The organism is Paraburkholderia sp. (assembly GCF_024281035.1).
In the GTDB taxonomy this organism is placed as follows: Bacteria; Pseudomonadota; Gammaproteobacteria; order Burkholderiales; family Burkholderiaceae; genus Paraburkholderia.
This window is the reverse complement of the sequence record NZ_JAMXLH010000053.1, coordinates 1-55,913: the sequence shown is the minus strand read 5'-3', so window position 1 is coordinate 55,913 and position 55,913 is coordinate 1. Positions and strand designations below refer to the sequence as shown.

General features: G+C 65.0%; 53 protein-coding genes and 1 pseudogene (1 of these 54 running past the window's edge). 25 read left to right on the top strand and 29 right to left on the bottom strand.

The window, feature by feature from the left end; translation table 11 throughout:
* From Q0L30_RS18590 to Q0L30_RS18555, 8 genes are all read right to left on the bottom strand, one after another.
* Window positions 1–374 carry the 5' portion of a DUF2242 domain-containing protein gene (locus tag Q0L30_RS18590; protein WP_296659515.1) on the bottom strand. The gene continues 592 nt to the left of window position 1, outside the view, so the window shows 374 of its 966 coding nt (coding positions 1–374); the start codon lies at window positions 372–374; its stop codon lies beyond the left edge, outside the window.
* 144 nt (window positions 375–518) lie between these two features.
* Entirely contained in the window at window positions 519–947 is a 429-nt protein-coding gene (locus Q0L30_RS18585; protein WP_296659513.1) for a rubredoxin, read from the bottom strand.
* A 46-nt stretch (window positions 948–993) separates the two neighbouring features.
* Window positions 994–1,131 carry a hypothetical protein gene (locus tag Q0L30_RS18580; RefSeq protein ID WP_296659510.1) on the bottom strand — a complete coding sequence of 46 codons (138 nt, stop codon included), beginning with the start codon at window positions 1,129–1,131 and terminating at the stop codon, window positions 994–996.
* A 271-nt stretch (window positions 1,132–1,402) separates the two neighbouring features.
* Complete coding sequence (locus Q0L30_RS18575) at window positions 1,403–2,170, bottom strand: GntR family transcriptional regulator (protein ID WP_296659508.1); 768 nt, start codon at window positions 2,168–2,170, stop codon at window positions 1,403–1,405.
* A gap of 43 nt (window positions 2,171–2,213) precedes the next feature.
* Window positions 2,214–3,572, bottom strand: a complete 1,359-nt coding sequence (locus tag Q0L30_RS18570) for an aspartate aminotransferase family protein (protein ID WP_296659505.1) — start codon at window positions 3,570–3,572, stop codon at window positions 2,214–2,216.
* Window positions 3,573–3,709: 137 nt separating this feature from the next.
* Window positions 3,710–5,374, bottom strand: coding sequence for a SulP family inorganic anion transporter (locus Q0L30_RS18565; protein ID WP_296659501.1), 1,665 nt, complete (start codon window positions 5,372–5,374; stop codon window positions 3,710–3,712).
* Window positions 5,375–5,596: 222 nt separating this feature from the next.
* Complete coding sequence (locus tag Q0L30_RS18560; RefSeq protein WP_296659499.1) at window positions 5,597–6,010, bottom strand: DoxX family protein; 414 nt, start codon at window positions 6,008–6,010, stop codon at window positions 5,597–5,599.
* A gap of 135 nt (window positions 6,011–6,145) precedes the next feature.
* Window positions 6,146–6,871, bottom strand: a complete 726-nt coding sequence (locus Q0L30_RS18555; protein ID WP_296659496.1) for a pirin family protein — start codon at window positions 6,869–6,871, stop codon at window positions 6,146–6,148.
* 124 nt (window positions 6,872–6,995) lie between these two features.
* On the opposite strand from Q0L30_RS18555, the gene Q0L30_RS18550 reads away from it, so the two are divergent.
* From Q0L30_RS18550 to glnA, 6 genes are all read left to right on the top strand, one after another.
* The gene (locus tag Q0L30_RS18550; RefSeq protein ID WP_296659493.1) at window positions 6,996–7,904 is read left to right on the top strand and encodes a LysR family transcriptional regulator; all 909 of its coding nucleotides are present in this window, start codon (window positions 6,996–6,998) and stop codon (window positions 7,902–7,904) included.
* Window positions 7,905–8,199: 295 nt separating this feature from the next.
* Window positions 8,200–8,763 (top strand): alkyl hydroperoxide reductase subunit C, encoded by a 564-nt coding sequence (gene ahpC, locus Q0L30_RS18545; protein ID WP_296659491.1) that lies wholly within the window; start codon window positions 8,200–8,202, stop codon window positions 8,761–8,763.
* A 152-nt stretch (window positions 8,764–8,915) separates the two neighbouring features.
* Window positions 8,916–10,517 carry an alkyl hydroperoxide reductase subunit F gene (gene ahpF / locus Q0L30_RS18540; protein ID WP_296659488.1) on the top strand — a complete coding sequence of 534 codons (1,602 nt, stop codon included), beginning with the start codon at window positions 8,916–8,918 and terminating at the stop codon, window positions 10,515–10,517.
* A 218-nt stretch (window positions 10,518–10,735) separates the two neighbouring features.
* The gene (locus tag Q0L30_RS18535) at window positions 10,736–11,029 is read left to right on the top strand and encodes a GYD domain-containing protein (protein WP_293038295.1); all 294 of its coding nucleotides are present in this window, start codon (window positions 10,736–10,738) and stop codon (window positions 11,027–11,029) included.
* Window positions 11,030–11,125: 96 nt separating this feature from the next.
* Window positions 11,126–11,329, top strand: coding sequence for a hypothetical protein (locus tag Q0L30_RS18530; protein ID WP_296659482.1), 204 nt, complete (start codon window positions 11,126–11,128; stop codon window positions 11,327–11,329).
* Between the two features lie 19 nt (window positions 11,330–11,348).
* A complete protein-coding gene (glnA, locus tag Q0L30_RS18525) occupies window positions 11,349–12,848 on the top strand; it encodes a type I glutamate--ammonia ligase (protein ID WP_296659479.1) in 1,500 nt (499 codons plus the stop codon).
* A gap of 53 nt (window positions 12,849–12,901) precedes the next feature.
* On the opposite strand, the gene Q0L30_RS18520 is transcribed toward glnA, so the two are convergent.
* Both Q0L30_RS18520 and mprF read right to left on the bottom strand, forming a co-directional pair.
* Window positions 12,902–14,260, bottom strand: coding sequence for an AcvB/VirJ family lysyl-phosphatidylglycerol hydrolase (locus Q0L30_RS18520; RefSeq protein ID WP_296659477.1), 1,359 nt, complete (start codon window positions 14,258–14,260; stop codon window positions 12,902–12,904).
* Window positions 14,257–16,863 carry a bifunctional lysylphosphatidylglycerol flippase/synthetase MprF gene (mprF, locus tag Q0L30_RS18515; RefSeq protein ID WP_296659474.1) on the bottom strand — a complete coding sequence of 869 codons (2,607 nt, stop codon included), beginning with the start codon at window positions 16,861–16,863 and terminating at the stop codon, window positions 14,257–14,259. The genes Q0L30_RS18520 and mprF overlap by 4 nt, the downstream gene beginning before the upstream one ends.
* A 616-nt stretch (window positions 16,864–17,479) precedes the next feature.
* On the opposite strand from mprF, the gene Q0L30_RS18510 reads away from it, so the two are divergent.
* The 6 genes from Q0L30_RS18510 (at window position 17,480) to Q0L30_RS18485 (ending at window position 23,678) form a co-directional block, all read left to right on the top strand.
* Window positions 17,480–18,640, top strand: coding sequence for a porin (locus Q0L30_RS18510; RefSeq protein ID WP_296659471.1), 1,161 nt, complete (start codon window positions 17,480–17,482; stop codon window positions 18,638–18,640).
* Between the two features lie 348 nt (window positions 18,641–18,988).
* Window positions 18,989–19,207 (top strand): hypothetical protein, encoded by a 219-nt coding sequence (locus Q0L30_RS18505; RefSeq protein ID WP_296659467.1) that lies wholly within the window; start codon window positions 18,989–18,991, stop codon window positions 19,205–19,207.
* Complete coding sequence (locus Q0L30_RS18500; RefSeq protein WP_296659464.1) at window positions 19,185–19,916, top strand: GntR family transcriptional regulator; 732 nt, start codon at window positions 19,185–19,187, stop codon at window positions 19,914–19,916. Before Q0L30_RS18505 ends, Q0L30_RS18500 begins: the two co-directional genes overlap by 23 nt.
* Before the next feature lie 488 nt (window positions 19,917–20,404).
* Window positions 20,405–21,652 carry a formyl-CoA transferase gene (frc, locus tag Q0L30_RS18495; protein ID WP_296659459.1) on the top strand — a complete coding sequence of 416 codons (1,248 nt, stop codon included), beginning with the start codon at window positions 20,405–20,407 and terminating at the stop codon, window positions 21,650–21,652.
* A 107-nt stretch (window positions 21,653–21,759) separates the two neighbouring features.
* The gene (locus tag Q0L30_RS18490; RefSeq protein WP_296659456.1) at window positions 21,760–22,572 is read left to right on the top strand and encodes a fumarylacetoacetate hydrolase family protein; all 813 of its coding nucleotides are present in this window, start codon (window positions 21,760–21,762) and stop codon (window positions 22,570–22,572) included.
* 86 nt (window positions 22,573–22,658) lie between these two features.
* Entirely contained in the window at window positions 22,659–23,678 is a 1,020-nt protein-coding gene (locus Q0L30_RS18485) for a hypothetical protein (RefSeq protein WP_296659454.1), read from the top strand.
* Window positions 23,679–23,785: 107 nt separating this feature from the next.
* On the opposite strand, the gene Q0L30_RS18480 is transcribed toward Q0L30_RS18485, so the two are convergent.
* Window positions 23,786–24,730, bottom strand: coding sequence for a LysR family transcriptional regulator (locus Q0L30_RS18480; protein WP_296659451.1), 945 nt, complete (start codon window positions 24,728–24,730; stop codon window positions 23,786–23,788).
* 374 nt (window positions 24,731–25,104) lie between these two features.
* Here Q0L30_RS18480 and oxlT point away from each other — a divergent pair, with 374 nt between their 5' ends.
* Both oxlT and Q0L30_RS18470 read left to right on the top strand, forming a co-directional pair.
* Window positions 25,105–26,439 (top strand): oxalate/formate MFS antiporter, encoded by a 1,335-nt coding sequence (gene oxlT, locus Q0L30_RS18475; protein ID WP_296659449.1) that lies wholly within the window; start codon window positions 25,105–25,107, stop codon window positions 26,437–26,439.
* Between the two features lie 20 nt (window positions 26,440–26,459).
* Window positions 26,460–27,521: a LysR family transcriptional regulator gene (locus Q0L30_RS18470; protein WP_296659446.1), complete on the top strand. Its 1,062-nt coding sequence runs from the start codon at window positions 26,460–26,462 to the stop codon at window positions 27,519–27,521.
* 106 nt (window positions 27,522–27,627) lie between these two features.
* Here the strand turns inward: Q0L30_RS18470 and Q0L30_RS18465 are convergent, their stop codons facing one another.
* The 4 genes from Q0L30_RS18465 to Q0L30_RS18450 all read right to left on the bottom strand — a co-directional run bounded on the left by Q0L30_RS18465 (window position 27,628) and on the right by Q0L30_RS18450 (window position 31,631).
* A complete protein-coding gene (locus Q0L30_RS18465) occupies window positions 27,628–28,605 on the bottom strand; it encodes a 2-dehydropantoate 2-reductase (RefSeq protein ID WP_296659444.1) in 978 nt (325 codons plus the stop codon).
* A gap of 196 nt (window positions 28,606–28,801) precedes the next feature.
* Window positions 28,802–29,422 carry a LysE family translocator gene (locus Q0L30_RS18460; protein ID WP_296659442.1) on the bottom strand — a complete coding sequence of 207 codons (621 nt, stop codon included), beginning with the start codon at window positions 29,420–29,422 and terminating at the stop codon, window positions 28,802–28,804.
* A gap of 73 nt (window positions 29,423–29,495) precedes the next feature.
* Window positions 29,496–30,698, bottom strand: a complete 1,203-nt coding sequence (gene gltS, locus Q0L30_RS18455; RefSeq protein ID WP_296659440.1) for a sodium/glutamate symporter — start codon at window positions 30,696–30,698, stop codon at window positions 29,496–29,498.
* A 153-nt stretch (window positions 30,699–30,851) separates the two neighbouring features.
* Window positions 30,852–31,631 carry a hypothetical protein gene (locus Q0L30_RS18450; RefSeq protein WP_296659437.1) on the bottom strand — a complete coding sequence of 260 codons (780 nt, stop codon included), beginning with the start codon at window positions 31,629–31,631 and terminating at the stop codon, window positions 30,852–30,854.
* Between the two features lie 482 nt (window positions 31,632–32,113).
* Between Q0L30_RS18450 and Q0L30_RS18445 the strand changes: the two genes are divergently transcribed.
* From Q0L30_RS18445 to Q0L30_RS18425, 5 genes and pseudogenes are all read left to right on the top strand, one after another.
* Window positions 32,114–32,566 carry an oxidoreductase-like domain-containing protein gene (locus tag Q0L30_RS18445; RefSeq protein ID WP_296659435.1) on the top strand — a complete coding sequence of 151 codons (453 nt, stop codon included), beginning with the start codon at window positions 32,114–32,116 and terminating at the stop codon, window positions 32,564–32,566.
* A gap of 43 nt (window positions 32,567–32,609) precedes the next feature.
* A pseudogene (locus Q0L30_RS18440) lies at window positions 32,610–33,464 on the top strand (NAD-dependent protein deacetylase); the annotation flags it as partial.
* Window positions 33,465–33,583: 119 nt separating this feature from the next.
* Entirely contained in the window at window positions 33,584–34,198 is a 615-nt protein-coding gene (locus Q0L30_RS18435) for a DUF938 domain-containing protein (RefSeq protein ID WP_296659433.1), read from the top strand.
* A gap of 105 nt (window positions 34,199–34,303) precedes the next feature.
* Window positions 34,304–35,713, top strand: coding sequence for an NADP-dependent phosphogluconate dehydrogenase (gene gndA / locus Q0L30_RS18430; RefSeq protein WP_296659431.1), 1,410 nt, complete (start codon window positions 34,304–34,306; stop codon window positions 35,711–35,713).
* A 220-nt stretch (window positions 35,714–35,933) separates the two neighbouring features.
* Window positions 35,934–36,260 (top strand): DUF4148 domain-containing protein, encoded by a 327-nt coding sequence (locus tag Q0L30_RS18425; protein ID WP_296659428.1) that lies wholly within the window; start codon window positions 35,934–35,936, stop codon window positions 36,258–36,260.
* 409 nt (window positions 36,261–36,669) lie between these two features.
* Here the strand turns inward: Q0L30_RS18425 and Q0L30_RS18420 are convergent, their stop codons facing one another.
* Entirely contained in the window at window positions 36,670–36,990 is a 321-nt protein-coding gene (locus Q0L30_RS18420) for a hypothetical protein (RefSeq protein WP_296659425.1), read from the bottom strand.
* A 313-nt stretch (window positions 36,991–37,303) separates the two neighbouring features.
* On the opposite strand from Q0L30_RS18420, the gene Q0L30_RS18415 reads away from it, so the two are divergent.
* From Q0L30_RS18415 to Q0L30_RS18405, 3 genes are all read left to right on the top strand, one after another.
* Window positions 37,304–38,029: a peptidoglycan DD-metalloendopeptidase family protein gene (locus tag Q0L30_RS18415; protein ID WP_296659422.1), complete on the top strand. Its 726-nt coding sequence runs from the start codon at window positions 37,304–37,306 to the stop codon at window positions 38,027–38,029.
* Between the two features lie 220 nt (window positions 38,030–38,249).
* Entirely contained in the window at window positions 38,250–39,254 is a 1,005-nt protein-coding gene (gene ltaE, locus Q0L30_RS18410) for a low-specificity L-threonine aldolase (protein ID WP_296659420.1), read from the top strand.
* A gap of 326 nt (window positions 39,255–39,580) precedes the next feature.
* On the top strand, window positions 39,581–42,034 hold the full coding sequence (locus Q0L30_RS18405) for a glycogen/starch/alpha-glucan phosphorylase (RefSeq protein ID WP_296659417.1): 2,454 nt from the start codon (window positions 39,581–39,583) through the stop codon (window positions 42,032–42,034).
* A 98-nt stretch (window positions 42,035–42,132) separates the two neighbouring features.
* On the opposite strand, the gene Q0L30_RS18400 is transcribed toward Q0L30_RS18405, so the two are convergent.
* The 12 genes from Q0L30_RS18400 to Q0L30_RS18345 all read right to left on the bottom strand — a co-directional run bounded on the left by Q0L30_RS18400 (window position 42,133) and on the right by Q0L30_RS18345 (window position 52,629).
* Entirely contained in the window at window positions 42,133–43,308 is a 1,176-nt protein-coding gene (locus Q0L30_RS18400; protein ID WP_296659415.1) for a porin, read from the bottom strand.
* A gap of 480 nt (window positions 43,309–43,788) precedes the next feature.
* Entirely contained in the window at window positions 43,789–44,904 is a 1,116-nt protein-coding gene (locus Q0L30_RS18395) for a succinylglutamate desuccinylase/aspartoacylase family protein (RefSeq protein WP_296659414.1), read from the bottom strand.
* Window positions 44,880–45,116: a hypothetical protein gene (locus Q0L30_RS18390; protein WP_296659411.1), complete on the bottom strand. Its 237-nt coding sequence runs from the start codon at window positions 45,114–45,116 to the stop codon at window positions 44,880–44,882. Before Q0L30_RS18390 ends, Q0L30_RS18395 begins: the two co-directional genes overlap by 25 nt.
* Before the next feature lie 118 nt (window positions 45,117–45,234).
* Window positions 45,235–46,002 carry an ABC transporter substrate-binding protein gene (locus Q0L30_RS18385; protein WP_296659408.1) on the bottom strand — a complete coding sequence of 256 codons (768 nt, stop codon included), beginning with the start codon at window positions 46,000–46,002 and terminating at the stop codon, window positions 45,235–45,237.
* A 457-nt stretch (window positions 46,003–46,459) separates the two neighbouring features.
* Window positions 46,460–47,593, bottom strand: coding sequence for an alpha-D-ribose 1-methylphosphonate 5-triphosphate diphosphatase (locus Q0L30_RS18380; RefSeq protein ID WP_296659406.1), 1,134 nt, complete (start codon window positions 47,591–47,593; stop codon window positions 46,460–46,462).
* Between the two features lie 65 nt (window positions 47,594–47,658).
* On the bottom strand, window positions 47,659–48,438 hold the full coding sequence (phnL, locus tag Q0L30_RS18375; protein ID WP_296659404.1) for a phosphonate C-P lyase system protein PhnL: 780 nt from the start codon (window positions 48,436–48,438) through the stop codon (window positions 47,659–47,661).
* Window positions 48,439–48,446: 8 nt separating this feature from the next.
* Window positions 48,447–49,217, bottom strand: coding sequence for a phosphonate C-P lyase system protein PhnK (gene phnK / locus Q0L30_RS18370; RefSeq protein WP_296659730.1), 771 nt, complete (start codon window positions 49,215–49,217; stop codon window positions 48,447–48,449).
* Between the two features lie 8 nt (window positions 49,218–49,225).
* Window positions 49,226–50,188 carry an alpha-D-ribose 1-methylphosphonate 5-phosphate C-P-lyase PhnJ gene (locus Q0L30_RS18365; RefSeq protein ID WP_296659401.1) on the bottom strand — a complete coding sequence of 321 codons (963 nt, stop codon included), beginning with the start codon at window positions 50,186–50,188 and terminating at the stop codon, window positions 49,226–49,228.
* Window positions 50,185–51,345 (bottom strand): carbon-phosphorus lyase complex subunit PhnI, encoded by a 1,161-nt coding sequence (locus Q0L30_RS18360; protein WP_296659399.1) that lies wholly within the window; start codon window positions 51,343–51,345, stop codon window positions 50,185–50,187. The genes Q0L30_RS18365 and Q0L30_RS18360 overlap by 4 nt, the downstream gene beginning before the upstream one ends.
* Window positions 51,345–52,007 (bottom strand): phosphonate C-P lyase system protein PhnH, encoded by a 663-nt coding sequence (gene phnH / locus Q0L30_RS18355; RefSeq protein ID WP_296659396.1) that lies wholly within the window; start codon window positions 52,005–52,007, stop codon window positions 51,345–51,347. Before phnH ends, Q0L30_RS18360 begins: the two co-directional genes overlap by 1 nt.
* On the bottom strand, window positions 52,004–52,498 hold the full coding sequence (gene phnG, locus Q0L30_RS18350) for a phosphonate C-P lyase system protein PhnG (RefSeq protein WP_296659394.1): 495 nt from the start codon (window positions 52,496–52,498) through the stop codon (window positions 52,004–52,006). The genes phnH and phnG overlap by 4 nt, the downstream gene beginning before the upstream one ends.
* On the bottom strand, window positions 52,495–52,629 hold the full coding sequence (locus Q0L30_RS18345) for a hypothetical protein (RefSeq protein WP_296659392.1): 135 nt from the start codon (window positions 52,627–52,629) through the stop codon (window positions 52,495–52,497). Before Q0L30_RS18345 ends, phnG begins: the two co-directional genes overlap by 4 nt.
* A 150-nt stretch (window positions 52,630–52,779) precedes the next feature.
* Here Q0L30_RS18345 and phnF point away from each other — a divergent pair, with 150 nt between their 5' ends.
* The 3 genes from phnF to phnN are packed head-to-tail and all read left to right on the top strand — an operon-like array spanning window position 52,780 to window position 54,817.
* Window positions 52,780–53,538: a phosphonate metabolism transcriptional regulator PhnF gene (phnF, locus tag Q0L30_RS18340; RefSeq protein WP_296659389.1), complete on the top strand. Its 759-nt coding sequence runs from the start codon at window positions 52,780–52,782 to the stop codon at window positions 53,536–53,538.
* Window positions 53,535–54,266 (top strand): DUF1045 domain-containing protein, encoded by a 732-nt coding sequence (locus tag Q0L30_RS18335; protein ID WP_296659388.1) that lies wholly within the window; start codon window positions 53,535–53,537, stop codon window positions 54,264–54,266. The genes phnF and Q0L30_RS18335 overlap by 4 nt, the downstream gene beginning before the upstream one ends.
* Complete coding sequence (phnN, locus tag Q0L30_RS18330) at window positions 54,263–54,817, top strand: phosphonate metabolism protein/1,5-bisphosphokinase (PRPP-forming) PhnN (RefSeq protein WP_296659387.1); 555 nt, start codon at window positions 54,263–54,265, stop codon at window positions 54,815–54,817. Before Q0L30_RS18335 ends, phnN begins: the two co-directional genes overlap by 4 nt.
* A 61-nt stretch (window positions 54,818–54,878) precedes the next feature.
* Here the strand turns inward: phnN and Q0L30_RS18325 are convergent, their stop codons facing one another.
* Complete coding sequence (locus tag Q0L30_RS18325) at window positions 54,879–55,703, bottom strand: IclR family transcriptional regulator (RefSeq protein WP_296659383.1); 825 nt, start codon at window positions 55,701–55,703, stop codon at window positions 54,879–54,881.
* Window positions 55,704–55,913: the final 210 nt, after the last annotated feature.

The window sequence follows — 55,913 nt, the reverse complement described above, 5'->3', positions numbered from 1 at the left end:
TTCAGCGCAAAGCCGTTTTGCACGGCGTTCACGTAGACCATGCTCGAGTTCGCCGCGTCGCCATCCGTACAGACCACGTGGATTTCAACCACGATGTGCGAATCGCTCTCGGGCTGGAAGTTTTTCGAGGCATCGACGGTGCCGTCGTGCCCCAGCGTCGTCATGTAACCCTGGCTCAGGAGGGCGCGGCGCGACGCTTCGCAGGCGTCGCCGCTTGCGTAGTTGAAGCTGCGCGAGAACTGGTTGGGTGCGCTGCTCAGCAACTGGTCGTCCTGGAATTTCGGTTTCGGCGACGAGCACGCGCTCAATGCGACGACAACCGCGGCCAGCAACGGACACAGCGGATACAGGGAAAATCTCGGAAAGCGGAACATGTTCGGACCAGATCACACAGCAATGCATCGGACGGCATGCATTGTAGTTCGGTTCCGCTTTGCATGACGCAAGCGTCTGTTTTTTACTCGGACCCTGAAAGCCGCTCGTAGGCTGGGTAGCCCGTGCGCCTCGCGCGGCAACGCCTAGAACTCGACCAGCGCGAAATCGTCCTTGCCGACGTCGCAAAGCGGACAGCGCCATTCGCCGGGCACATCCGCCCAGCGCGTACCCGGCGCGAGGCCGTCGTCGGGCGCACCCGCCGCTTCGTCGTAGACCCAGCCGCAGATCACGCAAACCCATTGCTTGAAGCCGCTTTCGGCAGCCGTTGCGTTCGCGGCGCCGTTGTGTGCGTCGTCGGACGCCGCATCGGCATCCTTCGCGCGCGGCGCATCGAGCGCGACGACGCGCGGTGCCGACGTGCCGCCTGCGCGCGCACTCAGTTGCGTCTGCAACGCTTCCAGCAATCGGGCGGCTTCGTCGGCGGTGAGGTCGATCCAGTAGGGGTCGCCTGCGCCGTCATTCAGGCGTTCGGGCGAGAACTGGATTTCGAGGGCAACGCCTTTCTTGTACATGGGCAAAAACGGGGGAACGAGCGGACTGGCGGGCGGATGGCCGCGTTCAGAGGAAAAGCCGTGCGACGAGCGACACCGCAACGCCGCTCGCGCCGATCAGCGTGAGGAACAGCAGCAGCGTCATCGCCTTGCGCGACGAAGCGCTCGGGGTGGCGGGGACAGAAGATTGGGAAGGGGTGTTCATAGTGCGTGCGAGGGGGGCTGTGGGCGCCGGGTGCGCGACCGGATGGCCGCGCGGCGCGTGAGTGTCGCACGATTTCGTGCATGCGTCGACGCTGGCTGTACAGCCGTTGCGCCGTGCGGCGCAGCGTGCTTGGCTGTTGCCGCGAAGGCGTGATTATCGCCGCAAAATCACCACGAATCGCGCACCGATTCGTGCGCGAGCGGAGTTGGACTATTTCCCCATGGTTGGGAGCGGCCGCGCGCGCCTTGCGGGTCGCGTGCGGCCAGGGAGATCAAGTCCGCAGCTTCGCGGGCGTGGCGCTTCGCCGTGCGGGCCGACCGGCGTGGGCAATGATTTGCGTGTCGCCTGCGCCGTTGGCCGCGCTGTAGTCCGCGCCGTTACCCACTGCATCAGGCAGGCAGTGTTTATGCAACTGCTGCGCCGCGTGCCGCAATTCGCGTTCGATTGCGTGCCGCACGCCTTCGGCGTCGCGGCGCTTGAGCCGCCGCATCAGGCCGTCGTGAGCGTCGTTGAGCGTGGCCGCGAAGCCGCTGTCGTCGAACAGCAGGTTCGAGATCGGCCCGACTTGCAGCCAGACAGTCTCGATCAGATCGACCAGCAGCGGCGAGCCACATGCGCGGTACAGCACGAGGTGGAACACCTCGTTGGCGTCCAGATAGCGTGTGCGCCTGTTTTGCGCAAGCGCCTCGCCCATGTGCGCGCAGAGTGCGTCGAGTTGCGCGATCTCGTCGTCGGTGAGCCGGGGCGTAGCGAGGCTCGCCGCTTCGCCTTCGAGCATCACACGCACGTTCAACGCATCGTCGAATTGCGCGCGCGTGAGCTGCGGCACCAGCACGCCGCGATTGGGCACGCTCACGAGCGCGGATTCCGCCGCAAGACGCACGAGCGCCGCGCGCACCGGCATCTCGCCGACGCCCAGTTGTTCGGCGAGTGCGTGGATGCGCAGCCGCTCGCCGGGCACGAAGCGTCCGAGGCTCAGCCATCGGCGCAGCGTCGCGTAGGTTTCGTCCTGCAACGATTGGTGGGCGCGTGTTTTCATCGCGACGTGGTGAGCGTGTCGGGCGTGGTGAACGTGGTGCGGCTCATGTCAGTTCCGTCAAACATGCGTCGAAGGCTTCGAGCAGGCGGTCGACGTCGGCGGCCGTCGTGTCCGGACACACGAGCATCATGTTGTGGAACGGCGTGATCAGCACGCCGCGATTCAGCAGATACAGATGCACGATGTGTTCGAGTTCGTCGTCCATCGCGGCGCGCGCTTCGGTGCCGTTGCGCGGCGGCGTGGCGCAGAACTGGAATTCGGTGCGCGCGCCCACGCGTGTCACGCACCACGGCAGATCATGGCGCGCGATCGTCGCCGCAAGCCCAACGGCCAGGCGTTGCGCGAGTGCGAACATGTGCTCGTAGGCCGCCTCGGTCATCACTTCTGCGAGCGTTGCGCGCATTGCGCTCATCGACAGCATGTTTGCCGTGAGCGTCGTGCCGATGCCCGAATGGCCGGGCGGCGCGTCGAGCTTCGCTTGCTGCGCGCGCGCGGCAAGCTCGGCGGAAAAGCCGTAGACCGCGCACGGCATGCCGCCGCCCACCGGTTTGCCGAGCACGAAGAGATCGGGTTCGATGTCGTGCGCGCGCGCGTACCCGCGTGGTCCGCTGCTGATCGTGTGGGTTTCGTCGATGGCGAGCAGCGTGCCGTGGCGGCGCATGAGCGCCTGGGCTTCGCGCCAGAAGCCGGGCTCGGGCAGCACCATGCCGACGTTGGTCATTGCCGGTTCGGCCAGCACGCAGGCAACTTCGCCATCGGCGAGCGCCTTGTCGAGCGCGTCGAGATCGTTGAATTCGACCACGCGCGTAAAGGGCAGCAGATCGTGCACCTGGCCGAGCAGGCTCGCACGCTGCGTCGGCACGCCGTCGATCAGATCGACGAATACGTCGTCCACCGTGCCGTGATAGCAGCCGTTAAATACGACGATGTGCCTGCGTCCCGTCGCCGCGCGCGCCCAGCGCAGCGCGAAGCGGTTCGCGTCGCTCGCGGTCATTGCGAACTGCCAGTACGGCAGGCCGAAGCGCTGTGCGAGTGCTTCTCCCACGGCTGCGGCGTCCTCGCCCGGCAGCATGGTCGTGAAGCCGCGCTGTGCCTGCGCCGCGATGGCGCGCGCCACCGGTTCCGGCGCATGACCGAACATCGCGCCCGTGTCGCCGAGGCAGAAGTCGGCGTAGCGATGGCCGTCGGCATCGGTGAACGTCGCGCCGCGGGCAGCTTCGACATAGAGCGAGAACGGCGTCGACCAGTCGTTCATCCAGTGCAGCGGCACGCCGAACAGCAGGTGCTGCGCCGCGCGCGCCGAAAGCGCCTGCGACTTCGGGCGGGCCGCGATGAAGGCTTCGCGCTCGCGTGCAAGAACGCGCTGCGCGCGCGCCCGGTTCACGCGTTGACGGGTTGGCATGGGTGTCTCCTGTGTGCTTTTTTTTGGACGCGCGCCGCCTGCCTGCGATGCGCGTCACGATTTGATCAAATCATCGCACGGGAGATTGGGGGAAGTAAATTTGATCAAATTTCCGCAGCCGGCGACAAAACCTCGCTTCAATGAGTCGTTGTCTGCGCATCGAGTAACGAATGCACGCAGACGTCCACGCTCAGTTCGTTTAGCGCCGCAACGGGCAGCGCGTCGGTCGCCGCGCGCGTGAGCACGTGCAAGACGCGCGGCTTGAGGCGCGCGAGCACGAGCTGGCGGCCGTCTCGTGAGACTTCGGCGGCGTAGGTCTGCAGGGCCTCGATGGTCGAGCCGTCGATATCGGCCGATTCTTCGAGGCTGATGATCGTGTGCCGCATGGTCTCGTCGTGCTTCGCCGTGAGCATGCGCAGATGCGAGAGCACGCGCTCGACGTTGGCGAAGAAGAGCGGCGCTTCTGGCCGCACGATGATCATGCCCGGCACCGGCTGGGCATCCGGATGGCTGCGCGTATCGACGAAATCGTGCGTATCGCCGAGCCGCCCCAGCACGCTCACCTTCGGCTCCGAAAGATTGCGCAGCGTCCAGAGCAGGCTCACGGCGATGGCGAGCAGCAGGCCGTCCAGCACGCCGAGCAAGAGCACCGCAAGACACGCGCCGAGCGCGAGAAAGCGGTCGCGTCGCCACTTGAGATACGGCGCGAATACGTGCGGATTGATCGTGTGGCTTACCGCGTGAATCACGATCGCGGCCAGCACCGGCTCGGGAATATGCGCGATTTGCGGCAGCAGGAGCGCGACCATCAATGCAATGACCGCGGCGGCGGTCCACGCTGCCACGCGCGTCTGCGCGCCCGCAGCCTCGTTGGCGGAGGTCCCCGAATAACCGGCGCCCACCGGCATGCCGCCGAAGAGGCCGGAGACGAGATTGCTCGCGCCGAGTGCGGCGAGATCGCGGTTCGGCGAGAACGGATCGTCGTGCTTCAGTGCGAAGCCGCGTATCGAGCCGTACGACTCGGCATAGACGATCAACATCATCGCGAAGGCCAGCTCGCCGCAGCGCAGCCATTGAGTGCGTTCGAGATCGGGTAGACCGAAGCCGATGTGCGCGAGGTCGATCTCACCCACCTGCACGATGCCGTAGTGCGAGAGATCGACGGCATAGCCGAGCGCGATGGACAGCACGATCACGACGAGCGTGGCAGGCACGCGCGGCCAGCGTCTGAGTCCGTACAGAATGACGAGCGCGACGATGGCGAGTGCGCCGCCGTAGAGGCTCCACTGCTTCGACGTTTCGAGCAGGCCCCACAGATAGCGCGGCGCGTCGGAGTGCACGGGGTTCACGCGCAGCGCGAGTCCGCACTGCTTGAGAACGATGGTGATGGCGAGCCCGAACGTGAAGCCGCGCAATACGGACTTGGCGATGAAATCGGACATGTTGCCAAGGCGCGCGGCGCTTGCGACGAGGAAGAACAGGCCGGCCATGATGATGATGCCCGCGCCGAGCAGGAGCCGCGTGGCGGCGTCGCCGCCGGATGCGGAGAGCGTGACGGCGGCGAGCACGGCAGCCGATGAAGACGTTGACGACACAACGGCGAAGCGGCTGTTGCCGATCACGCCATAGAGCACGAGGCCCGCGAGCAACGCGACGATACCGGCTTGTGGCGGCACGTTGCCGATATTGGCGTACGCAACGGCTTCGGGCAGCAGCAGGCCGGCGATTGCGCAGCCGGCGAGCAGGTCCTTGAGGTGGCGCTGGTAGAAGCCCGGCGCTGTGTCAGGCGTGGCCGTGGACATGTCGTGCCTCCCTCCCTGTGTTTTTGTGTTGGGTGACGTTAGGGATGGTAGCGCAGAAGACGTCGTTTCAGGCCCAATGCCAGGGCCGCGCTTTACCGCAGTGCAGCAGCGCAGAGCAGGCGCGCGGTGCAGGCGTCCCATGCAACAGCAACGAAAAAGGCGCGATGCGTCAAGCGTATCGCGCCTTGCGGGAGGGGAGCGCGAATGCGCTCGGGCAGGCGATTACTTCCGGTCGAGCGAGATGCGTCCGGGCCCGGCCACGGCGAGCGCGAGCAGTCCGCCCGCGATGCTGACGTTCTTGTAGAAGTTGATCATGTCGCCCATTTGCGCCATGCCGGTCTCGGTCCAGAAGCGATGGCCGATCAAGCCGGTGGCGATGGTATAGAGCGCGAGCAGCACGGCGAGCGGGCGCGTGTAAAAACCCACGACGATCAGCACGCCGACGAAGAATTCCATGACGACGGCAATGACCGCCGAAACGGTAGGCACCGGTGCGCCGACGTGCGCCATGTACATGACGGTGCCCGTGAAGCCGGTGAGCTTTTGCCAACCGAACAGGACGAACAGCGTAGCAAGCAGGATGCGGGACACGAGCAGGACCGCGTCGTTACCCTGGCCGAACAGGTTGTATCGCATGTTGTTTCCCTCCGACGGGATGACGTTGTTTCAGTTCTTTTCTGACGATATGAAGCCTGCTGAAAGAGAGGCCCGTGCGGGCCTCTCATACAGACTATGCAATTCCACGCGGCAATGCCACGCCGCGATTACACGTTACGACCAGAATTCCGACGATTCCATGTTGCGAAGATCGAAGACCAGCACTTCGGCGTCGTCGCCCTGGCTGAACGTCAGTTCGCGTTCGTTACGGATGCGCGCGCCATCGCCTTCGCCAAACGCAACGCCGTTCACGCTCACGCTACCGCGTGCGACGTGCACGTAAGCGAAGCGGTCCGCGCCGATGGCGAGCTTCGCGCTTTCCGCACCGTCGAAGCGGCCTGCATAGACGCGCGCGTCCTGGCGTATCTCAAGCGAGTCCTCGGCGCCGTCCGGCGAGAGCACGAGCCGCAGCTTGCCTTGCTTTTCGGCATCGGTGAAATTCTTCTGTGCATAACGCGGCTGCGCGCCTTTCACATTCGGTGCGATCCAGATCTGCAGAAAGTGCACGGGTTCGTTCGCCGAATGGTTGAACTCGCTGTGCGTAACGCCGGTGCCCGCGCTCATGAGCTGCACGTCGCCGGGGACGATCACCGAGCCGGTGCCCATCGAATCCTTATGCTCGAGCGCGCCTTCGAGCACGTACGAGAAGATTTCCATGTCGCGGTGCGGGTGCTTGCCGAAGCCGCGAGCCGGGGCGACGCGGTCGTCGTTGATGACAAGCAGATCCGAGAAGCCGATCTGCTTCGGATCGTAGTAGTTCGCGAACGAGAACGTGTGACGCGAGCTGAGCCAGCCGTGTTCGCCGCGACCGCGCTGATCTGCCTTGCGAAGTTCAATCATTTCGACCTCCAGTGATGTTGTCAGGCTGAGTTGCCTGAATGCGTGAGGCGTAGTGTAGGTCAATCAGATTGCGTCTAATTGCCGTAAAATACGACTCACTGTCACCATTAAGTGGACAATGGCCATGCAATTCGACGACATGCGGATCTTCATCGCAGCCGTGGACGCGGGCAATTTCACGGCCGCGGCCAACCGGCTGCGCCTGTCGAAGCAGTTCGTGAGCCGGCGCGTGGCCGCGCTGGAGGGGAGCCTCGGCGTGCGGCTGCTCGTGCGCAATACGCGCAATGTGGCGGTCACGGAGCTTGGCCAGGACTTTTACGAGCGCGCGAAGCGCATTCTCGCGGACGTGGGCGAGGCCGAACGCGCGATGTCCGCACGCCGCACCGAGCCACGCGGGCTGCTGAGAGTGAGCGCGCCGATGTCGTTCGGCATGGCGCATCTGTCGCCGCTCGTCGCCGAATTCTTGCGCGCGCATCCAGATGTGCGCTTCGACATGGATCTGAGCGACCGCACGGTCGACGTGATCGGCGAGGGATTCGACATGGCGCTGCGCATCGGGCGTTTGCAGGATTCGACGCTCGTCGCGCAAAAGCTCATCGACGTGCGCATGATCGCGTGCTGCAGCCCCGGTTACCGTCGCCGTCGCCAGGCACCCGCGACGCCCGCCGATCTCGCACAGCACGCGTGCTTGCCATACGGGCAGCAAGGACGCGCGGCGTGGGCTTTCGTTGTTGACGGCGTGGACACGTCAGTCGATGTGCAAGGCCCGCTGCGGGCGAACAACGGCGAAGTGATCCGCGACTCGGCCATCGCCGGACTCGGTATCGCGTATCTGCCGGATTTCATCGTCGCGGGATCGGTCGATGCGGGGCTATTGGTCGAAGTGCTCACGCCGTTCATTCCGCCGCCCGTCGCGCTGCATGCGGTTTATCCGCGGCATCGCGAAACTTCTGTGACGATCCGCGCGTTGACGCAATTTCTGCGAGAGCGTCTTACGGCGCGTGCAGCGACCGCGCGCGGCGGCGCGCTTTGATGCGGCCATTGTTGTCGCGCGCAGCATGCAAGCGCGATTTACAAAAAATAGCGGAGCAATGAGGCGTAATGTCGCAGTTTCGTTGTATCCTCACGCCCCGTTGGTTGCTCACACCCGTTGCGCGCATCCGTTGCGTCTAGCGTGTACGGTCACGGTGATAGCGGCCCATTCGAAGGTCGATAGCAATTGCCAATACCCGCGATCAAAGCAACCAATTTATCAAACGGGTCCAATTCACGTAAATTGTGCCCATACCTTTTCCAACCCATTCCAACCCAGAGCGAGGAAGCAACGCATGTCTCTCATCAACACGCAAGTCAAGCCGTTCAAGGCCACCGCTTATCACAATGGCGAGTTCGTTCCGGTTTCGGAAGAGAACCTCAAGGGCAAGTGGTCTGTTGTCGTGTTCTACCCGGCCGACTTCACGTTCGTGTGCCCGACGGAACTGGGCGATCTGGCCGATCACTACGCTGAATTCCAGAAGCTGGGCGTCGAAATCTACGGCGTCTCGACCGACACGCACTTCACGCACAAGGCATGGCACGACACGTCGGATACGATCGCCAAGATCAAGTACCCGCTCGTGGGCGACCCGACCGGTGCAATCACGCGCAACTTCGAAGTGATGATCGAAGAAGAAGGCCTCGCACTGCGCGGCACGTTCGTGATCAACCCGCAAGGCGACATCAAGCTGTGCGAAATCCACGACAACGGCATCGGCCGTGACGCGAAGGAACTGCTGCGCAAGGTGCAGGCTGCGCAATACGTCGCGTCGCATCCGGGCGAAGTCTGCCCCGCCAAGTGGACGCCGGGCGCTGAAACGCTGAAGCCGTCGCTCGACCTCGTCGGCAAGATCTAAGCGCTTTACAAGCCGTAAAACACGCAGTAAAGCCTGAGCGGCCATCGCGGCCGCGACGGCTGTATCACCTCCGGGCCGCGCCATTGCGGCTTGCGGCCCGGACGCCTCATCAGGCATTCCCCTCCCTGCTTCATCCTCCGCCGGAAATCGCCATGCTCGACGCCAATCTCAAGACTCAACTTAAAAGCTACCTGGAAAAGATCACGCAGTCGCTCGAGATCGTTGCGTACCTCGACGATGGCGAGAAGTCGCAGGAACTGCAGGCGCTTTTGCAGGACATCGCTACGCTGTCCGATCGCATCCGCTATGAAGAACGCCGTGGCGCCGCAACGGGCGACGCGCGCGTGCCTTCGTTCGAAATCAGGCGTGCGAATGCGGACGTCAAGGTTGCGTTCGCAGGCATTCCGATGGGCCATGAGTTCACGTCGCTCGTCCTCGCGCTGCTGCAGGTGGGCGGCCATCCGGTGAAGCTCGACAACGAAGTGATCGAACAGGTGCGCGCGCTCGACGGCGTGTTCGCGTTCGAAGTCTATATGTCGCTGTCGTGCCAGAACTGCCCGGAAGTCGTGCAGTCGCTCAATGCGATGGCGACGCTCAATCCGAACGTGAAGATCGTCACGATCGATGGTGCGCTGTTCCAGGGTGAAATCGAGCAGCGCCAGATCATGGCCGTGCCGACGATCTATCTGAACGGCGAAGTGTTCGGCCAGGGCCGCATGGGCGTCGAAGAAATTCTCGCGAAGCTCGATACCGGCGCCACCGCTCGCGCGGCAGAGAAGCTCGACGCGAAGGACATTTTCGACATGCTGATCGTCGGCGGCGGACCCGCCGGTGCGGCGGCAGCCATCTACGCCGCACGCAAGGGCATTCGTACCGGCGTGCTGGCCGAGCGCTTCGGCGGCCAGGTGCTCGACACCATGGCAATCGAGAACTTCATCTCGGTACAGGAAACGGAAGGGCCGAAATTCGCGGCGGCACTGGAGCAGCACGTGCGCGCCTATGACGTCGACATCATGAATCTCCAGCGCGCCGAGGCGCTCGTGCCGGGCGACAAGGCCATCGAGATCCGCACCGCGAGCGGCGCGACGCTGCGCGCAAAGAGCGTGGTGCTCGCGACGGGCGCGCGCTGGCGCAACGTGAATGTGCCGGGCGAGCAGGAATACCGCAACAAGGGCGTGGCGTACTGCCCGCACTGCGACGGTCCGCTCTTCAAGGGCAAGCGCGTGGCGGTGATCGGCGGCGGCAATTCCGGTGTCGAGGCGGCCATCGACCTCGCGGGCATCGTGAGCCACGTGACGCTGCTCGAATTCGGCGCGCAACTGCGCGCGGACGAAGTGTTGCAACGCAAGCTGCGCAGCCTGCCGAACGTCACCGTGCACGTGAGCGCGCAGACCACTGAAATCGTCGGCGACGGCCAGAGGGTGACGGGCCTCGCGTATCTCGACCGTGCGACGGAAGTGAAGCATGACCTCGAACTGGAAGGCGTGTTCGTGCAGATCGGCCTCGTGCCGAACACCGAATGGCTCAAGGGCACGGTCGCGCTGTCGAAGCACGGCGAGATCGAAGTCGACGCGAAAGGGCAGACGTCGGTTCCGGGTGTGTTCGCCGCGGGCGACGTGACGACGGTGCCGTTCAAGCAGATCGTGATCGCCGTGGGCGAAGGTGCCAAGGCATCGCTCGGTGCGTTCGAATATCTGATCCGCTCGTCGGCGGATCAGGAAGAGGACGCGAAGGCGGCCACGGCGGTCGCATAAGCGCAGCCGAAATCTTCCGCCCGATGGATGAGACGCCAGCCTTTGCGCTGGCGTTTTTTTTCGTCTGCGGATTGTGTGAGATGCGTAGAGAGCGGTGGTATGTCCGTTCGCGTTGCCTAAAATGAAATGGCGCGCGCTGCCGGCTTGCGATGGCCCGCAGCGCATCGTAAGACACTGCGCGCGCATCCCGACACGTTCACTCGTAAAGGGGGATCGTCATGGCAACGTATGTAGTGCTCGCACAATTCACCGATCAGGGAATCCGCACCATCAAGAACAGCCCGCAACGGGCAAGCCAGGTCGAGGAAGTCGCACGCGGCTTCGGCTGTGAAATGAAAGAGGTCTACTGGACGTTGGGCCACTACGACATTGTGGCCATCGTCGAAGCGACGGACGAGCAGTCGCTGACTGCGTTCGGCCTCGCGCTCGGCTCGGCGGGCAACGTCCGCACGCAAACGCTGCGCGCTTTCACCAAGAGCGAAATGGGCGCGATCATCGGCAAGCTCTCCTGATTCGCTGACCGTCGACTGCATTGCCCGTGTTCTGCACGTCCCGGGTACGGGCGATGCTACCTGTGATCTGTTTCCTGCCGATTTTGCGGAGGTCAGATGAACGCTCAAGGCAAAGGCGACGTGCGCGCATCCGTGCAAACCGCCGAACAGATTGGCGGCTGGGTGTGGGTCATTACGCTGGTCGACTTCGACGCGCGCGAGGTCCGGCGCTCGCTGGTATCCGAAGAAACCTACACCACGCAGCGCGCAGCGAAAGACGCGGGCGACGCCCGGCTCCAGGCGCTCGCACACGATCAGTAGTCAAACCGGGAGAAAGCCCATGTCCAGTCCTCACGGTGCCTCGCCGCTCAGCGTATCCGTCGACACCGGCAGTTATCGCGTCGCACGTCCCGAAACGCCGCAGCAGGTTATCAAACTGCTGCGCGAACGCGAGATCCAGATCGTCGATCTCAAGTTCACTGATCTGCCGGGCCTCTGGCAACACTTCTCCATCACATTGCCCGAGGTGCACGAAGGTCTTTTCGAAGACGGGATTGGCTTCGACGGATCGTCGATTCGCGGTTTTCAGGAGATTCAGGAATCCGACATGCTTTTAAAGCCGGATCCGACCACCGCGTTCATCGACCCCGTGAGCGAGACGCCCACGCTCTCGTTGATCTGCGACGTGGTCGATCCTGTGCTGCACCAGCCGTATTCGCGCGATCCGCGTTACGTTGCGAAGAAGGCCGAGGATTATCTGCGGCAGACCGGCCTTGCGACGACCTGCTACTTCGGTCCCGAACTCGAATTCTTCATCTTCGATTCGATCCGCTTCGGGCAGGATGCGCACAGCGGCTACTACTTTGTCGAATCCGCCGAAGGGGACTGGAACAGCGGCCGCGACGAAGGCGCGTATGGCGGCGGCAATCTCGGCTACAAGCCGCGCTTCAAGGAAGGTTATTTTCCGGTGCCGCCGCACGATACGCTGCAGGACATTCGCTCGACCATCGTGCTGATGCTGCAGCAGGCCGGCGTGCAGGTGGAAGTGCATCACCACGAGGTGGCCACCGCGGGACAGAACGAAATCGACATGCGCTTTGCCACGCTCAAGCGGATGGCCGACAACGTGATGATCTACAAATACATCTGCAAGAATGTGGCGCGCAGCAAAGGCAAGGTGGCGACCTTCATGCCGAAGCCGCTATTCGCGGACAACGCGAGCGGCATGCACTGCCACCAGAGCCTGTGGAAAGACAAAGAGAATCTGTTCTACGACGCTCACGGCTGGGCGCTCACGTCGAACCTCTGCCGCTGGTACATTGGCGGCCTGCTCAAGCATGCACCGGCGCTGATGGCGTTCTGTGCGCCGACAACGAATTCCTATAAGCGCCTCGTCCCCGGCTACGAAGCGCCGGTGAATCTAGCGATGTCGCAACGCAATCGCTCGGCGGCCGCGCGCATTCCGATGTACTCCGATTCGCCGAACGCACGACGCGTCGAATTCCGTTGCCCCGATCCCTCGGCCAATGCGTACCTCGCGTTTTCGGCGATGCTGATGGCCGGGCTCGACGGCATCGAAAACAAGACGGACCCCGGCGATCCGCTCGACGTCAACATTTATGACCTGCCGCCCGAGCAGGCGAAGAACGTCCGCCAGGTGCCGGGTTCGCTCGATGAATCGCTGAACGCGCTCGAAGCCGACAACGAATTCCTGCGCAAGGGCGACGTCTTTACCGAAGACGTGATCGATACGTGGCTGGAATACAAGCGCGTGCACGAACTGGATGCGATCCGGTTGCGTCCGCATCCATGGGAGTTTTACCTGTACTTCGATATTTGATGCTGTGTGCGGCGCGGCGCAATCGGTGGTTCCCGATCGCGCTGCGCGTGTGATTACCCGCGCGCGGCGATCTCCTTCTTCCAGCCGTCGATGATTCTCGTGGCGAGCGCGTTGTAATCGCCGTCGAAGTGGTGGCTGCCGTTCGTCTTGACGACGTCGATCCCCGTGTTCACGAGCGCCGGGCAGAGCGTGTCCTTTTCGTCCGCGCCGTAGACGCATTGCACGATTGCAGGCGGCACCTTCGCCAGTTCAGGCCGCACGGGCAGTGCCGAATCGCTGGCGGGCATGCCGAGCCAGCCCGTCACGCGGATCTGGAAATCGGCGTCGGGCGCGAAGCCGAGCAGCGACATGTACGACACCTTCGCGCGCAGCGCATCGGGCAGGCGGTTATAGGCGAACGGCATGACATCCGCGCCGAACGAATAGCCCACGAGCGCAATGTGCTTCGCGTGCCAGTGCGCGGCGTAAGCCTTGATCACGCGCGCGAGATCGTGGCTCGTCTGCGCGGGCGGCTTCTCTTTCCAGAAGTAGCGCAGCGAATCCCAGCCGACCACGGCGATGCCGTTCTTCTGCAACGCCTCCGCAATGGTCTTGTCGAGATCGCGCCAGCCGCCGTCGCCCGAAATCACGATTGCGAGCATGTCGGTCGGCTTCGCGGCAGGCAATTCGACGAGCGGCAGATCGGAGATGTCCTCCTCGCTTTCGGTCACGACACGCAGATGCGGCGCGGCCAGCGAGACGAGCTTGTCGGCGCCCGTGAGGTTCGGCGCGAAAATGTGCGGCGTTGCCATGCCCGCGCCTGCCGGCGCATTTGCGCCGCCGCTCGTGACGCCTTGCTCGAAGAAGCCGGGCAGTCCCGTGCCGCGGCTCAGTTTCGGATCGGCTGCGCACGGCGCGAAGCGCGCGTCGAGCCGCGCTGCGGGGTCGAGCGAGATCGCGCCTGCGAGCGTATTCGCGGGCGCCTGCGAGAGCATGCGCGAGGCGATCAGTGCGCCTTCGCCGCTGCCGATGGCGATCGGCGCGAAATACTGGCTCGATTCCTGTTGACGCTCCAGTTGATGGCCGATGGCTTCGGCGTCGCTATAGAGCTTGTGGCAGCTCTCGGTTTTCACTGCGGCGAGGTTCGCCGCATAGCGCGACGTGTCCACGCCCACGACCATCGCGCCGTGTTTCGCGAGGGCATCGGCGCGCGTCTGGTCGTCGCTCGCCCAATGCTCGCCCGCCGAGAACAGCACGGCGAAGCCGCGCATGGGGCCGGCAGGCTTCGTGACCGCGACGTCGCCGTAGCGGCCGCCGGGCACGTTCGTGGCGGGCGTTGATGCCGTGTTGATGGCCGCATGCGCCGCCATGCAGGCGAGCAAGGCAGCGCCCGCGGCGATAACGCGCGGCAGCGCCGGAAATCGAATGGTCATGAACGACTGCCTCCAGCCAGCAGTGAAAGATCGGCGAGTGTGATGAAGACGCTGATCGAGCCCGACGCGGCCAGATAGCGCGGTTCCCAGCGCGGCGAAAACTTGTTCTTGAAGCCGCGCAGGCCCCGGAAGTTGTAGAACCTGCCGCCGAAACGCCAGATCAGTCCGGCGAGGCGATGCCATGGCGAGGCAAGCGGCGTGGCCCCCATGCCCGCGAGCGGCGCCATGCCGAGCGACAGCGTCTCGTAGCCCGCGGCCTTCAGATGCAGCGCGAGCTGCGTGAACAGATATTCCATCGTATATGCCGATGCATCGGGCAGATGACGCATCACGCCGACCGTCGCCTCGGTGTTGAGGTCGGTCGTCATGAACGTGACGAACGCGAGCGGCTCGCCGTGCTGGCGCACGAGCAGCGCCGACTGCGCGGCGAGATAGTCGTCGTCGAAGGCGGCCACCGAAAAGCTTTTCTCACGCGCATCGCGGCTGTCGAGCCAGGCGTCGGAGATCGCGCGCAGCGTCGGCAGATGGGCGTCCATTTGCGCGCATTCGATGTGCTCGATCGTGAAGCCGTCGCGTTCGCCGCGCTTGAGCGCATAGCGCAGATGCGCGCGCTGCGAACCCTTGAGATCGAACTCGCCGAGCATTACGCGCGCTTCTTCGCCGAGCTTCATCAGCGTGAGACCGGCGTCGAGATAGAGAGGCAGCGCGTCGGCGCGCACCTGGTAGAACGCGGCGCGTCCTCCGTGGGCGTGTGCGAGCGCAACGAACTCGCGAACGAGCGCGGGCCATTCCTCGCGTGGGCCGACGGGGTCGTGCAGCGCCGCCCACGTGCGGCCGCGTTTGGCGTACATCAGGAAGGCGTTGCGCTCGGCCGCGAACAGGAAGCTCTTGTCGCCCATGAGCGCGAGACCGGCGTCGCTGCGTTCCTGCGCGCGTACGATGCGCGCCGCTTCAGCGAGATCTTCGCTCGGGGGCATCACGAAGCGGCCCGCCGCCGGACGCAGCAGTTGCCACGCCGCGAGCGCGGCGGCGAACATGCTCGCGCCGAGTGTCGCGCGCAGCGCGCGCGGGGCGCGTCCGTCGAAGGCGAACTGCCACCACAGATTGTGCGAGTACTGCACGTCGCGGAAGGCGAACAGCAGCACCCAGACGGCCAGCGCGATCACGCAGCCCACGGAGGTGAGCCAGCCGGTCGTGAAGGGCTCGGCGAACAGCGACGAACGGCGGTTGAAGCGGTGCCGCGTGGCGAAGAGCAGCACGATCAGCACGCACAGCATGCCCGCTTCGACGAATGCGAGACCCTTCGCGAGCGAGAGCACGAGGTTGGTGACGGCGATCATGAGCGCGAGCCACCAGGCCGCGTCGAGGCGCCGCAGCAGCCCGCGCGCGACGAACAGCAGCAGCACGCCGAACAGGCTGCCGAGCAGTTGCGAGCTTTCGAGCACCCAGAGCGGCAGCACGGTTTGCAGCAGCGCGATGCGGTGCGTGAAAGCGGGCGTCGCGCCCGAGATCACGAGCATGCCGCCCGTCACGAAGGTGACGACGGCGAGGAAGAGCGGGGCGAGCTGCGAGACGCCGCTCGCGCCGCGGCGCGCGAGGCGCACGCCGGGACGCGCGAGTGCGCGGCCCTCGAAAGCGGCGAGCAGCGCGGCCGAGAGGATCAGCGGCGCGCCGAAGTAGATCGCGCGATAGGCCAGCAGCGCGGCAAGCACCTGAGAGCCGGGTACAGCGGAGCCGAGCGCGAAGACCATCGCGGCCTCGAACACGCCGATGCCGCCGGGCGTGTGGCCGATCAGGCCGAGCAGCATCGCGGCGCTATAGACGGTCAGAAAATCGATCAGCGCGACTTGCGCGTGCGGCATCACCGACCAGAGCGCGAGCCCGGCGCCCACGACGTCGAGCGCGGCGAGCAGCAATTGTGCGACGAGGTCGCGCCGCGCGGGCACGGCAAAACGCAGCCAGGCGCGTCCGAACGGTTCGATTTCGCGCGACCTGGTGGGGCATGCAACGATCAGCGCGGCGCCGAAGGCGAGGAGCGCGCCGCCGATCCAGCGCAGCTTCTCCGGGGCGAGGTGCAGCATGCCGGCGAGCGTGCCGGCGGCGCCGGCCATGCCGAGCGCGGTCATCAGCGTGAGTGCGAACGCAAGCGCGGCGCTCGTAAATACGGTCATGCGGCCGATCTGTGCGGCGCTCACGCCCGAGCCGCCGTAGACGCGGCAGCGCACGGCGCCGCCCGTGAGCGCGCCGAAGCCGGTGACGTTGCCGAGCGCCGATCCGGCGATGGCGCCGACCCAGAGCGCGCCGCGCGGCACGCGTACGCCGAGGTAGCGCAGCCCGACCGCATCGCGCCCGACGAGCGCGACAAAGCTCACGGCCGTTGCGCCGACTGCGCCCATCCATTCGGACGGGGTCAGATTCCAGAGGTGACGGATCACCGACCGGTAGTCGACAGACTGCGACAGGTGCTGGAACACCACGAGCAGCAGCGCGCCGATGCCGAGCGCGAACGCCGGTGCGACGAAGCGCTGCAGGTGCAGGGCTTCTGCGCGGCGCTTTAGTGCGGCGGCAGCACGCGTCAGGCGCGAGGATTGCGAGTGGGGCATGGATTGTTCTGACAATGCTTCGGTGCGGCCGTTGTGGCACAACGGATTGCCCGGAGCGGACATCGCGGGTTATACGTCGTGCTTCGCAGGGGTGAGATGGCTTTGCAAGAGGCGGCTCGGCGAAACGTAATGGTTTGGTAAAGGGCCGGTAAAGTCAGGAAACGCTTCGGAGCGCAAGGCGGTTGACAATGCGGGGAAAAAGAACGGTAAATCGGTGTTCGATCAAGGGAGTGTCAGGGACCGGCGCGATAATGCGTCGCACCGCAAACGGATGCGATTTAAAACGGACGTTTAGAAATAGAAATGCCGATTCGCGTATATGGCGACGCACGCTTCGTCTGAGCATCGTTATTCGATTCAGGTCCGTGTGGATGTTTGCAGTACGTCGCTAACTAAGCCGCGCCGGAATGCCTGTTTGGCGGGGAGTGGGTGCGCGTCCGGGCGATTGGCGGGTGCAATGGATTTGTTTGCCGATGCAATCATTTTTAAAACATCTGAATAAAACCACGGGCCGCTGTTAACAATTTGAGACACCCTTTTTAATTCTTTTACTTCGCCGTCCGGGAGAGTTAGTCTGGTTTAGCCAAGTGATGTTTTACTGCGCCGGGAGAATGACGTGAACCGACTCGCCCTGACATCTCTTTCGCTGTCGGCGCTTTGCGCCGCAGGTTTGGCCCACGCGCAGACCAGCGTGACGCTGTACGGCACCATCGACACATCGATTACCTTCATCAACCACGCCAACGGCAACGCGAATCAGTGGTCGCTTGGCAACACCAGTTTCGGCAACCTCTCGGGGTCGCGCTGGGGCCTGAAAGGCGCCGAAGATCTCGGCGGCGGTCTCAAGGCGATTTTCCAGTTGGAGAACGGCTTCAACCCGTCGACGGGCACGCTCGGGCAGGGCGGCCGCCTGTTTGGGCGCCAGGCCTATGTTGGACTGACTGCCGAGCAGTACGGCTCGCTCACGCTCGGCCGCCAGTACGACCCGTTGATCGACCTGGTTCAGGGGATTACCGCGGATAACTATTTCGGATCGGTTTTCGCGACCCCGGGCGACGTCGACAACTACGACAACAGCTTCCGCGTGAACAACGCTGTCAAGTACACGACGCCGATGTGGAACGGTCTACGGGCCTCGGCCATGTACGCCTTTGGCGGCGTGCCGGGCTCGACGGGCTCCGAGCAGTCGTACGCGGCCGCCGTGGCCTGGACCAGCGGCCCGCTCAGCCTTGCGGGCGGCTACTTCTACGCGGCGAACAACCAGGCTGCGCTCGGCATCCGCGAGACCTGGATCAGCACCTCGGACGGCCCCTTCGACGGCCCGATCAACGCCGGTTACGCGACGGCGCGCTCGCTCGCGATCGCGCGGGCGGCGGCGCAGTACATCATCGGCCCGTTCACGATGGGGCTCGGTTACAGCAATGCGCGGTACGCGCCGGACGCAAGTTCGGTATTCCGCGACACCCAGAAATACAACACCGGGCAGGGCTTCGTGAATTACCAGCTGAACCCGGCGCTGCTGCTCGGCATCGGCTACAGCTACACGCGGGCGAACGGCGACACGTCGGCGAGCTACCACCAGGTGTCGATCGGCGCGGACTACAGCCTGTCGAAGCGCACCGACCTTTACATGACGGCGGCCTGGCAGCACGCAAGCGGCGAAACGGGCGACGGCCTGGGCGGCTCGATGCCGGCCGAAGCGTCGATCGGCTCGTATGGCTATTCGGGCACGAACACGCAGGCGATAGTGAACTTCGGCTTGCGCCACAAGTTCTGATGCGGCCGGTTTTCTCCCGACGCCGGGTGCGCTGCGTAAGCGGCTCACCCGGCGTTCTGCTTCGTGTGGACGGCGCGCGCCTGTGCGTCCGCCAGTCGTTCGCTTGTCCGGACCGCTACTCCCTCTTGCCGTAGGGGTCGATTTCTATCTAGGATTGATTCTTTAGCGTCAAATCCGGTCCGCGTGGGCTGGCCGCAAACCCGACGGGTGAGCATCCATTGAAGTGAGTGTTGCAGACAAACGACGGTATCTGGACGGTATTTGATATATCACATACAGAATATTGCCTTTTGTCGCGACGCAGCATATGATTGAGCCATTCGATCACTCAATCTGATGGAGCTTCAAATGGATTTCGTCTCTCTCGCCCTCTTCAGCGCATCTGTCTTGGGGTTAGGCGCCGCCGCCACCGTTCTGATCGCCAAATGGCTGCCGAAGTCGGCCGTCGAAGCGGCAGCGGAACACGGCCGGTTTGTCGGTCTGGGCGAGGCGCTGGTCGCAAAGCAGTCGGCGTATCGTCCGCAGTTCCGCAAAGAGGCAATGAATGTCGTCAGAACTTCAAACTGAAGCTGTAGCCCATCCTTCTCCCGCGCCGCTCCAGCTCGCGTTGCAGCCTATCAACGCGACGCTGAGCCTGCGCGATCAGGCGTACGCGATGCTGCGTCAGGCAATCGCGGACGCCGACATCTACCAGTCACGCGAGGAAATACGGCTCGACGAGCGCGTGCTCAGCGAGACGCTCGGCGTCAGCCGCACGCCGGTGCGCGAGGCGATGACGCTGCTCGAACAGGAAGGCTTCCTGCGCATGGTGCCGCGCCGCGGCATTTATATCGTGCGCAAGAGTAAGCGCGAGATCGTCGAGATGATCCAGATGTGGGCCGCACTCGAGAGCATGGCCGCCCGGCTCGCGACGATCCACGCGACCGACGAGGAAATCGCGAATCTGCGCCACATGTTCGACAATTTCCGCGACAGCACACCGGCGGAGCATATTGCCGAGTATTCGGACGCCAACATCGCGTTTCATCAGGCGATCGTCGAGCTTTCGAAGTCGCAAATGATCCTCGAAACGATCAAGAACATCTTCGTGCACGTGCGCGCGATCCGGCGCATGACGATTTCGCAGAGCGATCGCGCGTCGCGTTCGATTGTCGACCACCTGCGGATCATCGAGGCACTCGAAAAGCGCGACACCGAACTGGCGGAGCGACTCGTGCGCCAGCATTCGCTCGATCTCGCTACCTACGTCGAGAAGCATTGCGACTTCCTCGATTGACCGGAACGACGTAGCGCACGCAACGTTGTTATCTGCAAAACGGGAGGCTCCAGGGCCTCCCGTTTTGCGTTTACCGCGCGACACGTTCTAACGCCCGACGGGGAAAAACTTTATGCGCATCAACTTTTTTATTTTCAAGAAAGTGATGCGCGGCTCGCGTGCGTATCGCTCATCCTTGTGTATCCCCTCTCATGTATCTCGTGCACCGAATCCAGTGCACCGCGCTGCCCTGAGCCTCGGGGTTTTCCCGTGCATGCGCCGCAGCAATACGCCCGGAATTCACGTGAATCCATGCTGGGCGGGGCTTTGAGACGATTCCGCACGCATCCTGCCACGGATAATCCCGCTCTTGCGTGGCGTTGATATATCACATACCGTATTGTCAAACGGCGCAGGCTTCCATCGCTCCCATGCGAACGCTGACGCGGCCGCAGTCTACTGATTTTCGAAAACACGCCCGGCCACGACTACTAATAAGGAGACACGACATGGGCAAGGCATTGGATGGCGTGCGGATCCTCGATTTCACGCACGTGCAGTCGGGTCCGACGTGCACGCAACTGCTCGCATGGTTCGGCGCCGACGTCATCAAGGTGGAGCGCGTTGGCGCAGGCGATATCACCCGCGAGCAACTACGTGACATTCCGGACGCAGACAGCCTCTACTTCACGATGCTCAACGGCAACAAGCGCTCGGTCACGCTCGACACCAAGAATCCGCACGGCAAGCGGGTACTCGAACGCATGATTCGCGACTGCGACGTACTCGTGGAGAACTTCGCGCCCGGCGCGCTCGAGCGCATGGGTTTTGGCTGGGAGCGTATCCAGACGCTGAATCCGCGCATGATCGTCGCATCGGTGAAGGGCTTCGGTCCGGGACCCTACGAGGACTGCAAGGTCTACGAGAACGTCGCGCAATGCGTGGGCGGCGCGGCCTCGACGACTGGCTTCGACGATGGCCCGCCCGTCGTGACGGGTGCGCAGATCGGCGACAGCGGCACCGGGCTGCATCTCGCGCTCGGCATCGTCACGGCGCTGTTCCAGCGCGAGCACACCGGGCGCGGACAAAAGGTGCTCGCCGCGATGCAGGACGGCGTGCTCAACCTGTGCCGCGTGAAGTTGCGCGACCAGCAGCGGCTCGATCGCACCGGCGTCATGAAGGAGTATCCGCAATATCCGAACGACGATTTCGGCGATGCCGTGCCGCGCGCCGGCAACGCATCGGGCGGCGGCCAGCCAGGCTGGATTCTCAAATGCAAGGGCTGGGAGACCGATCCGAACGCCTATATCTACTTCATCGCTCAGGCGCCCGTGTGGGAACGGATCTGCAAGCTGATCGGCCGCGAGGAATGGATCGGCGATCCGCGCTACGCAACGCCCAATTCGCGGCTGCCGCATCTCAAGGAGATCTTCGCCGAGATCGAGCGATGGACGATGAACCGCACGAAATTCGACGCAATGGCGGTGCTCAATCGCTACGACATTCCGTGCGGTCCGATTCTCTCGATGAAGGAGATCGCCTCGGACGAGTCGTTGCGCACGAGCGGCACGATCGTCGAGGTGGAGCATCCGGTCCGCGGCAAATACCTCACGGTCGGCAATCCAATCAAGCTCTCGGACAGCCCTACCGAAGTGACGCGGTCGCCGCTGCTAGGCGAGCACACCGACGAAGTACTCGCTGAATTCGGCTACTCGAACGACGAGATCCGTTCGCTGCGTGTTGCCGGCGCGATCTGAACGCAGTGCACAGGCAGGCGTCGCGCGATGCCCGCCTGAATGAATGCGACTGTGAATATCACTGAGCGTGCGCCGGAGGTTTGCGCACGGCAACGATGGAGCGAAGCATGAACACCTGGATGCGCTTGATGGGGCCCGACGGCCGGATCGTGTTCGGCCGCGTCGAGAATGGATATCTGCACGAATACGCGGGCCTCGATCAGCCCGTGCCGACCGGCGCGGTGCTGCCGCTGCGCACGCTCAGCCCGCTCGCGCCCTGTGCGCCCGGCAAGGTGGTTGCGCTATGGAACAACTTTCACGCACTCGCGGCAAAGCTCGAAAAACCGGTGCCTGCGCACCCACTTTTTCTGTTGAAGCCGGCTGGCTCGGTGATCGGGTCGGATGCGCCGATCCTTCGTCCTGCGCACTACGCGGGAAAAATCGCCTTCGAAGGCGAACTGGGCATCGTGATCGGCAAACGCTGTAGCAATGTGAGCGAGGAAGAGGCGCAGTCCTCGATCTTCGGCTATACGATCGTCAACGACGTCACCGCGGCCGGCCTGCTCAACGAAAATCCGCACTTCCCGCAATGGTGCCGCGCGAAAGGTTTCGATACGTTCTGCTGCATGGGTCCGGCTATCGTCTCCGGTTTCGACTGGCGCAGCGCGCGCGTGGTGACGCGGCTAGATGGGGTCGAACGCCAGAACTATCCGCTCGACGACATGGTGTTCACGCCCGCGCAGCAGGTCAGCCTGATTTCGCAGGATCTGACACTCGAAGCGGGTGACGTGATCGCCTGCGGGACGTCACTCGGCGTGGGCTCGATCGGTGCGGGCGCAACGGTTGAGATCACGATCGAGGGTATCGGCACGCTGAGCAACACACTCGCTGCGGAGCGAGCCGAAGGCGTGCCGGACACCGCTGCCCAAAGCGCGGCGTGAAGGTACAGAAGGAACCGGGAAGGAACCGAAGTCTCCGAAAGCACTGACGACGCGCGCGGTGTGACATCCGGGCGCGAGGAGAACCGATGCGAACGCAACTGGCTGGCGACATCGTGTGGTTGGGCGGCAGCCTTCTCTACGCCTGTGCGATTTGTGCACTTGCACAACTGGCGGCGCTGGCTCCGCCGTGGGCGCGGGGCATGCCCGCCGTCGCACGGGTCGCGCACGGCAGTGTGCGGTGCAGGAAAGCGTTGCGCGAGCCGCGCGTCGCCACGGCCATCTGCTATGCACTACTACTTGCCGTGCTGCCAGGCTTGATCGCGTTTGGGGTGACCCATGCCGCCGCTGCGGTGGCGGCGGTCGAGGCGGGCGCATTCGCCGGATCGTGGCTCGGCGTGCGGCTGGGTCCGGGCGTGCGCGTTCGCTTGATTGCCGTGGCGGGCTGCGTCGCGGGGTTCGTGGCGCTCGGCAGCGGTATCGGATGGTTTCTCGCGCAACCTGAATCCAGGTTGTTCGAACAGCGTGCGGCGAGCTATCTGGCGGTGGTGCTGGGTGCGCTGCTGCTCGGCGCCGCCGCGAGCGCGGTGTGCGGTGCGGCGCATGCAGGAGCGCGCGCAGGTCCGCGTGCTCCGTTCAGCGTCGGTGACCGCCTCGTGCACGCCGCAGCGCTGTTGCTTGGCATCGCACTCGGCTGCGGCTTCGCGACGGCGGGTGTTGCCGGCGAATTCGCGCTTCCGGCGCTCGCTGCCGGGAGCGTGCTCGGAATGGCGCTCGGCGCGCGTCTCATGACGCGGGCGCGGCGGCCGCGCATCGGGCGGTTTGCTCCGGTGCCCGCTGCGGATGCGCGACGGCACGCCATCGGCGCAAGCATGCTGAGGCTGAGTTTTGCCGGTGTGCCTGACGAACTGCTGGTCGAAGCGTGCGGCAGCGGCACGTTTGCTCCCGAGTGTCTCTATGCGCGTGCCGCTCCACCTGGCGCGTCCGCACGCATCGCACGTGAAGTGCCGCAGGGCGTGCCGCGCCGGCAGCGCCGCCGCTATCGCGCGCTGCGGCGCGTGCGCCTTGGCAGCCCCGAAGCAGGCAACCAGCGAGTAACAAGCGAGTAACAAGCGCGTAACAGGCGGACAACAAGCGGACAACAAGCAGGCCGCTTGAAGCCAAAGCGGGCGAAGGATCAGGAATGACTAAAGCATTCGTGCCGATCCATAGCGATTCACTTGTGAAGACTGCTTTCCGACACGCGCGTGATGCTTTCGATGAGTTGCGCACCTTCTTCCATGAGGAAGCGCTTGAACGCGAGCGCGACCGGCGGCAGGCGCTTGTTTTTGCGGTGCACGACGTACCAGTTGAGCATGACCGGAAAGGATTCGACGTCGAGCACCACGAGGTGCCCGACCTGCAGTTCGAGGCTGACGGTGTGTGCGGAGAGGAATGCGATCCCCATGCCCGCGATCACAGCCTGCTTGATCGTCTCGGTGCTTTTGATCTCCATGGCGATCTTCAGGTTTGCAATCTTGCCCGCGAACCCTTCTTCCATCGAGTTCCAGGTATCCGAGCCGCGCTCGCGCACGATGAACGCCTCGTTGGCGAGCGTGCTCAATTTGATGCCGCGCTTGTGCGCGAGCGGGTGCGTGGGCGCCGCCACGATCACATACGGGTGCGGCGCAAACGGCTCGTTGATGGCGTCGGTCGCGTGCGGCGGGCGCACCATCACGGCGAGATCGGTCTGGTTCGTCGCCAGTTGATGAAGCAACTGTTCGCGGTTGTAGACCAGCAGGTTGAGCGAAACGCCCTTGTAGCGCCGCGTGAATTCGGCCAGCAGGCGCGGAAAGAAGTAGTCGCCCGCGCTGATCACGGCGACGTTGAGCTTGCCGCCCGAGACGCCTTTGAGCTGGCTCATGGCCTCGTCGACTTCGTGGAACTGCTGGATGATCGCGCGGCTGTAGTGAAGCATCTCGGTGCCTGCCGGCGTGAGGTAGGTCTTTTTGCCGAGCTGCTCGAAGAGCGGCAGTCCTGCATGTTCCTCAAGCTGGCGGACCTGCGTGGAAACGGCCGGTTGCGTGAGATGCAGCTCTTCGGCGGCACGCGAAAAACTGAGGTGGCGCGCGACGGTTTCGAAGACCTTGAGCTGCCGCAGGGTGGCGTTTCGCATCGTCATGAGCGATCCATAAAGGAATCTGAATCCTGATAATAACAAACTTTAATTGTGAGTAATTCAGCAATGACCCTAGCATGGCATTGAAAGGAGTCCGAATGCCGTCCATGCAGCATGCGGGTTAACGCCGGGGTAGGGAAAACACGGCAGCACAAGGTATCAATAAAGCGGTCGAACCCCCGTGCAATAAAGGGGTGACGAACAGGATGCATTAAATCGAATGTGTGCGGGTCGGCAGATTTCTATTCGAATTTCAGTTTTGTCTGTGTAATAAGAATCAAAGGCAGTTTAAGGTCGCGATCGAAAACTATAAGCAGCAATTTATGCAGGCCGGCAATTCCGCTGGCACTCATGAATGGAAAGTGGAGACAAGCGAGATGAATGCAATCAGTCAAAGGAGCGAGACAGGTCCCTTCTGGACCAACCGCTGGTTTCAGTTAGTCGTGGGCATGGTGTGCATGGCGCTAGTCGCCAATCTGCAATACGCATGGACGTTGTTCGTCGCGCCGATGCACGCGCGGCACCAGTGGGGCGTGGCGTCGATTCAACTGGCGTTCTCGATCTTCATTCTGACTGAGACCTGGCTCGTGCCGATCGAAGGCTGGCTGGTCGACAAGTTCGGTCCGCGTCCGGTCGTGGCGGTCGGTGCGGTTTGCGCGGGCCTCTCGTGGGTCCTCAATTCGTACGTGACGACGCTGCCGATGCTGTACGTCTCGTCCGCGATCGCGGGCATTGGCGCAGGCGGTGTGTACGGCACCTGCGTCGGTAATGCGCTCAAGTGGTTCCCGGATCGTCGCGGTCTCGCGGCGGGCCTCACGGCTGCGGGTTTCGGTGCGGGCGCAGCGGTTACCGTGATTCCGATTGCGAATATGATCGCGAGCCGCGGCTTCGAGCACACGTTCTTTTTCTTCGGCATCCTGCAGGGCGTGTCGATTTTCGTGCTTGCGCTGCTGCTCGTGAAACCCGCGCCGCGCGCGACCGTTGCGTCGCCACGGCGTCTCGTCTCGCGCGTCGACTACACGTCGGGGCAGATGATCAGGCAACCGGTGTTCTGGGTGATGTACGCCGCGTTCGTGGCCGTCGCTGCGGGCGGCCTGATGGCGACGGCCCAGATCGGCCCCATCGCCAAGGACTGGGGTCTCGCCAAAATGCCGATGACCGTGTTCGGCGCGACGCTGCCGCTGCTCACGCTGACGCTCTCGATCGACAACATCTGCAACGGCTTTACGCGTCCGCTGTGCGGCTTCGTCTCGGACAAGATCGGCCGTGAGAACACGATGTTCTTCATTTTCGTCGGCGAAGGTCTTGCGCTGCTCGGCATGATGCGGTTCGGCACGAACCCCTATGCGTTCATGACGTTCGCCGCGCTCATCTTCCTCTTCTGGGGCGAGATTTTCTCGATCTTCCCGGCGATCTGCGCCGATACCTTTGGCAGCAAGTTCGCCGCCGCCAATGCGGGCACGTTGTACACGGCCAAGGGCACGGCATCGCTGCTCGTGCCGATCGCGTCGATCCTCTCGGCATCGGGCGGCTGGAGCGCCGTATTCGTTGTGGCCGCCATCATCACGATTGCGGCGGGGATCAGCGCCAAGTTCGTTCTCGCACCGATGCGCCACCGCCTGCTCACGCAGCAAAGCGACGCGTACCAGGTTTCCCGCACGGACGACGCGCCGTCGGGTCTGTCGCAGTGGTCCAACCAGACCGGCGAATAAGACAGGACGCGGGAAACGCGATGAACGTATCCCTCCAGCAACTCAAGGTCTTCGTTGCGGTCGCGCGGGCGCGCAGCTTCACGCGCGCCGCGCGCGAGTTCGGCCTCACGCAGTCGGCGGTGAGCCGCTGCGTGCGCGATCTCGAAGAGGCCGTCGAGTTGAAGCTGTTCGACCGCACCACGCGGAACGTCGAACTCACGCTCGCGGGCAGCGGCTTCGAGCGCCGCATCGGGCGACTGCTCGATGAAATCGACATGGCGCTCGCCGAAGGGCGCGAAGCGAATCAGGCCCATAGCGGCGTCGTGCTCGTGGCGAGCAATCCCGCGTTGTCGTCGACGTGGGTGCCTGCCGCGCTCGCCCGCTGCGCCGCCGCGTTTCCGTCGCTTACGCTGCAGCTCGAGGACCTGCCGCAGTCCGCCGTTTTGCGGGCCGTCGAGCAGGGCGAGGCGGACTTCGGCGTGATCGCCGAGGCCGCGCCGCCGCTTGCGTCAGGCCTTTCAGGCCCGTCCGGCATGCCCGGCATGTCCGGTGTATTCGGCAATCTCGACGTGCAGCCGCTCGCTGAGACGCCGCTGTGCGCGGTGATGCCGCCGTTTCACCCGCTCGCCCAGCACAGCATGCTGCGCTGGGCCGATCTCGCGGGCGAGCCGCTTGTCACGCTCAATCGCGATGCGGGCTGCCGTGATGCGGTGGTGCGCGCGCTGGCCGGGCTGCGCGCCGAAGGCAAACCGCTGCAGGAGTTCGCACACGCGGCGGGCGTCGCGCGCATGGCGCAGCTTGGTCTCGGCATCGGCGTGCTGCCCGTTTCCGCAGGCGCAATAGAGGCGCGCGGTGCAGCCGATCCCGCCTGGCATTGGCCCGCGCCGGCGGGCTCGCTCGCGGTGCGTGTGCTGCATCCGGTCGTCAATGTGACGACGATGCTCGTGCGCCGCCGCCATCGTTCGCTGCGCCCGTGTGCTCAGGCTGCGTGGTCGCAGTTCGCCGCAGACGCGTCGAGCGGCGCGCAAGCCGGTGTGCCGAAGCGCGAGGCGGCGTGCACGTCGTTGTCGGCGCAACCGTATGAACGGGCGAGCGTGAGCTAGACGATTCGCTGCGGTTTTGCTTCACGCAATAAACAATGAAATACGGACCACGACGTGGTCCGTTTTCGCTTTTGCCACCGCTTATGCCACCGCTACCGCAGTGGCGTCACGCAGCCATCAGCGCCATGCGTTCGCGCTGTTTGACGAGGGCGAGCACGACGTCGATGGTCGGCGTCGGTTCGCCGACGAGCACGCCCATCTCCTGCACGACCGTCAAGAGCGGATCGATTTCCATCGGCCTGCGGTTTTCCAGGTCGACGAGCGTCGAGGTCTTGTGCGCGCCCACCGCGCCGGCGCCGTCGATACGGCGCTCCACGTCCACGCGGAAATGCACGCCGAATTTCTCGGCGATGTGCTTGGCCTCCAGCATCATCGTGCGCGAGACGTTGCGGGTCGCCGGATCGCTCGTGATGACGTCGAGCGTGCCGTGCGTGAGCGCGCTGATCGGGTTGAAGCAGAGATTGCCCCAGAGCTTCAGCCAGATTTCGTCGCGGATGTTTTCACGGATCGGCGCGTCGAAACCGGCGGCCTGCATGATCTCGTGCAGTTGCGCGATGCGCTGCGTGGGCTCGCCCGACGGCTCGCCAATCGGAAATTTCTTGCCGTACACGTGGCGGATCACGCCGGGCGCGGCGATTTCGGCGGCCGGATACAGCACGCAGCCGATGGCGCGCTCGGGCCCGAGGCGATTCCACTGCGAGCCGTCCGGATCGATGCTTTCGAGCCGGGTGCCCTCGAACCGGCCGCCGTGCCGATAGAAGTACCAGTAGGGGATGCCGTTCGTGCCCGTGACGATGGCGGTGTGCTCGCCGATGAGCGGCTGCATGGCGTCGATCACGCCCGCCACCGAATGCGCCTTGAGCGTGATGATCACGACGTCCTGCACGCCCAGCTCGCGCGGATCGGAGGTGCAGCGCACATCGGCGACATATTCTTCGCCGTCCATCAAAAGACGCGCGCCGTGTTCGCGCATGGCGGCGAGATGCGCCCCGCGCGCGATGAAGCTCACGTCGGCGCCCGCGCGTGCGAGCTGCACGCCCATCATGCCGCCTATTGCCCCCGCTCCAAAGATGCAGATCTTCATGTTCAAACCCCAGTGACGTTGAAAACCGCTTGTCCGTCGCTGCGCGGAACGTGCTTTAAAAAAAGCGTGCAGTTAAAAGCGTGCCGCTCGCCGCATCGACAGACGATGGTTCGAGCATAGGGGGATGCGTGGATTAACGACAGTTAAAGTTTGTCGGTAAAACCATCAACAAAAGCTTATGAATGGAGCGCGACGATCAGCGATAGCGCACGAGCAGGAAACTCACGCCGATCAGGCCGAGAAACGCGCCGCAGCAGCGATTGAACCAGCGGCGCACGGCCTGGCGCGTGAGCCAGCGGCCGAGGTACACACCGGCGAGCGAGTAGAGCGCGATGGCGATCCATTCGAGCACGAGAAAGCTCGCGCCGAGCACGGCGAACTGCGGGCCCATGGGCTTCGCCACATTGACGAATTGCGGCAGAAACGCCGTGAAAACGAGGATCGCCTTCGGATTGCCCGCGGCCACGAGGCACTCGCGCCACGCGAGGCGCGCAAGCGACGCGTCTTCTTCGAGGGCCATGCCGGCCGGCGCCGCGTCGCTGCGCCAAAGCTGGATGGCGATCCAGACCAGATACGCGGCGCCCGCGAGCTTGATCACCAGGAAGAACGTTTCGGAAGCGCGCAGCACGACCGCGAGTCCCGCGGCGGTGAGCGCGATCATCGCGGCGAACGCCACGAGCCGTCCCATGCCGCCCACCACCGCGCGGGCGAAGCCGTAGCGCGCGGCCACGTTGATGGAGAGCAGGTTGTTCGGCCCCGGCGCCATGTTGAGCGCGAAGCAGGCGGGAAGAAAGAAGAGCCAGGCGGTAAGGGACATGATCGGGCCGCGCGCGCGTCGAAGGGGCGAATCGACTGATTCTATCCGAAACGCGCGGCGGCCCCGGCGGCCTTCAGTGGAACAGCGGCAGCGCGAGAAACAGCTTGATGACGATGGCGTTGACGACGTCGATGAAGAACGCGCCTACCATCGGCACGATGAGGAATGCGACGTGCGAGTGGCCGTAGCGCGCCGTGACCGCCTGCATGTTCGCGATGGCGGTGGGCGTCGCGCCGAGGCCGAAGCCGCAGTGACCCGCGGCGAGCACCGCTGCGTTGTAATCGCGGCCCATCGCACGGAATGTGACGTACATCGCGTAGAGGACCATGAGGACGGTCTGCGCGGCGAGGATCGTGAAGACCGGCAGCGCGAGGGCGGTGAGATCCCAGAGGCGCAGCGTCATGAGCGCCATCGCGAGAAAGAGCGCGAGGCTCACGTTGCCGATCAGCGCGACCGCGTGCTCGGCGACCGGACGCCCGAAGTACGCGAGCCCGTTCGAGAGCAACACGCCGACAAACAGCACGCACACGAACGTGGGCAATTCGAACGCGCTGCCCGCAAGCAGATGCGAAATCGCGCTGCCCGCGGCGAGACTGATGGCGATGAGCGTGAGCGTGTTGATGAATGCGGCGGGCGTCGTGGGCTGTTCGGCCTTCGGCTCTTCGAAGGCGAAGGCGTCGGGCGCGGCGGCTTCGCCGGCTGCCGTGCCGCGGTGGCCGATGCGCTTGAGCAGCCGCTGTGCGACCGGCCCGCCGATAATGCCGCCCATGACGAGCCCGAACGTGGCGCACGCCATGGCGACTTCAGTGGCCGAAGACAGGCCGTGATTCTGGCTGAACACCCTGCCCCACGCGGCGCCGGTGCCGTGTCCGCCGGACAGCGTGATCGAGCCGCCGAGCAGACCAAAAAGCGGATCGATGCCGAGCCACAGCGACATGCCGATGCCGAGCACGTTTTGCAGCACGAGCAGCCCGATCACCACGACGAGGAAGCGCACGAGCACCGGGCCGCCCATCTTCAGACTCGAGAGATTCGCGTTGAGGCCGATGGTGGCGAAGAAGGCGAGCATGAGCGGCGTTTGCAGGCTGGTGTCGAACTTCACGTCGACATTCGCGCCGGAATGCAGCCCGAACAGGATGAGCGCGACGATGAGACCGCCGGCGACCGGCTCTGGAATGGTCCATCGGCGCAGGATCGGCAGCGCGGTGACGAGCCGCTCGCCGAGCAGCAGGACGAGTGAGGCGGCAACGAGCGTGCCGTATAAGTCGATGTTCATGGTGGACCTTCAGCGCGGGGGAGAGGGAAAGCAGACGGACACCAATCCCGCGCGCGGTGCCATCGTCTACGGTAGACGAGCGTCGCGTTCGGACCGCAGTGTGTGCCTCGCCAGCCGGCGAGCGCGAACCTGCGAACGCGCGCTCTCTGGGCGTCACTTCATGGTTGCTTTGCCGACCTCGATGATTTCGGCCAGATGCCGGGCCGGCACGACTTCGCGAATCATCCCGATGTGGGTGTTCTGGGTCGAACCCAATGCGTCGTCGCCAAAATTCACGCTGTGATCGAATGCCCGGTAGGCCAGTGGAACGTCCACCGGCTCCGGCCATTTTTTCTCGATGGCGTAATAGGTCACGGCGGCCATCAGCAGCGTGAGATCCCGATCGGGATGGAAACCGTCGCCGGCCGTCACCCATCGGAAGCCGGGCTGGATCTGCTGCGCCATCAGGTAGGCCATGCCGGTCGGCACGTGCCCGTCAGCCTTGATGCGCACGCTCGTGATGGCTTCGGCCCGGTTGACGATGCGGTTAGCCATGAGGCTCTCCTGGTGCGTGCCCATCACGTAGACCCGGGCGCCGTTGGCGCGGGCAATCCGCGCGAGGTTCGCGAAGGCGGCGGCGCTGGCCTTGCAGCCCGCATCGTTGCGTACGGATTTGTCGAGCATGCAGCTCGCCAGGTTGCCGCGCTCCTGCAGGATGACGGCATCGAATCTCTGCTTTTTGAGTTCGCGCGCAAGCGCCTGGCTGCGCACGCGCTCGTCCAGATCGCCGCCTGTTTCCACCAGCATGTCGGCCCGGATGTCGCGCTGGTCTACGGCTTTGACCAACGCCCTGTACACCTCGGGAAGATTGCCGATGTAGGTACGGCTGTCGCCCACCCACAGCACGCTGTTGGCCGCCTGTGCGAGCGGCACGCACAGCGCCAGCGTCGCCATGACGAGCGCGCTGAGCAGGGCGGATCGGAGCGTAGCCCGGGTCAAAGTCCGGATTGAGGATCGATCTGAAGCGCAGTAGTGCGAAAAAACCGGAGGTATGCGTGTCTTCGTGTTCAAACTTTTTTTAAACGTGGTGTGAGATCGCCAGGCCATCGTTCTTGTTTCGTCGATAGCGGGCGAATCTTCGGCGCATCGCTTGCGCATCCGGTGCGGCAAGCTGATCCGTGTGAACGATCTGGAGAGGGCGCTCCTGCCTGGAGCGTCGGCCATTCTATCAGCATTGCGAAACATTAATTGTTGAGAATTGTTAGATGGCCTGGGGCGGGCGATGTCATCGATGCTGTCAGAAAACCGTGGCCGATCCCGGGTTCCGGGGCTGCCATGCACGGTTCGGCCCGCTGCGGGCGGGCGGTGCGGCATCGCACGCGCACTCAGCACGTCCCGTATACTGGTCGTCGACTTGCCACGACGACCGAATACCCATGTCTTTGCCTCCGCGGCCCGAGGACGATCCGCGCCCCGAACCCCCCATTCGTCCCGACGACGATGCCTGCTGCGGCTCCGGCTGCGATCCGTGCATCTTCGACTTCTACGCCGAAGCGCTGAACAGCTGGCGCGCCGAACTCGCTGCATGGGAAGCGCGCGAGGCCGCACGCCGTGAAGCGGCGGCACGCGAGGCCGGGGACGCAACTGCGGGCGACACGACGCCGAAGGTTCTGACCCGATGTGAACCGCCCGCAAAGCGTGCTCCGAAGCAGGCTGCAACACAGGGCGCAACACCGGCCCCGAAGCACGCCCCGAAGCAGGCCGCGACACAGGCTGCAACACAGGACGCAAAGCAGGCTCCGAAGCACGCCCCGACGCACGCCCCGAAGCAGGCCGCAACACAGACGCCTAAGCGAGCACCGAAGCAACCGCGCAAACCGGCCAACTGAGCTGAGCGCGCCGCCCACGCCCGAGCGCGCAATCGAACCCGCCATGACCGAATCCGACCCGCTGACTCCCGCCGCTCCCGCATCCGATGCGCTCGACGCGCTGCAAGCGTTCGTCGAGCGCCATCCGCGCCTGTTCGTGCTGACCGGCGCGGGCATCAGCACCGATTCGGGCATCCCCGGTTATCGCGACGAAAACGGCGCCTGGAAGCGCTCGCCGCCGATCACGTTGCAGGAATTCACCGGCTCCGAAGCCTGGCGGCGCCGCTACTGGGCGCGCAGCATGCTCGGCTGGCCGGCTGTCGGCTTCGCGCAGCCGAACGGCGCGCATCATGCGCTCGCGCGTCTCGAATCCGCGGGCTACGTGTCGGCGCTCGTCACGCAGAACGTCGACGGACTGCATCAGCGCGCGGGCAGCCACGGCGTCATCGAACTGCACGGCAGCATCGGCCATGTCCATTGCCTCGCTTGCGGCGCGCAGTACACGCGCGCGTCGATCCAGCCGCTGCTCGAAGCGAACAATCCCGAAGTCGCGGGCGCGTTCGCCGCGCCCGCCGCCGATGGCGACGCCCATCTCGACTTCGACGGCAACCTGCCCTTCGCCGTGCCCGCGTGCGCCGCGTGTGGCGGCATGCTCAAGCCGTCGGTGGTGTTCTTCGGCGAGAACGTGCCGCGCGAGCGGGTCGCGGCGGCAACGGCCGCGCTCGATGCGGCCGATGCGGTGCTCGTCGTCGGCTCGTCGCTGATGGTCTACTCGGGCTATCGTTTCTGCGCCTGGGCGCAGCAGCGCGGCAAGCCCGTCGCAGCCGTGAACCTCGGACGCACGCGCGCCGATCCGCTGCTCGCGCTCAAGGTCGAGGCGTCGTGTGGGGCGACGCTCGAAGCGCTCGCCGCGCGTTTGCCGCCGCGCCTTAGCGAACATGACGGACCGCGGCCTGACGCGGCTGCAGACACGGCCGCAGACACGGCTGCAAACGGCGGCGAACCGCCCCGAACCGCTACGAATACAGACATCGAACGATGAGCGAACCGCACTCCAGCGCGCGCCTTTTCGCGTCAGCCGCCGAACGCAACGCCGCGCCGATCCTCGAAGTCCTGCGCGGCGCGCTGCCCGCGCGCGGCAAGGTGCTCGAAATCGCGAGCGGCACGGGCCAGCACGCCGTGCATTTCGCGGCGGCATTGCCCGATATCGAGTGGCAGCCGAGTGATGCGGATCCGCTCGCGCGTGCCTCGATCCAGGCCTGGCGCGAGCACAAGGGTCTGTCGAATCTGCTCGCGCCGCTCGATCTGGACGTGCGCCGCGAGCCGTGGCCGATCGATGCGGCCGATGCGGTCGTCTGCATCAACATGATTCACATTGCGCCATGGGAGGCGGCGATCGCGCTCATGAACGGCGCGGGCCAGCGTCTCGCGGCGGGTGGCGCGCTCGTGCTCTACGGGCCGTACCGGCGCGGCGGCGCGCATACGGCGCCGAGCAACGAGGCATTCGACGCCCAGTTGCGCGAGCGCGATCCGGCATGGGGCGTGCGCGACATGGAAGCTGTTGAAGCGCTCGCGCAAGCGCAAGGCCTTTTATGCGCGCAGCGTGTGCCGATGCCCGCGAACAACTTCAGTCTGGTCTTCAGGAAGCGGTGATTCCGGGCACGCCGTGACCCGGTGCGGGCAGCGCCCGGGCGTTTCCCTTATCCTTGCACGATTGGCGCCCTGGGCGTCGCCGTCAAAGCGAAGTGGAGATACAAAATGAGCAAGCAGGCAATCGGTGTGGTGGGGCTGGCCGTCATGGGCCGCAATCTGGCGCTCAACATCGAGAGCCGGGGCCATGCGGTGTCGGTCTTCAACCGCACCCGCGAGAAAACCGACGAACTGATCGCCGAATTCCCCGACCGCAAGCTCGTGCCGGCCTATACGCTGGAAGCGTTCGTCGAGTCGCTGGAGAAGCCGCGCCGCATCCTGATGATGGTGAAGGCGGGCGAGCCGACCGACGCCACCATCGCGTCGCTCAAGCCGCTGCTCGATGAGGGCGACATCCTGATCGACGGCGGCAACACGCATTTCACCGATACGATCCGCCGCAACCAGGAACTCGCGCAGGCGGGCCTGCATTTCATCGGCACGGGCGTGTCGGGTGGCGAGGAGGGCGCGCTCAAGGGGCCGTCGATCATGCCGGGCGGCCCGCGCGACGCCTACGAACTGGTCGCGCCGATCCTCACCGAAATCGCGGCGAAGGCGCCGGACGGCGCACCGTGCGTCGCGTACATGGGCCCGGACGGCGCGGGCCACTTCGTGAAGATGGTTCACAACGGCATCGAGTACGGCGACATGCAGCTGATCGCCGAAAGCTACGCCGTGCTCAAGCAGGTGCTCGGCCTCTCGAACGAGGAACTCGGCAAGGTCTACACCGGGTGGAACCAGGGCGAACTCGACAGTTACCTCATCGACATCACCTCGCGGATCTTCGGCAAGAAGGATGCGGAGACGGGCAAGGATCTCGTCGACGTGATCCTCGACCGCGCCGCGCAGAAGGGCACCGGCAAGTGGACCAGCCAGAATGCGCTCGATCTGGGCGTGCCGCTGCCGCTCATCACCGAGTCGGTGTTCGCGCGCGTGCTCTCGTCGCTGAAGACGCAACGCGTCGCGGCGAGCAAGGTGCTGTCGGCGCCGTCCGTGAAGCCGTTTGCGGGGGACCGCACGGCGTTCATCGAAGCGGTGCGGCGCGCGCTGTACCTGAGCAAGGTGATCTCCTACGCGCAGGGTTTTGCGCAACTGCGCGCGGCTTCCGACGACTACAAGTGGGACCTGCAGTACGGCACGATCGCGAAGATCTTCCGTGCGGGCTGCATCATCCGCGCGCGCTTCCTGCAGAAGATCATGGACGCCTACGCGCACGATCCGCAGCTCGCGAACCTCTTGCTCGACCCCTATTTCCGCGATATCGCCGCGAACTACGAGGCGGCGTTGCGCGAGGTGGTGGTCCAGGCCGTGTCGGCGGGTGTGCCGGTGCCCGCGTTCTCGTCGGCGATTGCGTATTTCGACGGCTATCGCGCCGAACGCCTGCCGGCCAACCTCGTGCAGGCGCAGCGCGATTTCTTCGGCGCACACACGTTCGAGCGCATCGACAAGCCGGGCAGTTTTCACGCCGATTGGGCTTGAGGACGGCACGCGCAGGCGCGCGGTAGAAATCCATACTAACGTTACGGTTTTTGCTTGAATCGAAAGGCGAGTCACGTCGACTCGCCTTTTTTATTGCCTGAAATGAAATTGTGTTTCAACTAATTAGGGTTTTCCCTAGATCGAAAAGCCTCCTAGACTCTGTTCAACGGCTTACGAACAAGGCGTTCGAAGCCTGGATAAAACACATGGAGGTCTACGCATGAAGAAGCTCATTCCCGCGGTTGTGGTTGCCGCCGCGCTCGCCATTCCGGCCATTTCGTTCGCGCAGCCGGAGCAGCAAGGCCTGACGCGCGCCCAGGTGCGTGCGGAACTGGTGGAACTCGAACAGGCGGGCTACAACCCGGCGACCGATCATCTCAGCTATCCGGCAAGCATCGAGGCCGCCGAGGCGCGCGTGCATGCGCAGCAGCTCGCCAGCAGCGACGCCAGCGGCTTCGGCGCGCCGGCAGCCGGCACGACGCAGGCGGGCGACGCGGTTGCGCCGCAACGACCGGCCAAGCCAGGATCGGTTTATTTTGGCCACTAAGCCGGCCACCAGGCCGTTTCGCTGAAATCCGACGCCATCGCGCCGCGTCATGCGGCTCGCTGGCCCCGGAGATGGAACGTGCAGTTGCTGTGGTCGTGACAGGTTTATGCAGTTGAAGTAGCAGTTGCTGTCGAGGTAGCTGTAGCAGTTGCAGTTGCAGTGGAAGTGGCAGTAGCAGTGGAAGTAGCAGTTCCGGCAGTAGAAGTTGCGTAAGCAGTTGCAGTTGCAGTGGTGGTTGCAGTTGCAGTAGAAGTTGCAGTGCTGAAGTCTCTGAGAGGTTGGATTAGTAGTGGCAGTATCCGCAGCACGCAGTCAAGCGCGGCCCGGTCCAGAACCGGTCCGCGCTTTCTTGTTTGGGGCGCCGTCTACGCCGGGTCAGGGTCTGTTTGCGCCAGACACAGGCCCTGCCTCAGTGCAGGAGGCGCGGGCGGCGTGCGATGTCGTCGAAGAGCGCACGGCCAGGCTCGAGTGCGAACAGCCAAGTTTCGTCGTAGCCGCTCAGCGTGTCGAGCGACTGGCGTAGACGCTCGATCACCACGGCCGGAATTTCGACGGTCGCCTCGACGCCGCCAGACAGGTGTGCGACGCTCGCGTGCTGGACCAGTTCGTCTGCCGCTTCGGCCACGTCCGCCGCAAACACAAGGTGGTTGTTCAGCAATTCAACAAGGCCGGGCGACGCTGCGATGTCTTCGACACTGAGCTGCACGGAAAGGAAGGTGGCTTTGTTCATCCTCGGATTCCTCACGGATGCGGGACACCGGTGAAACATCTGTCGTTGTTTTTATGGTGAAGCACGACGCAGTATAGGCGAGCGTTGCCGGAAGTGAGTGCTGCCCGCTTCGCGCGGTGCGTTTCGCATCGGACGATATAATGGTTCGCCCGTTTTTTCCGGCCCTCCTTTTTCGCCAGGCGTGGCGCGTCAGCGAACGCTGGCGAACCGAAGCACATCGAATGTACGTGGCGCCCAGTGTAGGTAGCCAGGCGCAAGCGAGGCACAAGCGAGGTACTGCAACATGAATCGACACCGGCGAAACCCGGACGCAATGTCAGGAGCGGCAGCAGTGGCAGCAGGGGTGGCACTGGCTGCCCTGACGCTCCTGATGAGCGCCTGCACGATTACCCCCTGGGGCGAAACGGTCGGCAGACCCGTCCCGACTTCGACCGGCGGCGTTCCCGCCGGTTACTACCGCGTCAATCCCGGCGATACGCTCGCGCGCGTCGCCGCGGCCTTTGGCCAGCGTCCGCAGGACATCGCAAGCTGGAACCAGCTGCCGCTCAACGCAAGCGTAGTGCCCGGCCAGGTGCTGCGCGTAGCGCCGCCGCCGAGCTTCGCGCCCTCCGCGCAGCAACCGCCGTCTTCAGCACCCGCGGCGGCGGGTGTCGCCATGCCCGCGCCCGTCCCCCCGTCTCTCACGCTCGCCTGGCCGGTTTACGGGCCGCTGCTGCAAAAGTTCGTGCCCGGCAAGGCCAGCGGCATCGTGATCGGCGGCGTGGTGGGCGAACCGGTCAAGGCGGCTGCGGCGGGCCGCGTGGTCTACGCGGGCACGGGCATCGAGGCCTATGGGCCGCTCGTCATCATCAAGCACAACGATTCGGTCGTGACCGCGTACGGCCACAACGGCAAGCTGCTCGTGAAGGAAGACGAGGCCGTCACACAAGGCCAGCCGATCGCCGAAATGGGCGTCGACACCCACGGCGTCGCGAGCGTGCAGTTCGAAGTGCGCAGCAACGGCAAGCCGGTCGATCCGTTGCCCCTGCTGCCTCACTAGGCCGCACGCGCAAACCGGCGCGAAAACCGGCGCGAAAACCGCCGCACACGGCGGCGTTTTTGCGCCATTTGCCTGCGCACGCCGTTCGAAACTACACTCCAAGGTTCCCAAGCCGCGATGCGCGCCGGTTTTCGCGCCGGAATACGCGCGCCGCCACGCACGGCGCACACGCGCCGCGCGGGCGGCATCGCGCGAGCGCCAACCAGGAGGACTTCATCGCATGATCGATCTGCGTAGCGACACCGTTACCCGCCCGAGCGAAGGCATGCTCGCCGCCATGACCCGCGCCGAAACCGGCGACGACGTCTGGGGCGACGACCCGACTGTCCTGCGCCTGCAGGCGCGCCTCGCGGAGGAAGCGGGCAAGGAGGCGGGCCTGTTCTTCCCGAGCGGCACGCAGAGCAACCTCGCCGCCCTGATGGCGCACTGCGCGCGCGGCGACGAATATATCGTCGGCCAGGCGGCGCACACGTACAAATACGAAGGCGGCGGCGCGGCGGTCCTCGGCAGCATCCAGCCGCAGCCGCTCGACAATGCCGAAGACGGCACGATTGCGCTCGAACGCATCGCCGCCGCGATCAAGCCGCTCGACGATCACTTCGCGCGCACGCGCCTGCTCGCGCTCGAGAACACGATCGGCGGCAAGGTGCTGCCGGCGGCGTATGTCGCCGAGGCAACCCGGCTCGCCCACGCGCGCGGACTCTCGACGCACCTCGACGGCGCCCGCGTGTTCAACGCCGTCGTCGCTTCGGGCCAGTCGCTCGCGGCGCTCTGTGCGGGCTTCGATTCGGTGTCGATCTGCTTTTCGAAGGGGCTGGGCGCGCCGGTGGGTTCGGTGCTGGTCGGCAGCCGGGCCGTGATCGACGTGGCGCACCGCTGGCGCAAGGTGCTCGGCGGCGGCATGCGCCAGTCGGGCGTACTGGCGGCGGCCTGCCTCTACGCGCTCGATCACAACGTCGCGCGACTCGCCGACGATCACGCCAACGCGGCACGCCTTGCAGCCGGTCTCGCGCAAATCGCGCAAGTGAAGGTCATGTCGCAGGCGACGAACATGGTATTCGCACAGTTCCCGCAGGAACACTGCGCGCCGCTCGAAGCGTGGCTCAAGGAGCGCGGCGTGCTCACGCAGATGCTCTACGCGTCGCGATTCGTGACGCACCTCGATTTGTCGGCGGCCGATATCGATACGTTCGTCGAGGCCGTGAAGGCGTATTTCGCGCGATAACGCGCCGGCGCGGCGCGACGAAGAATCGCGACGAAGAATCGTGCGCGCCGCTGCGATTGCCGCATGGCCGGGTTGTAAGGCGGCGCGTGCGGCGCGCGGGTGCCCGGTAGCCCGCGCGGAGCGCGCAAGCCGCGTGCCGCGCGCGACGGCGGCGCGGCGCCGTAGCCGGGCCCACCGCAGCACGCCATGCCGTGCTGCCGCAAGCGGCGCAAAAATGTCCTAATCTGCAAACTGATCTGCGTTTCGGCCCCGGCGCTGTACCCGGGCGCTTTGCACGCGCAGCCCCAGAACGCGCGGCGAGTGCGCCGCATTTCCGGGAGGCTTCGATGACAGCCGTCGGTCTGGAGTTCGACCATTTACAGAGCAGCGCCGAAGCGCTGCGCCGCTCCATCTCGAACCGTTTGATGTACGGCGTCGGCAAGGACGCCGTCACGGCCCGTCCGCAGGACTGGCTGCACGCCGCGGAGCTCGCCGTGCGCGATCGTCTCGTCCAGCGCTGGATGGTCACCACGCGCCGCCAGTACGATCAGGACGCCAAGCGCGTCTATTACCTGTCGATGGAATTTCTGATCGGCCGGACGTTCTCCAACGCGCTGCTCGCGCTCGGCATCTACGATCAGATGAAAGAGGCGCTGGCCGACGTCGGCATCGACATGGAATCGCTGATCGATCTCGAACCGGACGCCGCGCTCGGCAACGGCGGCCTCGGACGTCTGGCCGCGTGTTTCCTCGACTCGATGGCGACGCTCGGCATTCCCGGTTTCGGCTACGGCATTCGCTACGACTACGGCATGTTCCGGCAGCGGATCGTCGACGGCGAGCAGGTCGAGGCGCCCGATTACTGGCTGCACGCAGGCAATCCGTGGGAGTTTCCGCGGCCCGAGGTGCAGTATCCGGTGCACTTCGGCGGGCGCACCGTGCAGCGCGACGGCCACGTCGAATGGATCGACACCCAGCACGTCAACGCGATGGCCTATGACACCGTGATCCCGGGCTACGCGACCGACGCCACCAATACGCTGCGCCTGTGGTCCGCGCGTGCGGACGAGGAACTCGATCTCTCGGCGTTCAACAAGGGCGACTATCAGCGCGCGGTGGAGACGCGCAACGAATCGGAGAACGTCTCGCGCCTGCTCTATCCCGACGATTCGACGATGGCGGGCCGCGAGCTGCGTCTGCGCCAGGAATATTTCTTCGTGTCCGCGACGATGCAGGATCTGATCCGCCGCTATCTGCGCACGCACAGCACGTTCGGGCGCTTCTCCGAGAAAGTCGCGGTGCATCTGAACGATACGCACCCGGTGCTGGCGATCCCCGAGCTGCTCCGTCTGCTCGTGGATGTCCACCATTTGCCGTGGGACGAGGCGATGGGGCATATCCGGCGCGTGTTCTCGTACACCAATCACACGCTGATGCCCGAAGCGCTCGAAACATGGGATCTCGAACTATTGGCGCGATTGCTGCCGCGGCATCTGCAGATCATCTTCGATATCAACGCTGCCTTTCTCAGCGAAGCGAGCGGTCAGGGCGCGCACGATCTCGACATGATCCGCCGCATCTCGCTCGTCGACGAATTCGGCCACCGGCGCGTGCGCATGGCCTATCTGGCGATCGTCGCGAGCCACAAGGTCAACGGCGTTTCAAAGCTGCATTCGCAGCTCATGCAGCGCGATATCTTCGCCGATTTTGCGCGGCTCTATCCCGAGCGCTTCACGAACGTCACGAACGGCATCACGCCGCGCCGCTGGCTCGCGCAGGCGAATCCGCCGCTCGCCCGGCTCATCGACGAGAGCCTCGGCACGAACTGGCGTCGCGATCTGCTCGAACTGCGCGGGTTGCGCAATCTGCGCGGCGACGCCGCGTTCGAAGCCGCATTTCACGCCGCCAAACGCTGCAACAAGGTGCGTCTTTTGCAGCGGCTCACGCAGCGCACGGGCATGGTGCTCGATCCCGACGCGCTCTTCGACATGCAGGTCAAGCGCATTCACGAATACAAGCGCCAGCTGCTCAACGTGCTGCATGTGATCGTGCGCTACAACCGCATCCGCGAGAACCCGCAAAGCGACTGGGTACCGCGTGTGGTGTGGTTCGCCGGCAAGGCGGCGTCCGCGTACCGCATGGCGAAGACCATCATCAAGCTCATCACCGAGGTGGCCGCGAAGGTCAACAGCGATCCCGTGGTGGGCGGGCGGCTCAAAGTGCTGTTCGCGCCGAATTACGGCGTGAGCGTGGCAGAACTGATGATTCCCGCTGCCGATCTGTCCGAGCAGATCTCGACCGCGGGGACCGAGGCGTCGGGCACCGGCAACATGAAGCTCGCGCTCAATGGCGCGCTGACGATCGGTACGCTGGACGGCGCGAACATCGAGATCGGCGAATCGGTGGGACCGGAGCATATCTTTATCTTCGGCCACACCGCGGATCAGGTGGATGCACTGCGCGCGTCCGGCTACCGGCCGCGCCAGATCTACGAGGACAACGCGGAGCTGCGCACCGCGCTCGACCAGATTCGCACGGGCTTTTTCTCGCCTGGAGACCCTGCGCGCTTCCTGGATATTTTTCACTCGCTCGTGGACTGGGGCGACCACTATCTCGTGATGGCCGACTTCGCTGCGTTCATCGCGGCTCAGGAGGAAGTCGACCGCCGGTTCGTCGACGTCGCGGGGTGGACTGCGAGCGCAATCGAGAATGTTGCGGGCGTGGGCCAGTTTTCGTCGGATCGTGCGATCGCCGAATACGCGAGCGATATCTGGCACGTGAAGCCTCTCGACATGAGCTAGCGGTCACGCCGGGCCGGGTTCATGAAGCGCCGGCGACAATAAAAAAGGCGCCGCAAGCGGCGCCTTTTTCAGCTGCAGAACTGCCAGCAGGGTGCTTCTTAGAAGCGGTGACGCATACCGACCGTCACAGCCACCTGGCTTTGCGTCGACGAAGCGGCGCTCGAGCCTTCGCCGTTCATGAAAGCGCCAACGGACTTGCCGTTGAACCACTTTGCCGACGAAACGTGCTGGTAGTCGCCTTGCAGGTAGACGTCCGTGCGCTTCGAGAGCAGGTAGTCGCCTTGCAGCGAAACCGAGTTGTAGTTCGGGTTCACGCCGGAACCGAAGTTCGCCCGGGTGTACGTGTAAGCGCCAGCCAGCGTCAGGGCCGGGGTCAGAGCGTAGCGGACGTTGCCTTCGATGTTCTGGAAGCGTGCGCTGTTGCCGCCGAAGCCGGTGGCGTTGGCGGTACCCGATTGGCCCGCCGAGATGCCGATTGCCTGGGACAGGTTGGTCTGCGTGTACACGACGCCGAGGGTTGCCGGGCCGAACGCGTAGTTGACGCCGCCACCGAACGTGCGCTGACGACCTGCGGCGAACGTGTATTCGCCGGTTTGCGCGCCCGCTTTCGTAGCGTCGGCGCCCTGGAAGTTGGTGCCGCTCACGTCGTTGTTCAGCTGCAGGTAGCCAGCTGCAAACTTCAGGGGACCGTAGTTATACGATGCGCCGAAGCTGTATGCACGGTTGTTCGCGAAATCGGTGCTGTTCGAGAACGAGTACGTTGCGCCGAACTTGAAGCCCGAAACGTCGATACTCGTGTACTTGACCGTGTTGTTGAAACGGACCGAGTTGTTCAGGTTGTCGTTGTCGAACGGGTGAGCAGCGATCGTGCCGCCGTATTGGCTGCCCGTGAGCGTCAGCGGTGCCACATAGTCAACGACGCTGTCGTATTGACGGCCGAGGGTCACGGCGCCGAACTGGTCGCTTGCGAGACCGACGAATGCCTGACGGCCGAACATGCGGTTCGACTGGCCGAACGTGCCGTTGTTGATGCTGAAGCCGTTCTCCAACGTGAAGATCGCCTTCAGGCCGCCGCCGAGGTCTTCAGCGCCGCGCAGGCCCCAACGGCTGCCGTTGACCGTGCCGCTGCGCATCTGCCATGCGCTGTGGCCGTTCTGGTTGTTCGTGTACGTGATACCGGCGTCGATCAAGCCATACAGCGTCACGCTGCTTTGTGCTTGGGCTGCGCCCGCGATTGCGGCGAGAACCGCGGTGGTCAGGATTTTCTTATACAAGACTTGTTCTCCGGATTAAGGAAGGATACGAGTGCCTCGTCTCGTTCGGACAAGGTCATCCGTGGCGCGCAATTTATTCCACGCCGCAGAATTTAATATGACAGAGGGAGTACGTAGGGAATTTGTTGCTTTACTGTGGCGTCGATACGACAGCAGGTCCCTGGAATTGATATTTGTTCAGGATTGGTATCCGTACCCGGGTCCGACGCGGATTGGTGAGGATCGCGGATCAGAAGCCGGGGATATATCTTTTTGGAATATGCCTGGCAGGCGCCTTTGGGCAGCGAGATTTACCTGCGGCTATTGGGCAATTAATGCAGATCGATGTGATTTATCAACAACACGAATTAAAGATCGTTGCCGGGATTTTGATGTAGCTCATATCGGCCGACGCTCGTTCGAGAACGTGAGTGATGCAGAGCAAGCGCCAGACGGATCGCCCGGCTCATACGTTCCGCATGAGCCGGGCGCACCGCCGGATCAGAGCGAGAGCAGCGCGCCGCTGCGAATCGGGCGCGCGCCTGCGATCCGTGCGATCTCCGCTCCGGCCGTGGCGAAGCGCGTGCTGTGCCGCGCGTACATCACGCCGCTCACGCTGCTGCGTAGCGTGATCACTTCGTCGGTCAGGGGGTTCACGATGTCGGCGACTGGCGCGCCTGCCTCGATCCACGTGCCGTGTTCGGCGCGAAATACGATCACGCCCGTTGCGGGTGCAACAAGCGGCTCCGTGCCGGCCAGCGGCGTGGCCGGATACGCGAGCGGCGGCAGCGGCGGCGCCTCGCCGTCGATCACGCCGCGATGGACCAGATAATCGACGATGCCCTGCGCATCGCGTTCGGCGAATTCATACGACACGTCGCGCTGGCTGCGCAGCTCCACGGTCACCGAGATCGAGCCGGGCGGAATCGGATGGCGCTTGCCGAAGCGCTCGCGCAGTTCGCTCCAGCAGAAGCTGTGGATCTCTTCGAACGGATTGCCGACCGAATTCAGCGCGAGCAGCGACGCTTTGGCGTCCAGATAGCGCGCGAGCGGTTCGACGTCGGGCCACAGCTCAGGGTTCGTGTAGATGTGCAGCGCGGCTTCCCAGTCGCAATGCAGGTCGAGCACGATGTCGGCGTCGAAGGACAGCCGCTGCAGCGCGAGGCGCTGCGAATCCAGCTCGGTCTTCGGCTTTTGTGCGGCCAGCGCCTCGCCCATGGCCGCGCGAATGGCGTTTCGGTTCGCGTCGGCATCGGGACCGAGGCGTGCCTCGATCACCGGCAGCACGAGCGTCGCGAGGTCGTAGAAGTTGCGGTTGAAGTTCTGCGCCGTGTTCGATTCGAACCGTCCGGCGAGATGACCGAGCCAGTGCTGCCCAAGGCCGATCGGATTCGCAACCGGGACGACCACGATTTCACCGCGGATGCGGCCCGCCGCTTCGAGTTCGGCGAGCTTGCGGCGCAGGACCCACGCAGCCAGCATGCCGGGCAGTTCGTCGGCGTGCAGCGACGATTGGACGTAGACCTTTTGAGTGCCGCCCGTGCCGTAGTGGAAGCTCGTGATGTGCCGCTCGGTGCCGAGTGCCGGCGCGATCAACGGATGGTGATGGGTTTGCATGATCTGAGCGCGTCACGGGATGCCGCGGCGCGCATTGAAGTTGAGTTCGGATCCAGCGATTCCCGCGATGAAAGCGGTAGGCCGATCTTAGCGGATTCGATCTGAGGCCGGAACCCGGGCGGCTCCTCGCCGCTGCGTGCTCGCTGCGCGAGATGCTTGCCATCGGCCGCCATCAACCGGTCCGTCGCCGCGCATCCGAAGATGTTTTCCAATCCTCAATGATCGATGGCGATACGGCGCGAGGGCGAAAAAAAACCCAGACCGCAGTCTGGGTTTTTTCGTGTACCGCGTTCGCGACGCCCGCGGGCGTCGCGGCGCGGCGCAGGGCAATTAGCTGCCGTAGACGTCGAAGTCGAAGTACTTGGCTGCGAGCTTCTTGTACGTGCCGTCCTTGATCATGTCGGCGATAGCCTTGTCGATCTTTGCCTTCAGGTCGGCGTCTTCCTTGCGCAGGCCGATAGCGGCGGCGCCCGTCGGGATTTCCTTGCCGGCGAACGCAAAGCCAGCGCCGCGCGGGGTCTTCAGGAAGCCCAGGTCGGCTTGCACTTCGTCTTGCAGCGCTGCGTCCAGACGGCCCGACAGCAGGTCGGCGTAGACCTGATCCTGGTTCTGGTAGGGAACCACGTTCACGCCCTTGGGTGCCCAGTTTGCCTTCGCGTAGGTTTCCTGGATCGTGCCTTGCTCGACGCCCACCGACTTGCCCTTGAGCGCGTCAGCCGTTGCCTGCAGGTTGGAACCCTTCTTCGCCACGAGGCGCGTCGGCGTGTTGAACAGCTTGACCGAGAAGGCGATCTGTTGCTCGCGCTCCGGCGTGATGGTCATCGACGAGAGGGCGCCATCGAACTTCTTCGCCTTCAGGGCCGGGATGATGCCGTCGAAATCCTGCTCGACCCACACGCACTTCGCGTTCAGGCGCTTGCAGATTTCGTTTCCGAGGTCGATGTCGAAGCCGACCAGCTTGCCATCCGGTGCTTTGGATTCGAACGGCGCGTAGCTGGCGTCGACACCGAAGCGCACGGTGGACCAGTCCTTCGCATGGGCAGCACCGGCCGATACGGCCAGCAGGGCAACCGACAGGGCGGCAAGCAGTTTCTTCACTATGTGTACTCCTCGGTATGGTTCATGGTGCACCGCGTGCGTTGTGGGCGCCGCAGTGCAATTATCAGGCGCGGTTTGCGTCCCAATTCTGGTCAGATCCGCCAACGGTATTGCCAGCGGTGCGCCAAGACTACCAGGTCAAAATTGTGACGTCGCTAGTGTAATACGAGATAGTGCGCGCAGTCGCGTGTTAACGAACGTTCGGTGACCGGGCGCAGGAGCACTGAAAGCAGTGCCGGACGGGGCTTTGCGGCGGTCGCGAGGTGCGCCCGAAACGCCGGCGCGGGTTTGCGATGCACGGGCTGTGATGTGCGGGCTGTGATGCGTCGGCGCGACAATCCGCGCAGCGCCGCTGCCGCGCCGAAAGATTCTGTATGGAATATGAAATAAAAACGATGGCGTGCCGTTGGCCGCGCGGGCTGTCCGGCACGCTTTTGCAACGCGGCGCGCGCGCCGCTCAGACCACCCGCTTGCCTGCGCGGTAGGTCTCGCGCGGCACCGGCAGCGCATCGAGCATCGCCACGCGCACGAAGTCTGCGCGCAGCCCCGGCTCGATCGCGCCCCGGTCGGTCAGCCCGGCCTTGCGCGCGGGCTCGTGCGAGACCGTCGCCACGGCGCGCGGCAGCGTCCAGCCCGCCCTGGCGACGAGGTCGAAGGCCGCCGCGAGCAGGCTCGACGGCACGTAATCCGACGACAGGATGTCGAGCAAGCCCGCCTCGGCCAGTTCCAGCGCCGACACGTTGCCCGAGTGCGAGCCGCCGCGCACCACGTTCGGCGCACCCATGATCGTCGCGATGCCGCGTTTTTTCGCCTGCGCCGCGGCGAGGCGCGTGGTGGGGAATTCGGCGAGCACCATGCCTTCGGCGGCAGCCTGCTCGACATGTTCCACCAGCGTGTCGTCGTGACTCGCGAGCGGGATGCCGCGCACCCGGCAGCGCTCGACGATTTCGCGGCGGTGGTCGTCGGCGAAGCGCTTTTGCTCGTCGGCAAGTTCGGCCAGCGCCGTCGCGGCCTGTTCATCGGTCCACTTGCCGTGGCGCTCCTGGAAGCGGCGCCATTGCTCGCGGTCGTGCCACTGGCGCTGGCCCGGCGTGTGGTCCATCACCGAGGCGAGCCGCAGGAGCGGGTGCTCGCTCAGCGTGTCGAAAAGTTCGATCACGTCCTGGGTCGCGATCTCGCAGCGCAGGTGCAGGAAGTGCTCGGCACGCAGCAGGTCGCGCTGGGAGAAACGCAGGAGCGCCTCGGAGCACGCCAGCTGCACGTCGCGGCCGCGCACGCCCACGGCGAGCCGCGTGCCGATGGCGAGGGCGTCGAACACCGTTGTGATGCCCGCCGCGGCGATCTGCGCGTCGTGGATCACGAACGCGGCGTCGGTGTTCCAGTGCACGCCGGGGCGCGGTGCGAGGTGCTTTTCCAGGTTGTCGGTGTGCAGTTCGACGAGACCCGGCAGCAGATAGTCGCCGTGCCAGTCTTCAGCGTCGGCGGCGGCGGTCGTGCCGCGCGACAGTTCGCCGATCCGGCTGCCATCGACACGCATCGTGCCGGTGAAAACTTCGTCTCGCGTCACGATGCGGGCGTTCGTGATCAACATCGTCAGGCTCCGTAATCAGGTAAAGGCGCAGATCAAAGGCGCAAATCAGGGCGCAGGTAACAGGTTCAGGCGGCTTCGCCCAGCGGCGCTTGCGTGCGCGCGGCGGCGAGCGGCATGCGCCGCGTCGCGACGCGCTCACGTGTGTCTTCGTCGTGGAAGACTCCGACGATCGCCGCGCCGTGCTCGCGTGCTTCGACGATCAATTGCGACACTACGTCGCGATTTTCCGCGTCGAGCGAAGCCGTGGGTTCGTCCAGCAGGAGCACGCGGTGCTGCGCGATGAGTCCGCGTGCGATGTTCACGCGCTGCTGCTCGCCGCCCGAGAACGTTGCGGGCGCAAGCGACCAGAGCCGCTGCGGCACGTTCAGGCGCGCGAGCAGCGTTTCGGCACGCGCATACGCTTCGTCCTGCGCCACGCCGCGCGCCACGAGCGGCGCGGCGACGAGGTCGCGCGTGGCGACGCGCGGAATCACGCGCAGGAACTGGCTCACGTAGCCCACTACCTTGCGGCGCAGACGCAGCACGTCGTGTGGCGCGGCACGGGTGATTTCGAGGTGTTGCAGCGCGTTGTCGTCGTCGCGGATCGCAATCGAGCCGCCGCTCGCGAGATAGTTGCCGTAGAGGCAGCGCAGCAGCGTGCTCTTGCCCGCGCCGGACGGCCCGACGAGCACGACGCATTCGCCGCGTTCGACCTCGAGCGAGACGCCCGCGAGCGCTTCGATGCCGATGCCCCCCTGGCCATGCAGCGTGAAGGTCTTGCGCACGTTTTCCGCGCGCAGCATCAGCGCGGGGCGTTCGACGAACGCGCGCGTTGCGTGGTTGGCAGCACTAGTCGTGTCGGTCATATCGATTCCTAGACCGGCAGCACGGAGGCCACCAGAGTCTGCGTATAGGGGTGCTGGGGGTCGTCGAGCACCTGGTCGGTGAGGCCCGATTCGACGACCGTGCCGCCCTGCATCACCATGAGCCGGTGCGCGAGCAGGCGCGCGACGCCGATATCGTGCGTGACGATCAGCACCGAGAGATGCAGCGTCGTGGTGAGCGTGCGCAGCAGGTCGAGCAGGCGCGCCTGCACGGAAACGTCGAGACCGGCGGTGGGCTCGTCCATGAAGACGAGGCGCGGCCCCGTGACGAGATTGCGCGCGATCTGCAGGCGCTGCTGCATGCCGCCCGAAAACGCCGGGGGCAATTCGTCGATACGGGCGGCGTCGAGTTCGACGCGCTCCATCCACTGCTGCGCCGTGTGACGAATCCGGCCGTAGTGGCGCGCGCCGACGGCCATCAGCGGCTCGCCGATATTCGCACCGGCCGAGACGCCCGCGCGCAGCCCGTCGCGCGGGTTCTGCTGCACGAAACCCCATTCGGTGCGCGTGAGCAGACGCCGGCGCGGCTCGGAAAGCGCACGCAGATCGAGCGTTTCGCCGTTGGCGCCCGCATAGTGCAGCTCGCCGGAATCGGCCTCGGTGCGCAGCGCGAGCGTGTTGAGCAGCGTGGTCTTGCCCGAGCCCGATTCGCCGACGATGCACAGCACCTCGCCGGGATAGAGGTCGAAGCTCACGTCGCGGCAGCCGTTGCGGCCGCCGTATTGCTTCGTCAGATGACGGGCGCTCAAGAGGGGCGTCATGCGGGACGTCATGCGCGTTCTCCGTTCAGCGGCGCCTGAGCGTCCCGAGCCTCATCGTCATGTTCGGCGCGTTCGCGGCGGTCGTGGCAGTAATCGCTGTCCGAGCAGACGAACATGCGCTTGCCCGTATCGTCGACGATCATCTCGTCGAGGAAGCTTTCGCGCGAGCCGCACAGCGCGCACGCGTGCTCCCAGCGCTGCACCTCGAACGGATGGTCGTCGAAGTCGAGACTGCGCACCGGCGTATAAGGCGGAATCGCGTAGATGCGGCGCTCGCGGCCCGCGCCGAACAGTTGCAGCGCGCGGTTCATGTGCAGTTTCGGATTGTCGAACTTCGGGATAGGCGAGGGCGCCGTGAGATAGCGGCCGTTCACCGTCACCGGGTAATCGTAGGTGGTCGCGATGCTGCCGTGCTGCACGATGTCCTCGTAGAGCTTCACGCTGATGAGGCCGTAATCGGCGAGCGCGTGCAGCTTCTTGCACTCGGCGACGCGCGGCTCGAGCCTGAAGAGCGGCTCGGGCATCGGCACCTGATACACGAGGATTTGCGCCTCCGTGAGCGGCGTTTCGGGAATGCGGTGACGCGTCTGGACAATCGTCGCGTCCTGGGTGCGGCGCGTCGTCTGCACGCCTGTCGTGCGCGCGAAGAAGCGACGGATGTTCACGGCGTTCGTCGTATCGTCGGAGCCCTGGTCGATCACCTTGAGCGTGTCGTCGGCGCCGATGATCGCCGCCGTCACCTGGACGCCGCCCGTGCCCCAGCCGTAGGGCAGCGGCATTTCGCGCGAGGCGAACGGCACCTGGTAGCCGGGCACCGCAACCGCCTTCAGCAGCGCGCGGCGGATCATGCGCTTGGTCTGCTCGTCGAGGTACGCGAAGTTGTAGCCGTCGGCGGCCTGCGTTTCGCGCGACGCGATTGCGGCGGGCGCGCCGGTGGGTACGCTGTTGGGTACGGAAGCGGGCGCGCTCATGCGGCCTCCTCATTCTGCCCGGGCGGGCTGTGATGTTGCGCGCGCAACCGGCGCACGAGTTCGAGTTCGGACTGGAAGTCGACGTAGTGCGGCAGTTTCAGGTGCTGCACGAAGCCCGATGCTTCGACGTTGTCGCTGTGGGAAAGCATGAACTCGATGTCCTGTGTCGGCGAGGCGAGTGTTTCGCCGAGTTCCGCGCCGCGCAGTGCGCGGTCGACGAGCGCCACGGCCATCGCTTTGCGCTCCGCGTGGCCGAAGGCGAGACCGTAGCCTTGCGTGAACGTGGGCGGCACGTCCTTGCTGCCCGCGAACTGGTTGACCATCTGGCATTCGGTCAGCTCGATTTCGCCGATCTCGACGGTTTCGCCCAGCTCGTCCAGCATCATTTCTACGGATACCGAACCAAACCGGATCTCCCCAGCGAACGGATGCGAGTGCGCGTAGCCGCGCTGCGTCGCGTACCCCATCGCAAGCAGAAAGCCCTCGTCGCCGCGCGCGAGATTCTGCAGACGGATCGTGCGATCCGCCGGAAATGCGAGCGGTTCGCGCGAGAGGTCGCCGGGTTCAGGCGCATCGGGCGTTGGCGTTTCCTGCTCGATCAGGCCTTCCTTGTCGAGCAGCGAGACGACACGCGGCATCGGCTCGTCGGTCGCGCTCGCTGGCCGAGCCGCGCGCGTTGCTTCTTCGTTCGCCTCTTCGTTCGCCTCTTCGTTCGCTTCTTCGTTCGCCTCTTCGCTCGCTTCGCCGCTTTCGGCGAGCAGCGCGAAATCCAGCAGCCGCTGCGTGTAATCGTACGTTGCGCCGAGCACCTGCCCGCCCGGCACGTCCTTGAACGTCGCCGATATGCGGCGTTGCACCTGCATGTGCTCCGTTTCGACGGGCTCCGTGTAGCCGAAGCGCGGCAGCGTGGTGCGATAGGCGCGCAGCAGAAAGATCGCTTCGACCAGATCGCCCGCTGCCTGCTTGATCGCGAGTGCGGCGAGCTCCTCGTCGTAGACGGAACCCTCGGCCATCACGCGCGCGACGGCGAGGCGCATCTGCTCGCGGATCTGCGCGACGCTCAGCTCGGGCACGCGCGTGTCGCCACGGCGTGCCTTGTCGAGCAGCCGCCACGACGCTTCGATCGCGCGCTCTCCTCCTTTGACGGCGACGTACATCAGTTCATCTCCACAAGAGTCGTGCGCGGCAGGCCAACGAGCTGGTCGTCGCAGACAAGATAAAAATCGATGCCGCACGGAAACAGCGCGGCCAATGCGGCACGCTCGTGCCAGAACCGCTCGGGCAGGCCGGCCGGCGCGATGGTGTGCGCATCTTCGATGCCTGGTCCGCGCAGCGTGACGGGTGCGCCGCCCGTGAGCGAGTCGACGCGCACGAACACCGTGGCCGACTGCTCAGGCGATTCGGGCGTGCCGCTTGCGAGCGTGGCGAGCGGCGGCAGCGCGGCGGCGTCGTGGACATAGGCGAATGCGGCTTCTGCGGCGGTTGCGGTGAGCGGCGCGCCCGAGTGAAAGCGCAACGCGGCGGCGAGCGCCGCATCGGGCTGCGCGAGCCACACGGGCGTCGCGTAGTCGCACAGCGCGAGCAGCGACGCGAACGCGGCGCGTCCCACGCGTGTGGCGCCTGGCGTCGTGTCGGCGGCGGACAGGGCGGCCTGGATCACGCCGATGCGGCCCGGACGCGCCAGTGCGTCGAGCAGCGCGCGGAATACGGCTTGCGTGTCGTGGACGGGATCGGCAAAGCCGGGAAGGAGCGCGTCGAGTGTGTCGAGTGCGGCGCGTGCGGTGTCGGTGGGTTGTGGCGTTTTTACGGCGTGATTCATGCATCACCTCGCACCATGGTGAAGAACTCGACTTTCGTGCTGGCGGTGTCGTTGCGTCGAGCGTCGCGCCGCGCCTCGAGGCGAGCGGCGAGCGGCGCGATCAGTTGCGCGTGCAACTGTGCGTGGCGTTCGGGCTGTTGCAGGAGCGCGTCGGCGAGCGCGGCCAGCTCGGCGCGGCGCTTGTCGCGCCCCAGATGGCACGCGACGCCGACAGTGCCGCCGTCGACCGCATGAAGACGCAGCGTTGCGCGCGTCACCGTTGCTTCGCCGAGATTGAAGGCGTTGCCCGTGCCGCCGATCCGGCCCCGCACCATCGCGAGACCTGTTTGCGGCGCGCGCAGCCAGTCGAAGGCCGGTGCGGCGTTGCCGCCGAATGCGGTAACAAACGCGGCCGAGAGCGCGGCTTCCAGCTCGGCGCGCGGCGTGCGGGCGAGCACCGCCATCCATGCGCGCCGCGACGCGGCAGAAGGCGGGGCGGAAGAAGCGTTCATCTGGATTCCTGTGTCGTGAACGTGATGGCGAGGCGCGCATTGCGGCGCTTGTTGCGGTACTTATCGCGGAACTCATCGCGGTATTCATCGCGGTATTCATTGAGGCAATGCATCGCCGCGAACGTCGTCATTGGAGCATCGATTCATATAGACGTCTAGACGTCTGTACGTTCAAATGTCCGGTTGTTACAACGCGATGTAGGAGATGATTCATATTTCCATCACGCCTCGCGCACTACAATGCGGAAACCGCCATTGAAACCGAAGGGAATGACAGCACCATGACATCGAACGACGACGCGCTGCACGGCGCGCAGCTTGAGCGCGGCGCGGGCGTGGCGGTGTGGCGCCAGATCGAGCAGATACTTTCGGCCGAGATCGCGGCGAAAGGCTTCGGCGACGATGGCCGCCTGCCGAGCGAGGGTGAGCTGGCCAAACGTTTCGACGTGAACCGCCATACGGTTCGGCGCGCGATGCTGGGCCTTGCGGCACTCGGGCTCGTGAGCGTCGAGCAGGGGCGCGGAACCTTCGTGCAGCCGGGCGCGATCGACTACACGATCGGCAAGCGCACGCGCTTTACGGAAAACCTTCAGCGGCACCGGCATTCGGCGGCGGGCAAGCTGCTCGCTTCATCGCGCGTGAAGGCCGATCCCGCGGTCGCAAAGGCGCTCGGCATTCGCGCGGGCGCACTCGTCTACCGGCTCGAAACGCTGCACGAATCGAACGGCGTGCCGCTCACCTATGCGCGTAACTGGTATCCCGCCGCGCGGTTCGCCGATCTGCCCGCGGTGATGGAGCGCGTCGAAAGTGCATCGAAGGCGCTGGCCGAATACGGCGTGACCGATTATCTGCGCAAGTGGAGCCGCATCGGCAGCGTGCTGCCCGAGGCGGAAGTGGCGCGGCGGCTCAATATCAACCGGCAGCAGCCGGTGCTGTGGGTCGAGAACGTCGACGTCGACATGAACGGTGTGCCGATCAAATACGGCATCACGCATTTCGCGGCGGACCGCGTGCAGTTGATGGTGGAGCACGACGTATGACGCTCGACATCGAAGCCTGGAACGACACGTCGCGCTTCGCGATCTACTATGCGCCGCCGCGCGATTCGGCGTGGTGGCGTGAGGGCAGCGCGTGGCTCGGCCGCGATGCGGAAACGCGTGAGCCGTTGAGTTCGCCGCAGCCCGCCGGTCTTTCGCGCCCGCTTGCCGCGCTGACCGTGGCGCCGCGCCGCTATGGCTGGCACGGCACGCTCGTTCCGCCCTTTCGCCTCGCGCCGGGCGTGACGCCTGACGCGCTGTTCGCCGCCGCGCAGCGATGGGCGGCGACGCGCGCGTGTTTCGAGGTGGCCGTGGAGGCCGCGACGCTCGGACGGTTCGTCGCGCTGCGCCCCGTCGACGATGCGGGCGAAGCCGCGCTGCGCGAGGTTGCGGCCGATGCGCTGCGCACGCTTGCACCGCTGCGCGCCGAGCAGACTTGCGGCGAACGCACGCGCCGGCTCGATGCAACGCTCACCGCGCGCCAGCGCGCGTACGTGGAAGAGTGGGGCTATCCGTACGTATTCGACGAATACCGCTTTCACATGACGCTCTCCGATTCGCTCGACGACGCACAGGCACGCGACACGCTGACCGCCGCGTGGAATGCACGGATGCACGATGCCGGGGCGCTGCCGGTGGACGGTGTCGCGCTCTTCGTGGAGCCTCAGCCGGGTGCGCCGTTCGTGCTGTGGCGGCGCGCGGCGTTCGCGCGCGGGGAGCGTCGCGCATGATGGCCCCGTTGATCTACGTCATGGGTCCGTCCGGTGCGGGCAAGGACTCGCTGCTCGACTTTGCGCGAACGCGCCTCGCGGCGGACGGCGTGATGTTCGCGCACCGCTACATCACGCGCGCGGATGGCGGCGGCGAAAACCACATCGCATTGACCGACCCCGAATTCGAGGCGCGTTCGCGTCGCGGCCTTTTCGCGCTGCAATGGCGCAGCCACGCGCTGCGCTACGGTATCGGCGTGGAAATCGATCAGTGGCTCGCGCACGGTTGCACGGTGATCGTGAACGGCTCGCGTGCCTATGCGGGTGAAGCGCTGGCGCGCTATCCGCAGACCCGGTTCGTCCACATCGAGGCGGCGCTCGAAGTCCTCGCCGCGCGGCTCGCCGCGCGCGGCCGCGAGACGCCTGCGCAGATCGCCGCGCGTCTTGCGCGCCAGGCGCCGTTCGATGCGCTGGCGGGCGCAAGCGTCGATCGCATCGACAATTCGGGCCGTCTGGAGGATGCGGGCGAAGTCTTCGTCGATGTCGTGCGCCGCGTGGCGGCCGGGCGCTGACCGGAGCGCGGGCGACACAGACCAACCCGCACCAACCCGCACCAACCCGCTCCAACGAGCCTCAGGTGCGCTGCGCGACCATGCTGGAGACGCGCCGCGCGGCCTCCTGAAGCGGCTGGAGGAAGGACTTGACCACCTGCTTCGCCGACGTGCGTTGCGCATTGCCGCTGATGTTCATCGCCGCGATCACGCGGCCCTGGCGGTTGCGGATCGGGACGGAAATCGAAATCAGGCCGCCTTCCAGTTCCTGGTCGACCATGGCCCAGCCCTGTTCGCGCACCTGGGCGATGATCTTCTTTAGCTCGTCCTTGTCGGTGACGGTGCGCGGCGTGTGCGCGTAGAGCGGGGCGGAGCCGAGTGTGGCGTCGAGTTCCGCATCGTCGAGGGCGGAGAGCAGCACGCGTCCCATCGACGTGCAGTAGGCGGGCAACCGGCTGCCGATCGAGAGGTTGATCGTCATGATCTTGTGCGTCGGCACGCGCAGGACGTACACGATTTCGGTGCGGTCGAGCACAGCCGCCGAGCAGCTCTCGTGGACCTCGGCGGACAGTTCTTCCATGACGGGCTCGGCGAGATTCCAGAACGGCATCGACGTGAGATAGGCGAAACCGAGGTCGAGAATTTTCGGCGTGAGGCGAAAGAGCCGCCCTTCGGTTTCGACGTAGCCGAGCGTCTGCAGCGTGAGCAGGATGCGGCGCGCGCCGGCGCGCGTGAGGCCGGTGGCCGCGGCGACGTCGGTGAGCGTTTGCGCGGGATGCTCGGCGTTGAAAGCGCGGATCACCGAGAGCCCGCGGGCGAAAGACTGCACGTAGGAGTCGCCCGGTTTGTCGGGAGTCTCCGCGGGCTCAGCGGAACGGGCGGGCGAGGCACTGGATGCGGAGGTCATAGGCGTCGGAATGTGTCCGGCAGCGGCGCGTAAAGAACCTACGACAATAGCGCATGCGACCTGTTTCGCCAACAGGCAGCGCAGGCGACGCGCACGAGGCACTATGCTAGCGACTGCGACTGCGACTGCGACTGCGACTGCGACTGCGACTGCGACTGCGACTGCGACTGCGACTGCGACTGCGACTGCGACTGCGACTGCGACTGCGAC

Coding starts and splice junctions, on each gene's coding strand:
- Q0L30_RS18585 (WP_296659513.1), bottom strand. CDS start 947: ATGTACAAGAAAGGCGTTGCCCTCGAAATCCAGTTCTCGCCCGAACGC.
- Q0L30_RS18580 (WP_296659510.1), bottom strand. CDS start 1,131: ATGAACACCCCTTCCCAATCTTCTGTCCCCGCCACCCCGAGCGCTTCG.
- Q0L30_RS18575 (WP_296659508.1), bottom strand. CDS start 2,170: ATGAAAACACGCGCCCACCAATCGTTGCAGGACGAAACCTACGCGACG.
- Q0L30_RS18570 (WP_296659505.1), bottom strand. CDS start 3,572: ATGCCAACCCGTCAACGCGTGAACCGGGCGCGCGCGCAGCGCGTTCTT.
- Q0L30_RS18565 (WP_296659501.1), bottom strand. CDS start 5,374: ATGTCCACGGCCACGCCTGACACAGCGCCGGGCTTCTACCAGCGCCAC.
- Q0L30_RS18560 (WP_296659499.1), bottom strand. CDS start 6,010: ATGCGATACAACCTGTTCGGCCAGGGTAACGACGCGGTCCTGCTCGTG.
- Q0L30_RS18555 (WP_296659496.1), bottom strand. CDS start 6,871: ATGATTGAACTTCGCAAGGCAGATCAGCGCGGTCGCGGCGAACACGGC.
- Q0L30_RS18550 (WP_296659493.1), top strand. CDS start 6,996: ATGCAATTCGACGACATGCGGATCTTCATCGCAGCCGTGGACGCGGGC.
- ahpC (WP_296659491.1), top strand. CDS start 8,200: ATGTCTCTCATCAACACGCAAGTCAAGCCGTTCAAGGCCACCGCTTAT.
- ahpF (WP_296659488.1), top strand. CDS start 8,916: ATGCTCGACGCCAATCTCAAGACTCAACTTAAAAGCTACCTGGAAAAG.
- Q0L30_RS18535 (WP_293038295.1), top strand. CDS start 10,736: ATGGCAACGTATGTAGTGCTCGCACAATTCACCGATCAGGGAATCCGC.
- Q0L30_RS18530 (WP_296659482.1), top strand. CDS start 11,126: ATGAACGCTCAAGGCAAAGGCGACGTGCGCGCATCCGTGCAAACCGCC.
- glnA (WP_296659479.1), top strand. CDS start 11,349: ATGTCCAGTCCTCACGGTGCCTCGCCGCTCAGCGTATCCGTCGACACC.
- Q0L30_RS18520 (WP_296659477.1), bottom strand. CDS start 14,260: ATGACCATTCGATTTCCGGCGCTGCCGCGCGTTATCGCCGCGGGCGCT.
- mprF (WP_296659474.1), bottom strand. CDS start 16,863: ATGCCCCACTCGCAATCCTCGCGCCTGACGCGTGCTGCCGCCGCACTA.
- Q0L30_RS18505 (WP_296659467.1), top strand. CDS start 18,989: ATGGATTTCGTCTCTCTCGCCCTCTTCAGCGCATCTGTCTTGGGGTTA.
- Q0L30_RS18500 (WP_296659464.1), top strand. CDS start 19,185: ATGTCGTCAGAACTTCAAACTGAAGCTGTAGCCCATCCTTCTCCCGCG.
- frc (WP_296659459.1), top strand. CDS start 20,405: ATGGGCAAGGCATTGGATGGCGTGCGGATCCTCGATTTCACGCACGTG.
- Q0L30_RS18490 (WP_296659456.1), top strand. CDS start 21,760: ATGAACACCTGGATGCGCTTGATGGGGCCCGACGGCCGGATCGTGTTC.
- Q0L30_RS18485 (WP_296659454.1), top strand. CDS start 22,659: ATGCGAACGCAACTGGCTGGCGACATCGTGTGGTTGGGCGGCAGCCTT.
- Q0L30_RS18480 (WP_296659451.1), bottom strand. CDS start 24,730: ATGACGATGCGAAACGCCACCCTGCGGCAGCTCAAGGTCTTCGAAACC.
- oxlT (WP_296659449.1), top strand. CDS start 25,105: ATGAATGCAATCAGTCAAAGGAGCGAGACAGGTCCCTTCTGGACCAAC.
- Q0L30_RS18470 (WP_296659446.1), top strand. CDS start 26,460: ATGAACGTATCCCTCCAGCAACTCAAGGTCTTCGTTGCGGTCGCGCGG.
- Q0L30_RS18465 (WP_296659444.1), bottom strand. CDS start 28,605: ATGAAGATCTGCATCTTTGGAGCGGGGGCAATAGGCGGCATGATGGGC.
- Q0L30_RS18460 (WP_296659442.1), bottom strand. CDS start 29,422: ATGTCCCTTACCGCCTGGCTCTTCTTTCTTCCCGCCTGCTTCGCGCTC.
- gltS (WP_296659440.1), bottom strand. CDS start 30,698: ATGAACATCGACTTATACGGCACGCTCGTTGCCGCCTCACTCGTCCTG.
- Q0L30_RS18450 (WP_296659437.1), bottom strand. CDS start 31,631: ATGGCGACGCTGGCGCTGTGCGTGCCGCTCGCACAGGCGGCCAACAGC.
- Q0L30_RS18445 (WP_296659435.1), top strand. CDS start 32,114: ATGTCTTTGCCTCCGCGGCCCGAGGACGATCCGCGCCCCGAACCCCCC.
- Q0L30_RS18435 (WP_296659433.1), top strand. CDS start 33,584: ATGAGCGAACCGCACTCCAGCGCGCGCCTTTTCGCGTCAGCCGCCGAA.
- gndA (WP_296659431.1), top strand. CDS start 34,304: ATGAGCAAGCAGGCAATCGGTGTGGTGGGGCTGGCCGTCATGGGCCGC.
- Q0L30_RS18425 (WP_296659428.1), top strand. CDS start 35,934: ATGAAGAAGCTCATTCCCGCGGTTGTGGTTGCCGCCGCGCTCGCCATT.
- Q0L30_RS18420 (WP_296659425.1), bottom strand. CDS start 36,990: ATGAACAAAGCCACCTTCCTTTCCGTGCAGCTCAGTGTCGAAGACATC.
- Q0L30_RS18415 (WP_296659422.1), top strand. CDS start 37,304: ATGTCAGGAGCGGCAGCAGTGGCAGCAGGGGTGGCACTGGCTGCCCTG.
- ltaE (WP_296659420.1), top strand. CDS start 38,250: ATGATCGATCTGCGTAGCGACACCGTTACCCGCCCGAGCGAAGGCATG.
- Q0L30_RS18405 (WP_296659417.1), top strand. CDS start 39,581: ATGACAGCCGTCGGTCTGGAGTTCGACCATTTACAGAGCAGCGCCGAA.
- Q0L30_RS18395 (WP_296659414.1), bottom strand. CDS start 44,904: ATGCAAACCCATCACCATCCGTTGATCGCGCCGGCACTCGGCACCGAG.
- Q0L30_RS18380 (WP_296659406.1), bottom strand. CDS start 47,593: ATGTTGATCACGAACGCCCGCATCGTGACGCGAGACGAAGTTTTCACC.
- phnL (WP_296659404.1), bottom strand. CDS start 48,438: ATGACCGACACGACTAGTGCTGCCAACCACGCAACGCGCGCGTTCGTC.
- phnK (WP_296659730.1), bottom strand. CDS start 49,217: ATGACGCCCCTCTTGAGCGCCCGTCATCTGACGAAGCAATACGGCGGC.
- Q0L30_RS18365 (WP_296659401.1), bottom strand. CDS start 50,188: ATGAGCGCGCCCGCTTCCGTACCCAACAGCGTACCCACCGGCGCGCCC.
- Q0L30_RS18360 (WP_296659399.1), bottom strand. CDS start 51,345: ATGTACGTCGCCGTCAAAGGAGGAGAGCGCGCGATCGAAGCGTCGTGG.
- phnH (WP_296659396.1), bottom strand. CDS start 52,007: ATGAATCACGCCGTAAAAACGCCACAACCCACCGACACCGCACGCGCC.
- phnG (WP_296659394.1), bottom strand. CDS start 52,498: ATGAACGCTTCTTCCGCCCCGCCTTCTGCCGCGTCGCGGCGCGCATGG.
- Q0L30_RS18345 (WP_296659392.1), bottom strand. CDS start 52,629: ATGACGACGTTCGCGGCGATGCATTGCCTCAATGAATACCGCGATGAA.
- phnF (WP_296659389.1), top strand. CDS start 52,780: ATGACATCGAACGACGACGCGCTGCACGGCGCGCAGCTTGAGCGCGGC.
- Q0L30_RS18335 (WP_296659388.1), top strand. CDS start 53,535: ATGACGCTCGACATCGAAGCCTGGAACGACACGTCGCGCTTCGCGATC.
- phnN (WP_296659387.1), top strand. CDS start 54,263: ATGATGGCCCCGTTGATCTACGTCATGGGTCCGTCCGGTGCGGGCAAG.
- Q0L30_RS18325 (WP_296659383.1), bottom strand. CDS start 55,703: ATGACCTCCGCATCCAGTGCCTCGCCCGCCCGTTCCGCTGAGCCCGCG.